We start from the raw sequence: 48,796 nt of genomic DNA, 5'->3' as shown, positions 1-48,796 counted from the left end.
GAGCCGAGCCGAGCTGGTCCTAGCGCAGGACGAAGAGCGAGACCCGGGACAGCCGTACCGCGACCGGGGTTCTGGACGAACTCAGGGCCGGGGCGCTGACGGTGGCGTTGTCGCTGCCCTGCCCGAGCTTGCCGCGGTAGTTGTGACCCCAGCACCACAGGCCACCGTCCGAGCGCCCGGCGCAGGTGCTGTTACCGCCCACGGCCATCGAGGTCCAGGTGGTGCCGCTGGGGGCGGCCGCGGCCTGCACCGGGGTGGCCGAGTCGGCCGTGTTCGCCGGGGTGCCGAACTGCCGGTCGTTGTTGTGGCCCCAGCACCACAGCACCCCCGCGGAGTCCAAGGCGCAGGTGTGCTCCTGCCCCACCCCGTACGCGACGAATGCCCCGCTCACGGCGGACGGGCGGGTCACCGCGACCGGCGCGGTGACGGTTCCGCCGGACGTGCCCGTGCCGATCTGCCCGTACCCGTTCGACCCCCAGCAGTACAGCGTGCCCGAGGTCCGGGTCGCGCATGCGTGCTCGTTGCTGCTGACCTGCACGCCGGCCCAGTCCGTGCCGCCGCCGGAGACCCGGGTGGGCCGGGTCGCCGAGGTGTTGCTCGCGCCGTTGCCGAGCACCCCCTGCGACTGGGCGCCCCAGCACCACAAGGTGCCGTCCGACCGGGTGCCGCAGGTGGCGTTGAGCCCGGCGTCGATCCCGGCCCAGCGGTCGCCGGTCACGCCGGTCACCACCACCGGGGCCGGCACACTCGTGGAGTTCCCGCTCGCGGTGCCCAGCGTGGCGCCGGCCAGGTTGCGGCCCCAGCACCAGGCCGCCCCGTCGGTGTCCAACGCGCAGCTGTGTTCGGAGCCGACGGTGACCTGCGACCAGGTGCCCGGCACCGGCTGCGGCGTGCCGTACGAGACGGTGGAGCCCAGGCCGAGCTGACCGCTGGTGTTCTTGCCCCAGCAGAACAGGTTGCTGTCCTGGAGCGCGCAGGTGTGGGTGTCCTCGCTGTCGACGGACGACCAGCGGGCCGTGCCGCTGCTGATCGGGCGCAGCGTGTTGCGGAACCAGACGGCGCCGTTGCCCGGCTGCCCGAACTCGGCCGACCCCCAGCACGACAGCTCCGACGCGGTGGTCAGGGCACAGCCGTGGCCCCGGCCCACCGAGACCGGGCCCCAGCTGCTGCCGGTGCTGCCACCCACCGGGCCCCACGTCGTGCGGTAGGTCTGTGTGCCGTCACCGGCCTGCCCCTGCGAGTTACCGCCCCGGCAGGACAGCGCCCCGGTGTCGACGCCGCAGAACTGGTTCACGCCGTCGCCCCCGACATCGACCGACGTCCAGCCGGTGGAGGTACCCATCTGCGCCGGGGAGGTGGTGTTCGCACCGCCGTCACCCAGCTGACCCCAGCACCACAGCTGCCCGGGCGGACGCGTGCTGTCACCCGCGTCGGCCGTGATGGCACAGGTGGCGCGGCTGCCGGCGGCCAGCACCGACCAGGTGCGCACACCGGTCGACCCGGCCGCGACCACCGCCGTCGGGACCGTCACCGAGGTGGCGGAGCTGCTCGTACCCGACTGGCGGTAGGAGTTGCTGCCCCAGCAGAACGCCTGCCCCGCGGCCACGGCCGCGCCCTGCACCGTGCCGGACGCCGCGAGCGCGCAGGTGTGCAGCTGCCCCGCGGACACGGACGAGAAGGTGGCGCCGCTCTCGACCCGTACCGGCACGGTGCGGTTGGTGGTCGTGCCGTCGCCGATCTCGGCGTCGGTGTTACGGCCCCAGCACCACAGCCCGCCGTCGGTCGCGATCGCGCAGAACCGGTTGCCGTCACCGCTGATCGAGCGCCAGGTCTCGGGAACGCCGCTGCCGTAAGTGATCCGGTTCGGGTTGAGCTTCTGCACGACGCTCCCGGCGCCCAGCTGGCCGACGCCGCCCCAGCCCCAGCACCACACCGAGCCGTCGGTGGGGGAGCTCTGCAGGGCGCACGTGACCTCCTCACCGCCGGTCACGGCCTTCCACGTCGTCCCCGCCGGCAGGACCGATCCGGGCGTGGACTCCAGCGCGCTCGTGGCACCGCGCCCGAGCTGGCCCCCGCCGTTACGGCCCCAGCAGACCAGGGTGCCCGGACCCTGACCGCCGACGCTCGTGGATCGGATCGCGCACGAGTGGTAGTAGCCGGTGCCCAGGGCCGAGAACGTGCCGCCGCCGGCGACCGCGGTGGCACCGCGTACGGCCACGGTGTCGCCGGTCCCGGACTCCCCGGCCGAGCCGGAGGAGTCGTCACCCGACCAGAACAGGCCGGAGAGCGGGGTCCAGGCCGGGGCCCGGAACTGCGCCGTCGTACCGGTGTCGGCGCTGAAGAACGCCCCGGACGGGCGGGGGAGAGCAATGACGGCGGCCAGCAGCACCCAGCACGCCACGGTGGCCACGACCCATCGCCGTGCCACGGCTCCAGCCCCTGGCATACACGCCCCTCCTATTCCCCCGTGATCGGCGGGAGGAGGCCGGAGTTGAGGGGTTCAGCGCACCTGATCCACGGGTTCCCGCCTCCGTCCCCGGGCCAGGGGCAGCAACGCCACCACCACGAACGCGGCCAGCAGCACCCCGGAGATCGGCCGCGTCACGAAACCCGTCGGGTCCCCGCCGAACAGCAGCAGCGAACGGCGCAGCGAGTCCTCCAGCAGCGTCCCCAGCACGAAGGCCAGCACCAGCGGCCCGGGCTCGAGACCGAGCTTCTTCATCAGGTAGCCCAGCGCCCCGAACGCCACGACCAGCGCGATGTCGAACGTGCTGTTGTTCACCGTGTACGCACCCACCAGGGTGATGAGCACCGTGATCGGCGCCAGCACGGCCGGGCGCACCCGCAGCACCCGCACGAACAACCCGACCAGCGGAATGCTCATGATCAGCAGCAGCACGTTCCCGACGTACATCGAATTGACCACACCCCAGAACAGTTCGGGGTTCTCCTCGACCAGCTGCGGCCCGGGTGCCACGCCCTGCACCAGCAGCGCCCCGAAGATCACGGCCATCGTCGCGTTCGCCGGGATGCCCAGCGTCAGCAACGGGATGAAGGACGAGGTCGCGGCGGCATTGTTCGCGGTCTCCGGCGCGGCCACCCCCTCCACCGCCCCCTGCCCGAACCGTTCCGGATGGGGTGAGCGGCGCTTCTCCAGGGCGTAGGCCGCCAGCGACGCCATCACCGCGCCACCCCCGGGCAGGATCCCGAGCACGAACCCCAGCACCGAACCCCGCCCGATCGCCCCCGACGACTGCCGCAGGTCCGCGCGCGAGGGCCACACGTCGTGCACCGCCACCGGCGCGTGCACCGCCCGGTGCCGCTGCTCCAGGCTGTGCAGGATCTCGCCCAGCCCGAACAGCCCCATCGCGATCGGCACGAAGTCCAGCCCGTCGGCCAGGTCGAGACTGCCGAACGTGAAGCGCTCGCCGCCGGTGAAGGCGTCCCGGCCGACCACCGCCAGCAGCAGCCCGAGACAGGCCGCGATCAGCGCCTTCAGCCGTCCGCCGCCGGCCACCGTGGAGACCAGGAGGATGCCCAGCAGGGCCAGGGCGGTGTACTCGGGCGGCCCGAAGTCCAGCGCGAAACCGGCCACCACCGGCGCCAGGACGGACATCGCGACGACGGACACGGTGCCACCGACGAACGATCCGACGGCCGCGATGCCCAGTGCGGTGCCGGCGCGGCCCTGCCGGGCCAGGGCGTGGCCGTCGAACACGGTGACCACCGACGACGCCTCGCCGGGCAGCTTCAGCAGCACCGAGGTGATGGTGCCGCCGTACTGCGCGCCGTAGAAGATGCCGGCCAGCATGATGACCGCGCCGACCGCCTCGATCTCGAAGGTGACGGGCAGCAGGATCGCGATGGTCGCCGCCGGGCCGAGACCGGGCAGCACCCCGACGAGCATGCCGATCACGACGCCGATGAGGCAGTACAGCAGGTTCGCCGGTTCCAGCACCACGCCGAAACCGTCAATCACCGGCCCGATGTCCACGGTCGGCCTCCCGGGAGGTCAGAGGAGAGGTCAGAAGAGATGGGGGATGGGCACCGCGAGCGCGGCCACGAACAGCAGGTACAGGGCGAGCACCGTGCCCAGGCTGATCACGGCGGTGCTCCGCCAGGTCTCGTGCCCGAGCACCCGCAGCCAGAACGCCATCAGCGCCAGCGAGGGCAGCTCGAACCCGATCGTGCCGATCACGGCGGCGAACCCGAGCATGCTCACCAGCCCGGCCGCCACCAGACCGGAGGTGGGAACGAAACGCTCCGCGTCGTCCGTTGCCCGGCCCGTGACCGCTTGGGCGAGGCCGAGAACGACCAGGGCGCAACCGATCAGGAACGGCCAGGAGCCGGGGGCGGGCCGGGAGGCCGAGCCCACACCCAGGGACAGCGCCCCCGCGACCGTGCCCGCGCCGAGGACGACGACCGTACCGGCCAGGAGGAGGTTCGTGAGCGGCCCGGCGGTCTCGGTTTCGGTTTCGGTTTCGGTTTCGGGAAAGGCTTCCGGTTCTGGTGGGGCCGGACTCACTGCTCGCCGCCCAGGTCGATCCGGTGCTCCCGCGTCACCGCCCGGTAGGTGTCCAGGCTCTGGGTCCACTGCGTGCGCAGGGTCTTTCCGTCCACCTCGTTCGGGGTGAGCTGGTTGTCCCGGTTGAACGCCCGGTACGTGCCGGCCTCGAACGCCGACCCGAATGCCTTTTCCAGGGAACCGATGACGGACGAGGGGGTGCCCTTGGGGGCGAACACCGCCCGGGACTGCTGCACCGGTACGTCGTACCCGGCCTCGATCGCCGTCGGGGTCCTGGGCAGGTAGCTCACCCGCTCCTGCGCGAACGTGACGATCGGCGTGAGCCTGCCCGCCTCGATCTGCTCCACCGCTTCACCCAGCTGGATCGAGCCGACGTCCACCTGCCCGCCCAGCACCGCCGTGAGGGTGGGTGACCCGCCGTCGAAGGGCACGGCCGTGGCGTCGATACCGGCCTGGGCGAACAGGAGTTCCTGCGACAGCTGGCTGCCGGTACCGACTCCGGTGGTCCCGAAGGTGACCGTCCGGCCCAGATCCTCCAGGTCGTCCACCGTTTTCAGCCCTGATGTCGCGGTCGTGACCAGCACGTAGTCGTCCTGGCTGATGCCCGTGACGATGTCGTAGTCGGCCAGGTCGGGGGCCTGCCCGGCGGCCACGGCCAGCGGCGTGATGTAGGCGAGCGACCCGTTGAAGATCATCAGGGTGTGCCCGTCGGGCTTCTTCCCGGCCAGTTCCCGCGCCGCCAGCGCACCGTTGGCACCGGGCTTGTTCTCCACCACGACCGCGACGCCGAGGTCGTGCGAGACCTGTTCGGCCAGGGCCCGGGCGATGAGATCGGTGCTGCCGCCGGGATCCTGCCCGACGTAGACGGTGATCGGGTCGCCGTCGGGGAAGGCCGCGGCGTCACCGGAACCACCCCCGAGGTTGCCCCCGCACCCGGCGAGGGTGAGGGCCAGGACCAGGGCGAACAGGGCGCGAGGAGTGCTGGTCATGCCCGGTCTCTCCTTCGAGAAGGCACACAGGGGATGCCCGGAGCGTAGGAACCGGCTCTCATGCGTGTCCAACTCCGTTCGGGCATGGACCAATACCTTCCCGGCATCGCGCAGGGTCGTGGGATGGCCGTTTGTCCTGACAAACCTTGACATCCCGATATCGGCGGCTGACGATCGGAGACGGCCCGTGTTGCCGGCAAGGCCTTCCCGCACGGCGTCGTGTACGGTCGAACGAGGAGCTGTAACGCTCAATGACGAGTGATGTTTCGCGTTCCCGCACGGCCGGGGCGCCGATCTCCTGGGGCGTCTGCGAGGTGCCCGGCTGGGGCTACCAGATGCCCGCCGCGCGCGTCCTGGCCGAGATGCGTGACCTCGGCCTGAGCGCCACCGAGTTCGGGCCGGCCGGTTTCCTCCCCGCCGATCCCGGCCAGAAGGCCTCGACCCTGGCGGATTTCGGTCTGCAGGCGGTCGGTGGATTCCTGCCCGTGGTGCTGCACCGGGACGGGCACGACCCGCTGCCGGAGGTGGACGCGTTCGCGGACGCGTGCTCGGCGGCGGGGGCCGGGGTGGTGGTGCTGGCGGCGGTCACCGGGCTGGACGGGTACGACGTGCGCCCGGAACTCGACCGGGCGCAGTGGAAGACGCTGCTGGCGAACCTGGATCGCCTGAACGAGCATCTGGCCGCCCGGGAGCTCCTGGCCGTGGTGCATCCGCACATGGGCACCCTGATCCAGAGCGACGGTGAGGTGCGCCGGGTCCTGACCGGATCGTCCATTGCCCTGTGCATCGACACCGGTCACCTGGTGGCCGCGGGCGCCGACCCGGTCGCGATCACCCTCGCCGCCCCCGAACGGGTCGGACACGTGCACCTCAAGGACGTGGACGCGGCCCTGGCGGTCCGGGTGACCGGCGGGGAGCTGAGCTTTTCGGACGCGGTCGCGAACGGTCTGTGGACGGTGCTGGGTGAGGGGTCGGTCGACCTGGAGAGCCTGGTCGGGGCCCTGAAAGAGGCCGGTTACCAGGGCTGGTACGTGCTCGAGCACGACGTGATGCTGGGCCAGGAACCGCCGCCGGGCACCGGGCCGGTGCACGACGTGGGCCGCTCCCTGGCCTATCTGAGGCGGGTGCTCGCATGAGGCCGGCCTTCGACCTGGTCACGATGGGCCGGGTCAGCGTCGACATCTATCCCGAGCAGGTCGGGGTCCCGCTGGAACGGGTGACGAGCTTCCGCCGGTTCCTGGGCGGCAGCGCCACGAACGTGGCGGTGGCCGCGGCCCGGCTGGGCCGCCGCACGGCCGTGATCACCCGCACCGGGGCCGACCCGTTCGGCCGCTACATCCACCGTGCCCTGAAGGATTTCGGTGTCGACGACCGCTGGGTGCACGCGGTGGAGCACCTGCCCACCCCGGTGGTGTTCTGCGAGATCTTCCCGCCCGACGACTTCCCGCTCTACTTCTACCGTTTCCCCAAGGCCCCCGACCTGGAGATCTCCCCGGACGAGCTGGATCTGGACGCGATCCGGGCCGCCCGGGTGTTCTGGGTGACGGGTACCGGCCTGTCGCGCTCGCCCAGCCGGGAGGCCACCCTGGCCGCGCTGGAGGCCCGCGGCCGGTCCGGGATCACGGTGCTCGACCTGGACTACCGGCCGATGTTCTGGTCGTCCGAAGGCGTTGCGGCGCGGCATATCGCGAGCGCCCTGCCGTACGTCACGGCGGCCGTGGGCAACCTGCAGGAGTGCCGGGTGGCGGTCGGTGAGGGGTCACCGGAGGGTGCGGTGAAGGCTCTGCACGACGCCGGGGTGGACCTGGCGGTGGTGAAACAGGGCCCGGCCGGGGTGCTGGGCAGCCGGCTGAGCACGGCCGAACGCGTGGCGGTGCCGCCGGTGCCGGTGGAGGTGGTGAACGGGCTCGGCGCCGGGGACGCGTTCGGCGGTGCGCTCGTGCACGGTCTGCTGGCGGGCGACGGGCTGGCGGGCACGCTGGCGCTGGCCAATGCCGCGGGCTCGTACGTGGCCGGGCAGCTGGCCTGCGCCGATGCGATGCCCGACCTGGCCGAGCTGACGAGCTACCGGGAGCGTTCCGCATGAGGGCGGTCACCGCCGGCGACCTGGCCGCGATCGTGCGCACCCGGATGGAAGACCCGGGCCACATCGCCCACCTGGCGGCGGCCCGTCCGCGCCCGGCCGGGATGACGGGTCGGCTGCTGATCGTGGCCGCCGACCATCCGGCCCGGGGCAGCCTGCGGGCCGGGGACGACCCGCTGGCCATGGGCGACCGGGCCACGCTGCTCGACCGTCTGGTGCGGGCCCTGGCCCGGCCCGGGGTGGACGGGGTGCTCGGGACCGCGGACGTGCTGGAAGACCTGCTGCTGCTCGGTGCGCTCGACGGCAAGGTGGTGTTCGGGTCGATGAACCGTGGCGGCCTGGCGGGTACCGTCTTCGAGATTGACGACCGGTTCACCGGGTACACCGCGCCGGCGCTGGCCGGTCACGGTTTTCAGGGCGGCAAGATGCTGCTGCGCATCGACCCGGACGACCCGCTGACCGCCCCCACCCTGCACTCCTGTGCGCGGGCGGTGGACCAGCTGGCCGAGAGCGAACTCGTAGCCCTGGTCGAGCCGTTCATCTCCCGGCGCGGCCCGGACGGGAAGGTCCGTAACGACCTGTCGGTGGAGTCGGTGGTGCGCTCGGCCACGGTCGCCGCCGGCCTGGGCTCCACCTCGGCCTACACCTGGCTGAAACTGCCGGTGGTGGACGACATGGAGGCCGTGGTCGCGGCCACGACGCTGCCGGTGCTGCTGCTCGGGGGCGAGGTCGGGGTGGACGCCGCGGAACACGGCGCGCAGCTGGCCTCCTGGTCCAAAGCCCTGGCCGCGCCGGCGGTACGGGGCCTGGTGGTGGGCCGCTCGCTGCTGTTCCCGCCCGGCGGTGACGTGGAGGCCGCCGTGGACTCGACCGTGGGGCTGCTGTGAGGGGCCGTCTGGTGGTGCGCCGCCACGAGGGCGCGCAGGGGGCCTTCACGCTGGAGGTGACGCCGCGATCGGCGGGGTGGGAACGCGCGGGGCTGCGGATCCTCGAGCTGCCCTCCGGCGGGTCGCAGACGATCAGGACGCCGGACGCGGAGGTCGCCCTGATCTCGCTGTCCGGGTCGGCGACGGTGGACGTGGACGGCGAGGTGCAGTTCACCCTGCACGGGCGGCCGGGGGTGCTGGCCGGGCCCAGCGACGTCGTCTACGTGCCGCGCGGCTCGACGTTCAGCGTGATCTCCCCGCGGGGTGGCCGTTTCGCACTGTGCTCGGCGGTCTGCACGACCCGGCTGCCGCCCTCCTACCTGCCCGCGGCCGACGTGCCGGTCGAGCTGCGCGGCACCAGTAGTGCCAGCCGTCAGGTGCACAACTTCGGGGTGCCGGGGGTGCTGGAGGCCGACCGGCTGATCGCGTGCGAGGTGATCACGCCGGGCGGCAACTGGTCGTCGTGGCCGCCGCACAAGCACGACGAGGAACGCGACGGGGAGACGCGCCTGGAGGAGATCTACTACTACGAGACCGAGGGTCCGGCCTATCAGCGGGTCTACGGTTCGACCGACGTGCTGACCGAGGTGCGGTCCGGTGACGCCGTCCTGATCCCGCACGGCTGGCACGGCCCGTCGATGGCCGCGCCGGGCTACGACCTGTACTACCTCAACGTGATGGCCGGCCCCGGACCGCAGCGGGCCTGGCTGATCCGGGACGACCCCGACCACGCGTGGGTGCGGGAGACCTGGCCCTCCCAGCCCGTGGACCCGCGCCTGCCCTACGGAGACCGGCCATGAGTGTCCGGCTCACCGTCGCCCAGGCCGCCGTCCGTTTCCTCGAAGCGCAGGAGGTGGCCCGAGACGGCGACCGGCACGCGTTCTTCACCGGTTGCTGGGGCATTTTCGGGCACGGGAACGTCGCCGGGATCGGCCAGGCGCTGCTGGAGGGCGAACTGGCCGGCAGCTCCCTGGTCTACCGGCAGGGCCGTAACGAGCAGGCGATGGTGCACGCCGCCGTCGGCTACGCCCGGCACCGCGACCGGCTGGCCGCGCATGTGGTCACCACCTCGGTCGGGCCGGGGGCCACGAACATGATCACCGGTGCGGCTCTGGCCACGATCAACCGGCTGCCGGTGCTGCTGCTGCCGGGCGACACGTTCGCCACCCGGGTCGCCGACCCGGTGCTGCAACAGCTGGAAAACCCCGCGGCGGGCGACGTCTCGGTCAACGACGCGTTCCGGCCGGTGTCGGCGTACTTCGACCGGGTGCAGCGGCCGCAGCAACTGCCGTCGGCCCTGCTGAACGCGCTGGCCGTGCTCACCGACCCGGCCCGCACCGGCGCCGTGACGATCGCGCTGCCGCAGGACGTACAGGCCGAGGCGTTCGACTGGCCGGACGAGCTGTTCGCGCCCCGGGTGTGGCACGTGCCGCGGGCCCGGCCGGAACCGGCCGCCCTGGAGCGGGCGGTGGCCGTGCTCCGGTCCGCGCACCGGCCGCTGATCGTGGCCGGAGGCGGCGTGATCTACAGCCGGGCCGACGCGGCGCTGCGGGCGTTCGCCGAGGCCACGGGCATTCCGGTGGCCGAGACCCAGGCCGGTAAGGGGTCGCTGCCGTACGACCACCCGCAGTCGGTGGGGGCCGTGGGCGCCACCGGCACGGCGGCCGCCAACCACCTGGCCGCGCGCGCCGACGTGGTGCTCGGCATCGGCACCCGGTACAGCGACTTCACCACCGCCTCCGGTACCGTCTTCGCCGACCCGGACGTGCGTTTCGTCAATCTGAACGTATCGGCCCCGGACGCGCACAAGCTGTCGGCGCTGTCGCTGGTGGCCGACGCCCGGGAGGGCCTGACCGCGCTGGGGTTCGCCCTGCGGGGCTGGGCGGCGCCCCGCGACTGGACCGCGACGGCCACCCGGCTCGCGGGGGAGTGGGACGCGGCGGTCACCCGGGTCTACGGGCTGCCGGCAGAGGACGAGGTGGCCCAGTCCGTGGTCATCGGTGCGGTCAACGAGGTGTCCCGCCCCCGGGACGTGGTGGTCTGCGCCGCCGGCTCGATGCCCGGTGACCTGCACCAGCTGTGGCGCACCCGCGACCGCAAGGGATATCACGTGGAGTACGGCTACTCCTGCATGGGTTACGAGGTCGCCGGCGGTCTCGGGGTGGCGCTGGCGGTGCTCGACGAGGGCGACGACCGGGATGTCTACGTGCTGGTCGGTGACGGCAGCTGGCTGATGATGAGCAGCGAGATCGTCACCGCGGTCGCCGAGGGCGTGAAGCTCATCGTGGTGCTGGTGCAGAACCACGGCTACGCCTCGATCGGGGCCCTGTCGGAAACGGTCGGCTCGCAGGGGTTCGGCACCCGGTACCGGTACCGCTCGGCGTCCGGGCGCCTGGACGGGGAGCGCCTGCCCGTCGACCTGGCCGCCAACGCCGCGAGCCTGGGCGCCGACGTGCTCACCGCGTCCACCCGCCCCGAACTCGGCGACGCGCTGCGCCGGGCCCAGAAGTCCCCGCACACCACGGTGATCCACGTCGAGACGGTCCCGGGGGAACCACTCGGCAACGCCGCCTGGTGGGACGTACCGGTCGCCGAGGTCTCCACGATCGCGTCCACCCGGGAGGCCCGCAGCGCCTACGAGCAGCACAAGGTTGCCCAGCGCCCCCATCTGACACCGGTCACCGAAGCGCAGGGGGATTGACGTGCAGCCGTTACGCATCGGGGTGATCGGGGCCGGGGCGATGGGTTCGGCTCACGTCCGCACGATCACGAACGATGTTCCGGCCGCCCGGGTCACGGCCGTGTTCGATCCCGATCCGGAAAGGGCCGGCCGGGCGGCCGATCCGGTGCGGGCCCGGGCGTTCGCCGACGCCGGCGAGCTGATCGGCCACCCGGACGTCGACGCCGTCGTCATCGCCTCGCCCGACGTCACCCACGCCGGCCTGGCCCGGGCCTGCATCGCCGCGGGACGGCCGGTGCTGTGCGAGAAACCCCTGGCCGTGACCGCGAGCGACGCGTACAGCGTGGTCGAGGCCGAGCTGAGCGCCGGGAAACGTCTGCTCCAGGTCGGTTTCATGCGCCGCTACGACCCCGGTTTCGTCGACCTGCGCCGCACCGTCACCGACGGGAGGATCGGTGACGTGCGCCTGGTGCACGCCGTGCACCGCAATGCCACGAACGCCACGAGCACGGACGACGCCGGGCTGGTGACCGGGTCGATGGTGCACGAGCTCGACCTGATCCCCTGGCTGGTCGGGTCACAGCTGACCGCGATCCGGGTGGAGTCACCCGTGCGCGAGGGATTCCGCGACCCCCAGCTGGCCACCCTGTGGACCGGGAACGGGGTGATGGCGAGCGTGGAGGTGTTCGTCAATGCCGGGTACGGGTATGACGTGCGCTGCGAGTGCGTGGGCACCCTCGGCACGGTCGCGCTGGCCACGGCCTCCCCGGTGTCCTCACGCATCGCCGGGGTGGAGGGCCGGGCGGTGCGCAGCGACTTCGTCGCCCACTTCGCCGAGGCCTACCGCATCGAGCTGGGCCGCTGGGCCGGGTCGGTGCTGGCCACGGACGTCACCGGGCCCAGCGCCTGGGACGGCTACGTGGCCCAGGTCGCGGCCGAGGCCGGGGTGGCGTCGTTGCGCTCGGGCGCGATCGAGGCGGTCGAGCCGGGCCTGAGGCCACCGCTGTACGGTCACGGCCCGGACGGTGGACCAGGACACGGCCGGTCCTCCACGGCCTGAGCGGCCTGGTCGGCCGGCCGCCGGGTGACGGCGCGTCACCGCCGTGCGGTCGGCGGCGCAGGCCTGATCATGCAGCAGCGGGGCCACCGGTCCAGGCCGAGCTCGGCCTCGTGGCGCCGGATCTTCCGTAGCTGGGGCGCGGGGTCGTGCAGCACGATGAATCCGAGCCGGGCGTAGTAGGGCGCGTTCCAGGGCACGTCGCGGAAGGTGGTCAGGGTCAGCGGGACCAGGCTCCGGTCGGCCAGGTGCTCGATCAGCCCCCGCCCGATCCCGCGGTGTGCGGCCCGGGGGTGCACCGACACCTGCTCGATGTGGACGAGCTCGTCCACCACGTCCATGAGCAGGTAGGCGACCGGCATGCCGTCCTCGACGTGGACCCAGGCCCGCCCGGCGGCCTGGTACGCGGCGAGCTCGGAGGGGCCGAGGGGTTCGTCGTCCGCAATCCCGCCCATCCCGATCGCCCGGAATTTCTCACCCGCCGCCCACTCGATCCGCGGGAGCAGGGGCAGATCCTCGGCGAGGGCAGCACGGATGGACACGAGGGCGATGATGGAGGGCCGATCGTGCAAGATCAACGGGTTTTACCCCGCCCGGGTTACCGCTGGTTGACCTGACCTGCGCTTTTCCGCCATGGTGAACAACGAATTGTGGTCGAGCCCAGCCGGTAACCAATCCGGCACCCGGTCGCCAGGGGCATCCCGAGGCGGGGCCGGCCGCTGAGCACGTTCGGAGACCCGGTGTCCCCTGCCCTGAACCTCAAGCGCCTGCTCGCGCTCGGACTGGCCGCGGTCGTGGCGCTGAGCGCGGTCGCGTACTTCACCATGTCGGGTGCCGACGCCACACCCAAGGTCGCTGCCACCACGGCCACTGCTGCTGCGGCGGCCAAGACCTACAAGCTCCCGCCGGTCAACGGCAAGGTCGACTACCAGCTGGGCGGTGCCTACACCCCGCCGGCGGGCACGAAGATCGTCACCCGTGACCGCACCGCCAAGATCGTCAAGGGCGCGTACAACATCTGCTACGTCAACGCGTTCCAGGTGCAGCCGGGCGAGGAGAAGTGGTGGAAGAAGAACCACCCGAGCCTGCTGCTCAAGGACAGCAGCGGTGACTACGTGGTGGACGAGGACTGGGACGAGCTGATGCTCGACACCTCCACGGCGGCCAAGCGCAAGCAGCTCGCGGCGATCGTGGGTAAGTGGTTCACCGGCTGCGCGACCAAGGGCTACCAGGCCGTCGAGCCGGACAACCTGGACTCGTACACGCGCTCGGGCAAGCTGCTGACCAAGGCGAACGCGGTGGCCTTCACGAAGCTCCTGGCCGCCCGCGCCCACACGGCAGGCCTGGCGATCGGGCAGAAGAACACCGTCGAGCTCGGCACGCAGGGCAAGAAGGCCGGGCTGGACTTCGCCGTCACCGAGGAGTGCGGCCGCTACGACGAGTGCGGCGACTACACCAAGGTCTACGGTAACCACGTCATCGTGATCGAGTACACCAAGAGCGCTTTCACGAAGACCTGCGATGCGTACGGCAGCCGGCTCTCGGTGGTGCGCCGCGACGTCGACGTGTCGCCGAAGGGCAGCAAGGGCTACGTCTACCAGGCCTGCTGAGTTTTCCTGAGTTTTCGAGCAACGGACGCGGCCCTCCCCCTTCCGGGGAGGGCCGCGTCCGTTGCTCGTGCAGTTGTTCTCAGGCACCCCACCCGGCCGGTGCGTCCACCGTCTTCCCGAAGACCGGGTTGTAGTACTCCCAGAGCTCGTCGCACAGACCGTTCTCGCCGAAGGTCAGCACGAGGCAGCCGGGCAGTGTCACCTCGGACGTGGCGGCGCGCGGTGTCCAGTCCGGGTCGCGCATCGTGGCCCACCACTCCACCACGGTGCGGCGCCTGTCACTGATCGGTACGCCGAGGAAGAGTTTCAGATCGGTCTGGGTGTGCGTGGCCCGTTTCCAGTAGGCCGCGATCTCCTCATGACCTCGATAGGGCGCGCCGGTGGGGGAGGAGTGGTAAACCGCGTCGACCGCGAACAATTCAACCACGCCCTCGTGATCCCGACCGCGCCAAGCTTCCGCATACTGCTGGATCCACTCGGTGCGATTCATACTGTCCATCGTGCGCCGCACCTCGCGACCTGTACCAGTGAGCTAAGTCCCACTACGCAACGTAGCCGCTGGAGAAACCGGACGGGCCGCCCCCAACGTCGCGGGCGGCCCGGCTACCGGTGATGTGCGGTGTCAGTTGCTGTTCGTGTCGACCTTCGCGGCGACATGCTTCAGCAGACTGAGTATCTCGTCCTGGCCGGTCTTGAGGAGGCGGACATCTTCCTTCAGGGTGTGGACGTCGGTCTTGAGGATGTGGACGTCTTCCTTCAGAACGGTGACGTCGGTCTTGAGGAGGCGGACATCTTCCTTCAGGAGAGTGACGTCGTTCTTGAGGAGGTCGACGTCGTTCTTGAGAAGTTCGACGTCTGCATTCAGCCTGTCCTGGCCGGCATTGAGGAGGTAGAAGTCGGTCTGGATGGTGGTCATACCGCGCTTCAGCAGCGCGATGTCTGCGCGCATCTCACTCTGGCCGCGCTTGACGAGGTTGATGTCGCTGGCCATGCCGGCCTGCTGCTCTTGGAGGACAGCGACGTCGCCGGCCAGGGAGGTCTGTTGCTCCTTGAGCGCACCGACATCACCCAGCAGCTGATCCTGCTTGTGCTGTACATCTTTCTGCCCGCCGAGGATATCGGTGATGTCTTCGTGCATCTCCGCCCCGTCGGTGCGCAGATGGCTGACTGATTCGTCGACCGTGGTGAGCGTTCGATCGACCCGGCCGGTCTTGTTCTCGAGGGCCACGAGGACGCGATGATTGTCGGCCTGGTCCGCCCGGCATTCGTTGACCAGCTTCTTGAAACCGTCGACGCGGAGGTCTGTCACCGACAGCCGGTCGTGGGGTGGCTCCTTGTCCATCGTCAGCCTCTTCTCCATGCGATGCACCCGACCCGTGACCTTGTCCAACTGTGAGCTACTCATGGCGGCGAGTCTAGGTACCTCCGGATGGCCTTTTCGGCGTATTTCCGAACGCGGGACAGTGAGCGTGCAGTGTCCCAAAGTAAAGGCTACATCAAGGATTTCCGGAAAAACTGCGACCGGAATCCTGCAACCGTTCCGGTCCGGAACAGCTCGTACCCCGCGCTCCGGTAGAGCCCGATCGCGGCCGTCTGGCGCTCGGTCGTGTCCAGTGTCAGCTCCGGATCCCTCGGCTCACGGCTCGTTCTTCCAGGGTGTTCAGCAGCAGGCGTCCGTGCCCCGAGCCCTGATGGTCCGGATGCACGCGCATGCGCTTGACCTCGGCGGTGGTGGGGCCGGTGCGGCGAAGGGCTCCCATGGCGATGATCTGGGCATTCGTTTCCAGGACGAGGAATTCGCCGCCCGGCTCGAGGTAGTGCTGCCGAATGTCGTTCAGGTCGTCGTCCCCGGGGCCGGGGCCGGCGTCGGCCATCACCGAGCGCAGGGCGGCGTGGTGCAGGTCGATGATCGCGGCGGTGTCGGTGGGCGTGGCGTGGCGCAGAAGGGGATCGGTCATGGCGACGACGAGTTTCCCAACTAGATCAATAGATGTTCAAGCCTGGAGGAGACCAGATGGACTACACGCTGGGGGTCGTGGCCGTGCCGACCCGGGACGTCGACGTGTTCAAGGAGCTCTGCGAGCAGAAGATGGGCCGGCCCGTCGACCATGACGTCGAGCCCTGGCCCGGTGTGCGGTACGTGCAGATCACCCCGCCGGGATAGGGCTGCTCGATCGTGCTGGGTGCGGCGACGGGGATGGAGCCGGGCTGCAGCTGGTGGTGGCCGACATCGTCGCCGAGCCCGCGGGGCTCTCGGCCCGGGGTGTCGAGGTCAGTGACGTGCGGGCACTCGACGGCGACGCGTCCCGGCTGGAGCAGAGTGGAAAAGCTCTGGAAATCCTGGGTTTCGTGTTCTTCAGCGATCCGGACGGCAACGGCTGGGCGATCCGTCAGATCTCGGCGCGGGCGGAAAACTAGGCTGTGTCCCATGACGAATGAGCGGTTCGAGGTCGGGCGTCAGGTCGCGGCGACGCCGGCGGAGGTGTTCGCGGTGCTGACCGACCCGCAGGGACATGTCGCGATCGACTCCTCGGGCATGCTGCAGTGGGCGCAGGGCGAGCAGGTCACGCAGGTGGGCGACACGTTCGTGGTGCACATGGATCGGGAGTCGCTGGGTGACCTGCCGATGGGCAGGTACGACGTCACGGTGATCATCACGCGCTTCGAGCCGGACGCGGCGATCGAGTGGACGATCTCCGGCACGGTGCAGCCGCCGATCAGGCACCTCTACGGGTACACGCTGCAGCCGGCGCCGGAGGGCACGCTGGTCACGTCGTACTACGACTGGAGCCAGATCGAGTCGCGTTACCGCGGCGTCGTCAATTTCCCGGTCATCCCCGAGGCCGGGCTCAAGGCGACGCTGGGCATCCTCGCGCGCACCGTGGAGAAGCACGGATGAGGTGAGCCCACGCGTCCGGTCGTCGGGAATCCGCTGACGGACAGGAGATCCACCGGCCACCCGGAGGATGACGAGGGCCGGGAGTCTCAGACGGTCTCGTGATCGTCCACGGTGACCGGGGTCTCGCCCGGGCCCGAGGGCGCGCGGGAGACGAGTTCGGCCCCGGGGGATCCGTGCACGAGCAGGGAGCCCTCCTTCACCCGGGCGTTCATCACCGGGACGAAGTCGCCCAGGCGCGCCTCGAGCAGCTGCTGCAGGATGGTCAGCGGGATCTGTTCATCCTGGGCGAGGGTGACGTCGATCAGCGCGCTCAGCCGGGACGGGGCACCGGCGTCGTTCGGTAGCCGGATCACCCGGTGCGGGGTGCTGCCGGAAGTGCGCCGCTCGTTCTGGAGTTCGCGCACGTGCTCGGCGGCCTGCATGAGCACCTTGCTGCCGACGAGGGTCATCAGGGACAGCCCGAGGATCTGGGCCTTCGCCGAGTCCGGGACCCGCTGGTTCTGCGAGTCCCGCAGGAACGAGATCTTGTTCGTCACGCTGGCCACCTCGTCGGGCGGCAGGTTCTGCAGGGTTGCCACGGTGTAGGTGAAGAGTGTGTCCGCGCTCTCCTCGAACGAGATGCCGCGCATGGCCCGGCGCACGTGCCGGGTGCGGGCCAGCGCCCGCTCGCGGTCGACGGCCCGGTCGGCGGCCGTGAGGATCACGTGCAGCACCGCGTACGGGCCGACGCTGACGCGCTGCTCGCCGCAGGTGACATTGAGAAAAGAACTGCGGAAAACCGCGGCCGCCCCGAATCCGGCGAGAAAGATCTGCGCGATCTGCTCGTGTTCGCGGCCCGCGCCCAGATCCCAGTGGAATTTCTGCACGATGTACAGGGCGCACAGGGCGGCCCCGACATTCACCAGGATATAGGCCAGGCCGGGCATGGATATCGAGGCGACCACCGGGGCGTCCCGATAGCGGGACACTAATTCGGCCAACGATGTCATCCCGCCGAGAAGGCCGGAGATGTAGAACGACCAATATCCCGGATCGTCCAGGACGACCACCTCGCGGGTCAGCACCACCAGGGTCGCCAGGGCGACCGCGGCGCCCAGGAGATGTCCCCGCCGCCATTCGGTCGGGGTCTCCCGCAGGGCCGCCAGACGGGCGGGTGAACTCCCGCTGTCCGGGGCCTTCGTGCTACCGCGGAGGAAGCCGGACACTTTCGTGGCCCGGCCGGCCGTCGAGCTGGACGATCTCGAGACGGTCGAGTTCCAGCACGATCTCGGCCACGGTCAGCATGGGCTTGTCCATCTTCTCCGCGAGCTGGGGAATGGTCAGTTCCCCGCCGGACTCAGCGATGATTTCCGGTACCGTCCGGGTCTCTCCGGAAGGACGGGGTCGTGGCGGTACAGCTCGTGCAATACGCAGATCGTCGTCAACCATGGTCTTCCCCCCTAGCGCAACGTCCAGCGCGTCGGAAATGACGCTGATGCCGGACGGTGAAATCAAGCCGATGGATGATCGCGTCATGCGGATCAATCTCCCCTGAGTTTCGACTGGTCACACTAGCGGAGCAAGACCCCGAAGCTAGCATGCGGCCGAATTTCCCAGGACCGGCTCGGGGTAATCCGCTGATTGTCGGAAGTATTCCGACTGGGCCGTTTCCCGAATATTCCGGCCGATTCGCGGAGTGTGCGCCGACACCGCCGTAGCGTCGCCGGGGTGAGCGATCCGGCGTCCGACTGGACCGGCACCGCGCGCGGCTTCCGGGGCCGGCCCCGAGCACCGTTCCACTGCGCCTAGGAGACTGCTATTTCGGTGTCCTGGGCCGGTTTCGGGCGGCCGAGGTAGTAGCCCTGGGCCAGTTCGCAGCCGATGGTGACGAGCCGGTCGAGCTGTTCCTGGGTCTCCACGCCCTCGGCGACCACGTCGAGGTTGAAGGCGTGGGCGGCCGTGACCATGAGCCGCACCAGGGCCTGGGTGGCGGGGTCGTCGGAGCGCAGGAAGCTCTGGTCGATCTTGAGGGTGTCGATCTGGAGTTTCTGGAGCTGGCCGATGCTGGTGTAGCCGGTGCCGAAGTCGTCGAGGCTGACGGTGACGCCCAGCGCGCGCAGGTCGCGCAGGTGGGCGTCGGCGGTGGGCTCGTCGAGCAGCACGGTCTCGGTGATCTCCAGGACCAGCCGCCGGGCGTCCAGGCCGCTCACGTGCAGCGCGTCGCGCACCTCCTCCACCAGGGAGGGCGAGGCCAGGTGCCGCGCGGAGATGTTGACGGCCATCGTGACGTCGCCGTGGCTGTCGGGGTCCTGCCGGGTCCAGGCGGCCAGCTGCTGCGTGGCCCGGGCCAGTACCCAGCGGCCGATCTCGCAGATCAGCGGGCTCTCCTCGGCGGTCGGGATGAACTCGTTGGGTGGCACCATCCCGCGCTGGGGGTGCCGCCAGCGGATCAGGGCCTCGTAGGAACGCAAGGAGCCCGTGGCCACGCTCATCACCGGCTGGTAGTGCAGCTCGAACTCGTCGCCCGCCAGCCCGGACCGGATGTCGGACTCCAGCTGGGCGCGGATCTCCAGTTCGGTGCGCAGGGCCTGGTCGAAGATCTCGGCCCGTCCCCGGCCGTTGCCCTTGGCCCGGTAGGCGGCCAGATCGGCGTCCTGCAGCAGTTTTTCGGGGTCGATCTCGCCGTCGCGGGCCAGGGCGATCCCGACGCTGGCGCCGACCGAGGCCTGACCGGCGCCGGTCATGATCGGGTCACTGACCGCGGCCACCAGGCGTTCGGCGATGGCCATCAGCTCGGCGGGGGTGGGGACGGGGTCGATGAGGATGACGAATTCGTCGCCGCCCTGGCGCCCGATCACGTCGCCGGCGCGCAGCACGTCGCGCATGCGGGCGGTGGCGGTGCGCAGCACGTCGTCGCCGGCGGCGTGGCCGAGCTGGTCGTTGACGCGTTTGAAGAAGTCGAGGTCGACGAAGAGGACGGCGACTTCGCTGCCGCTGCGGCGGGCGCGCTGCATCTGGGCGGCCAGGAGTTCCATCAGGTAGGCGCGGTTGGGCAGGTCGGTGAGGGGGTCGTGGGCGGCTTGATGGACGAGGTCGTCGCGCAGGGCGTCGCTCTGGCGGGTGGAGGCCTCGAGCTGGCGCATGGACAGCCACATCCGGGCCGGCACCAGCACCGAGAGCAACGCCGCGGCGACCGCCAGGGGCAGGTGGTCGAACTCCTTGCCCCGCAGGTTGTCGAACATCAGCACGGCCGGGATCACGAACAGGGCGCCGTACGTCGCCATCAGCCGCGAGGGCGTCAGCGGGAGGCGCCGGCCCGGGGTGCTGCGGGCCCCCGGGAGCGCCGCGGCCCGCAGCCCGGCCCCGGCCCAGCCGATCTGCATGACGAAGTAGGCCGTGGAGAACAGCCGGTCCTGGAACGTCAGGGTGCCCCCGGACAGCCCGAACAGGGTGTCGCCGGCGAGCAGCCCGGCGGTGCTGAGGGTCAGCCAGCGGGCGACCACGGTGTCGACGATGCCGGGCGGGCTGGTCAGCAGCCAGACCGCGAAGGTCAGCAGCAGGATGTTCGCCGCCGGGTAGGCCAGCGTGACGAAGTGGGCCGGCGTGGTCGGCGCGTGGACCTGGTCGGTCAGGGCCAGCCAGACGATCAGGCCGCCCGCGACCGCCACCACCATCGTGTCCAGGGCACTCGCCAGGTCACGGGGGCGCCCGCGTTGCATCAGGGCCAGGCCCGCGGCCAGGAAGGTGTAACCGATCAGGTAGGCGGCGTCCGCCGGGGAGGGGTACGGCCGCGCGGTGCCGGTCGTGATGTACCAGGCCTGCACGGCGTCCGCGGCGACCGTCAGGCCCGCGCCGGCGGCGAGCACCAGCCAGGCGCCGCGGCGCCGCCGGTCCCGGGTCCCGGCCAGCACCAGGGCGCCCACGGCCAGCAGCCCCAGCGGCAGCTCCGCGAGGCTGCGCGCGGCACCGGCCGGAACCAGCCAGTACGTGGCCAGGCCGATGACGAGGAGAACCGCGTACGCCTGTTCCAGGCCCGTGCGCCTGCCGATCCCCATCCCGCAGACTTCGGAACACCCGGTGGCACAGTGAAGTTCTGCGGATCAGCCGTCATGCGCCCGGGTGCTCGGCCCCCGAAAATCGTGACTCACCGTAAAGGGCGGCCTAGACTGGTTTCCGTGCATTTCAGGGTACTGGGGCCCCTCCGGGGCTGGTCGGGCGATGCCGAGCTGCGCCTCGGCCCGCCCAAGCAACGGGCCGTCCTGGCCTTGTTGCTGGTCAGGTCCGGGCAGCCGGTCGCGTTGCACGAGCTCGTCGACCTGCTCTGGCCCGACGATCCGCCGCACACGGCCGTCAACGTGGTGCACCGGCAGATGGCCGCCCTGCGCCGCACCCTCGAACCCGGACTTCCCGCGCGCACCCCATCACGCTGGGTCACCCGCGACGCCGCCGGTTACCGCCTCGACGTGACCGGCGGTGCACACGCCGCATCCGCCGCGCCCGGCCGCGCCCTCGATCTGGAGGACTTCCGCGACCTGGTGCGCGAGGCCTCGTCCCTCACCGATCACCACCGCGCCGCCGGGATGCTCCTGCGGGCCCTGTCCCTGTGGCACGGCCCGGTGGTCGCCGACCTGACCCCCGGGGTGCGCCAGCACCCGGCGTTCGTCGCGGTCGAGGCGGAGTACCTGTCCGCGGTCCGGCGCGCCGCCGACCGGGCGCTCGCGGGCGGGACCCCGATCGCCGGCGAGCTGCCCGCCCGGCTGCGGGAGGCCTCGGACCGGTATCCGCTGGACGAGGCCGTGCAGGCCCGGCTGATGCTGGTGCTGGCGGCGGTCGGCCGTTCCGCGGAGGCGCTGGACCGGTTCGAGCGCCTGCGGGTCGTGCTCGACGAGGAGCTCGGCCTACCGCCGGGCCCGGAACTGCGTGAGGCCCGGCGGCGCGTGCGGGAGCAGACCGAGGCGACCACCTCGTCCTCTGCTCACCGCTCTTCGGGCCCGTCCGGTCGGATCGATCAGGACGAGAGGGCCGGAACTGAGGACGACGTGGTCGCCCTGGTCGCGCCGGCCCAGTTGCCTGCCGATCTGGCCTCGTTCACGGGCCGCCGGCACGAGCTGGACGTGGTGTCGTCGCTGCTGGCCGGGACCGGGACCGGTCAGGCGCCCCGGCTGGTGGTGATCAGCGGTATGGGCGGGGTGGGGAAGACGACCATGGCCGTGCACTGGGCGCACCGGGTCGCCGACCGGTTCCCCGGCGGCCAGCTCTACGTGAACCTGCGGGGTTTCCATCCCAGTGGCTCCGTGACCGGCGTGGTCGAGGTGCTGCGCTCGTTCCTGGAGGCGCTGGGGGTGCCCGTGCCGCGGGTCCCGGCCGGGCTGGAGGCCCAGGCGTCGCTGTACCGGAGCCTGCTGGCCGGTCGCCGGATGCTGATCCTGCTGGACAACGCCCGCGACAGCGACCACGTGCGTCATCTGCTGCCCGGTACCACCGGGAGTCTGGTGATCGTGACCAGCCGTAATCAGCTGGTCGACCTGGTCGCGACGCAGGGTGCGCACCCGGTCGCGCTCGACCCGCTGCCGCGTCCGGAGGCCCTGGCGTTCCTGGCCGCCCGGCTGGGAGCCGACCGCACCACCCTGGAGGCCGATGCCGCGGCCCAGGTCGTCGACCTGACCGGGCGGCTGCCGCTGACCCTGGCCCTGGTCTGCGCCCAGGCCGCGGTGAATCCGGCCTACTCGCTGCAGGCCGTGGCCACCGACCTGCGGGAGTTCGGCAGCCTGGACTCCTTCAGCGGTGAGAGCGCGCCCACCGACGTGCGGTCGGTCTTCTCCTGGTCGTACCAGGCCCTCACCCCCGGCGCCGCGCGGCTGTTCCGCCTGCTCGGGCTACAGGCCGGCCCGGACTGCTCGCTGGCCGCGACGGTCAGCCTGGCCTGTCTGCCGCGTGCGCAGGTGCGGCTGCTGCTGCGCGAACTCCTGCGCGCCAGCCTGGTTTTCGAGACCCGGCCGGGCCGGTACGGGTGTCACGAGCTGCTGCGGGCGTACGCGGCGGAGCTGGCCGGGCTCGAGGAGCACCGGGAGGAGTCCGTGGCCGCGCGCACCCGGTTGCTCGACCACTACCTGCACAGCGCCGACGTGGCCGCGGCCACCCTGGGGCCCAGTCGCGACCGGGTCCCGTTGCCGGCGGCGGTTCCCGGTACCGTCGCGGAGACGTTCGCGAGTACCCGCGAGGCCGCGGCCTGGCTGGACACCGAGCGGCTGGCGCTGGTCTCGACGATCCGGCAGGAGGAGTGTCATGGATTCCCGGGCAGCGCCGATCACGCCACTGATCACGCCACTGATCACGCCCGGCACATCTGGCAGCTGGCCGGGGTGATCGAGAACTACCTGGACCGGGCCGGTTCCTGGCAGGTGCAGGCTCATCTGCAGTCGCTGGCGGTGCGGGCGGCCCGGCGCGGCGGCGACCTGGCCGGTCAGGCCCACGCCGCGCGGGCGCTGGGGTTCGCGCAGTTCCGTCTCGGCCTGTTCCCCGAGGCCACCCGTAACCTGGTCGAGGCGCTGGCGCTGTTCGACCGGGTCGGCGATCTCGCCGGCCAGGCGTTCACGCACCGGCAGCTGGCGTTCCAGGCGAACGGACGAGGTGACCACCGGGTCGCGCTGGCTCAGTACGGCAGTGCCGCGGCGCTGTACCGGGGACTGGGCGACCTGAGCGGTCAGGGCTGGGTGCACAACGAGGTCGGCTGGACACACATCCTGATCGGCGACCACGAGCAGGCGCTCGGCGACTGCCGGGCGTCGATCACGCTGCACCGGCAGGTGGGCAACCCCAACGGTGAGGCGGCGGCCTGGGACAGCCTCGGCTACGCGCAGCACCACCTCGCCCGCTACGAGGAGGCCCTGGACTCCTTCGCCCGGGCGCTGGTCATCTACCGCGACATCGCCGACCGCTACCTGGAGGCCGACACCCTGGTGCACATCGGTGACGCTCACCAGGGGGCGGGCCGGCCGGCGGCGGCGGTCACGGCGTGGGAGCAGGCGCTGCTCGTGCTGGAAGACCTCGGTCATCCGGACGCCGAGCTGGTACGGGTCAAGGTGCTGGCGAGCGGGTCGGGGATGTTGCGCGAGCGGTCCTGATCGGTCCTGATCGGCCCGGTCGGCCGGGCGTCAGAAAAACGTCAGAGTTCCGGAAGCCGAACTGCCTACGGTCCCCGACATGACCGCCATGATCACGTCATCTCCCGTGGCCGGGCCGGACCCGCTGTTCGATGCCCTGGTCGCCGAGCACTCCCGGGCGATGCTCGCGTACGTCGAGTCGGTGATCAACGATCACCACCTGGCCGAGGACATCGTGCAGGAGACACTGATCCGGGCCTGGCGGCACGCCGGGGTGCTCGATGCGGCCAAGGGCTCGGTGCGCGGCTGGCTGCTGACCGTGGCCCGCAACCTGGCCATCGACCGGATCCGCAGTGCCAGTTCGCGGCACGAGAGCGTCGGCGCCGACCACCGGCCCGAGCCACTGCCCGGCAAGGTGCATCCCGATCACGCCGACGACGTGGTGGCCAAGCAGGTCACCGACGAGCTGCTGCGTCATCTGTCGCCCGAGCACCGCGACGTGATCCGCTACACCTGCCTGAACGGGCTCACCGCCCGGGAGACCGCGCTGGCGCTCGGCATCCCCGTAGGCACGGTGAAGTCCCGCCGTCACTATGCCCTTTCGGTCTTGCGCCGCAAGATCGCCGCCTAGCTCGGCGCCTTCTTCGCCCCTTCGTCGATCACGAACGAAGAAGTTCCCCGTAGGTCTCAGGCCGGCACCCTCACGTCGAGGTCCAGCACCGGGATGCGCACGTCGCCGTCGGCGTGGGCGTGCCAGCGCCAGTGCGCGCCGGTCGCGAGGTCGCCGGCGACCAGGCCCGTCCATCCGGCGCCGTCGGATCCGCAGAGCCGGAACAGCTCGTCGAGGGTCGCGCGGTCGGGGGTGCCGGCGACCACGACCAGTCCCCGGACCGGCCGGCGCACGGCGGTGGCGCGCACGGGGGAGTTCTCCCGCGGGGCCGGGGTACCCGCCGGTGGGCCGGAGACCTGGTTCAGCCCGGCCGGGACGGGCAGGGCGGGATGGGCGCCGAGCACCTGCACCGGGGTGCCGGGAGCCCCGGCGGCCACCTCGGCGAGCAGGTGACGGATCACGTCGCGGCTCACCTCGGGGTCCCCGGTCACACTGAGGACGCCGTCGAGCCGGCTCAGGTCGACGAGGACGGCGTCGGTCATTCCGTCGGTGTCGGTGCTTCCCACCCGGACCAGGCACGCGCTGCCGTCGCCGGTGCCGTGGGTGTCGAGGCGGCCGGTGCCGTTCATCCGCCAGCGGGTGCCCTCCAGGTTCTGCCAGGGGGCGGGCAGGACCGGTTCCACGGTGTCGGCGCAGATCCAGACGGTGACGCCGGCGTGGTCCACCTCCAGCGCGTGCACCTGGGGGTGGCCTCCGGGGGGAGCCGGAACGGCCTGGAGGGTGCCGAGCGTGCCGTAGGCGCGGCGCACGGTCTCGGTGTCGGAGCGGAAGGAGCCGCCCAGCGAGCGCCGGCCGGCCAGGCGACGGCGCCGGCGACCGGGCTCGCGCAGGCGGTCCAGGGCCCGGCCCAGGCCGGAGAACCAGCGGGCCACCCGGCCCCGGGCCACGATCGCGGCGGTGATCAGGGCCAGCAGTACCGAGCCGACAGCGGCGAGCACCGCCGCCGCCGGGAGACCGGTGTCGTCGCCGCCCTGGGTCTGGCCGTTGTCCATCTCCACGGCCCGGTCGGCCCTCTCGCGGGCCAGCTGCACGAGCTGACCGGTGGCGTCGTCGGGCAGGCGCAGGATCCAGCCGGGGGTCAGCTGCTGGTTCGCGTTCTGCAGGGCGTCACCGTCGGGCTGCCGCTGCCCCTGGTTCAGCCGGAAGATCTCGCCGGCGCGGTTCTGGTCGCCGAGCGTGGCGGCGGCCACCTGGGCCAGGCCCACGGGCCGGCCGCCGGTGCGGTCCAGGCCGGGGACGACGAGGACCTTGACCACGTTCTCGTCGCCGCCGGCGCCGGCCGGGCGGGTGTCGGCGGACGCGGTGGTCGCCAGGGTGCCCAGCAGCCCGAGGGTCACGAGCATCAGCAGGGCCAGGCTCGGCAGTGCCCGGCCACCGGGAATTCTCCGCGTCATGCCCGGGGTACGAGACCCGGCCGGTCAAGGGTTCGATGCCGGCGACCTGAACCTTCGGGAACCGGCGTGTCGTATGGCTGAGGACACGTACGTGACCGAGCCGCCGAACGCCGAGGAGATAACGCCGTGCCCGATTACAAGATCAACTCTGACGAGACCGCGGCCACCTCACAGGCGCTGCTGAACGACTTCACGCAGTTGCAGGACAAGCTCACCGAGGTGCGCGGCAAGATCCAGAACCTGCTCGCCAACGGGTACTCCACCCCGGCCGCGCAGCAGAAGTTCTCGCCCTTCTTCGACGAGTTCGGCAAGGGCTTCGAGCAGGTCAACACCGGCCTTCAGGGCATCGGGCAGTACGTGCGCTCGGTCGGTGAGGCCTTCACCCAGACCGACGACCAGCTCGGCTCGAACCTGGGCTGACCCGCCCACTGCCGACCCGCCCCCCCGAGTTCCCCATTCGGCGTCCGCGCCACCGGACCCACCCATGACGAAAGCCGATGTGCCGTGCGACTGAATGTCAGCGTTCGCGACCCGTACGACCCGGCGGTGTCCGCCACCGTCGTGGTCGAGACCGACCCCGCGGCCCGGGTCGGGGCCCTGGCCGCAGAACTGGCACGCACCGTGGGCTTCTCGGGTGAGGGCAGGGACACGGGCGGGGCGGGGGAGCCGGCTCTGTTCGCCGGGGCGCAGGCCCTGGCCCCCGACGACACGCTGCGCCGGGCGGGCATCCGCGACGGCGCCGACCTCGGGCTGGGGGTCCCGGCCCCGGCCGGGCCCTCCCCGGAGGGCCGCACCGAGGTGCGCGTGGTCTCCGGACCGTCCGCGGGCACGGTCTTCCGGCTCCCGGCGGGCGACTACGACCTGGGCAGCGACCCGGCCTGCCGGGTGCGGCTGCCCGCCGGCGAGGGCGCCCCGCCCTTCGCCGCGCAGGTGCGCGTGCACCTGGACGGCACCGCCGAACTACTGCGCGCCGACGCCGCCCAGCTCGACGGCAAGAGCGTCCCGGGCAGCACCCCCTGGCGCGAGGGCAGCCTGCTGGGCGTGGGCGACAGCCTGCTGGAGATCTCCTCCGCCCGGCCGGTGCCCGCACCGCTGACCCCGGCCCAGGACGGTCTGGGTCTGGAGTTCAACCGGCCCCCACGGTTCCTGCCGCCGACGGCCGGCCAGAAGTTCCGGCTCCCGTCGCCGCCCAGGAAGCCCGACAAGCGCCCGATCCCGCTGCTGCCCATCCTGCTGCTGCCCGCCGGCAGCGCCCTGGTCACGATCCTCGTCACCGGTAGGTGGACCTTCATCTTCATCGCCCTGCTGTCCCCGCTGGGTGCCCTCGTCACCCAGTTCAGCGGCCGCCGGCAGGCGATGGAGAAGTACCGCCAGGAACTGGCCGAGCACGAGGCCCGGGTGGCGCGGCTGAACGACGACATCGAGGCCGCCGTCCTCGACGAGCAGCACCACCTGCGCCTGTCGCTGCCCGACCCGGCCTCGCTGCTGCGCATGGCCGCCCAGCCGTCCGAACGGCTGTGGGAACGCCGCTGGGCCGACCCCGACTTCCTGAGCGTGCGGGTCGGCACCACCGACCTGCCCTCGGCCACCAGCGTCGAGGACCCCACGCTCGACGAGCACCGCCGCACCACCGTGCCCGGCCTCGACCAGGTCCCCGTCCGCGTCGACGTGCGCCCGGCCGGGGTCGTCGGCATCGCCGGCCCGGGCGGCAGCGCGCTCGCGGCCTGGCTGGCGGCGCAGGCGGTCTCGCTGCACGGCCCGACCGACCTGCGCCTGGTGGTGCTGGCCGGCCCGGACGGCGAGCACACCTGGTCGTGGACCCGCTGGCTGCCGCACGCCCAGGCCCAGGCGGAAGATGCGTACTCGCTGGTGGGTACCTCCACCGACTCGCTGGCCCGGCGCATCGGCGAACTCGGCCAGATCGTCACCGCCCGCACCGCCCTGGGCCGCGACCTGACCCGCGGCGGGGTCAACGGCTACCCCGACGTCCTGGTCGTGCTGGAGCAGGCCCGCCGCGCCCGGTCCCTGCCCGGCGTGATCACCCTGCTGCGTGAGGGCCCGGCGGTGGGCGTGTTCGTGATCTGCGTCGACCGCGAGGAGCGTCTGCTGCCCGAGGAGAGCGGGGCGGTGCTGGTGACCGGTCTCCACGGCCGGGGCAACACGCTGAGCCTGCGCACCGGCCCGGGCGCCGCGCTGGAGAACGTGCGCACCGACTCACCCGAGCACTCCTGGTACGAGCACCTGGGCCGGGCCCTGGCCCCGCTGCGGGGCGTGGGCGACAGCGACGAGAGCACCCTGCCCGGTGCGGTCCGCCTGCTCGACCTGATGAAACTCGAGCCGCCCACACCCAGTGCCCTGGTCGCCGGCTGGAGCCTGGGCGGGCGCAGCACCGTCGCGACCCTGGGCGCGGGCTACGACGGCCCGTTCTCCGTCGACCTGGTGCGCGACGGCCCGCACGCGCTGATCGCCGGCACCACCGGCTCGGGCAAGTCCGAGCTCCTGCAGACCCTCGTCGCCACCCTGGCCGTGGTCAACCGGCCCGACGAGATGACCTTCGTGCTCGTCGACTACAAGGGCGGCAGCGCGTTCGCCGAGGCCGCCGACCTGCCCCACACCGTCGGCCTGGTCACCGACCTCGACACCCACCTGGTCGAGCGCGCCCTGGTCTCCCTCGGCGCCGAACTGCGCCGCCGCGAGACCCTCCTGGCCCGGGCCGGGGCCAAGGACATCCTCGACTACCTGGACAAGCGCAGCCGCGGCGCCGACCGCCTGCCCGCACTGCCCCGGCTGATGCTGGTCATCGACGAGTTCGCGTCCATGGCCCGGGAACTGCCCGACTTCATCTCCGGCCTGGTCAACATCGCCCAGCGCGGCCGGTCACTGGGCATCCACCTGGTCCTGGCCACCCAGCGTCCCGGCGGCGCCGTCACCCCCGACATCCGTGCCAACACCAACCTGCGCATCGCCCTGCGCACCACCGACGGCACCGAGAGCCGCGACATCATCGACAGCCCGGCCTCCGGGGAGATCTCACCGGCCAACCCCGGACGCGCGTACGCCCGCCTGGGGCCCTCGGTGCTGCTGCCGTTCCAGTCCGCCCGCGTCGGCGGCCGCCGCCCGGCCGGCCTGGGAGACATCCGCACCGACACCCCGCCCCCCGTGAAGGCACAGGTCGTCACCTGGGCCGAACTCGGCGGCCCGCTACCGGCCCGCCCCCGTGGCCCCCGCGGAGGCGACGTCGAGGCCGTCACCGACCTCGCCGTCCTGGTCGAGGCCCTGGCCCGGGCCGCCCGCGACGCCGGGATCGAGCGCCAGCCCAGCCCCTGGCTGCCCGCGCTGCCCATCCTGCTCGACTGGACCCGTCCACCCGCGCCGACCGAGGCGTCCGTACGCCCCGCCGCTCTCCCCGACGTGCCCTTCGGCATCGTCGACCTGCCCGCCGAACAGGCCCGCACCGACCTCACCTTCGACCTCGACCGCTCCGGGCACCTGCACGTGGTCGGATCACCCCGCAGCGGCCGCTCCCAGACCCTGCGCACCCTGGCCGCGGCACTCGCCTCCGCCCACGGCGCCGACGACCTGCACCTGTACGGCATCGACGGCGGCAACGGCGCCCTCAACGCCCTGACCGCCCTGCCGCACACCGGCGCCGTCGTCGACCGCAAGCAGATCGAGCGCCTGGGCCGTCTCCTCGACCGCCTGAACACCGAACTCACCAGCCGCCAGGGCATTCTCGGCGCCCGCGGCACCGCCGACCTGACCGAGCTGCGCGCCGGTCAGGCCCCCGGCCAGCGCCTGCCGCACATCGTCGTCATGGTCGACCGGTTCGAGGTCTTCGACCGCGAGTTCCTGGCCTACGACAACGGCAGCTACCTCGAGCGCCTGCTGCGTCTGCTGCGCGACGGCGCCGGCGTCGGTATCCACCTGATCCTCGCCGGTGACAAGGTGCTCGGCAGCAACCGCTACTCCGGCACCACCGAGGACAAACTCGTCCTGCGTCTCAACGACCGCCAGGACTACTCCAGCGTCGGCATCCCGACCCGCCAGGCCCCCGAAGACCCCGCCCCCGGCCGGGCCGTGCGCACCGGCGACCTCAGCGAGGTCCAGATCGCCGTCCTCACCCGCGACCTGGCCGGCACGGCCCAGGCCGAGGTGCTGCGCTCGCTGGGCGCCGAACTGCACGAGCGTGAGGCCGGGGTACCGCGCGCCCGCCGGGCCCTGCGCCTGGACGTCCTGCCCGACCGCATCACCTACGCCGAGGCCGTGCTCCTGCCCTACACACCCGGCTCGATGCGTCCGCTGCTGGCGGTGGGCGGCGACACCCTCACCGCGCTGGGACCCGACCTCTCGGACGTCCCCTCGTTCCTGATCGCCGGGCCTCCCCGCAGCGGCCGCAGCACCGCCCTGCTGGCCGCCTCGGAATCGTTGCTGGCGGCGGGAAGTGGCCTGGTCGTGATCGCCCCGCGGCGCTCGCCGCTGCGGGACCTGGCGGGCCGGCCCGGGGTCGCGGCCGTGATCACCGAGGCCGAGGTCGGCGTCGGTGCCTTCCGCCAGGTGCTGGGCAACATTCCCGAGCCGACGGCCGTCATCGTGGTCGACGACGCCGAGCTGCTGATGAACGCGGAGATCGACCCCGACCTGGCCGCGCTGGCCCGTGGTGCCCAGGGCAACGGCTGGGGCGTGCTCGCGGCCGGGAACGCCGAGTCGCTGAGCCTCAGTCTTGCCGGATGGGTCGGGCAGGCCAAGCGCAACCGCACCGGGATGCTGCTGTCCCCGCAGGGTCTCAGCGACGGCGAGGTGATCGGCGTGAAGCTGACCCGGGGCCTGGTCGGCCAGGCCCCCCAGCCCGGCCGCGGCCTGCTGCACCTGGGTGACGGCGTCCTGCTGGGTGTGCAGGTGCCGGTGCGGGGGTAGGGCGGTCTCCGGTCACCGTGAGGTTCCGGGGCGGCTCACGCACCCGGTCGGCGTCGGGACCGGCCTCATCGGTATCAGCAGGGCACATCGGGGTATCCATCTGCGTGCGGCTGCGGCGGTTCTCGATGATCGGCGCTGGAGGGACAGGCCGTGGATCTTGCGCCGGACCTGGTGATGACGGGGCCCGGTTCGACCGGCCGGGCGTGACCTCATCCGGCGGGATCCCGGGTGGGAGTGGTCGTTGCGCCTCGTTCAGCGCAGGGGCGTCCTCATCAGCGAGTGCCAGCGTGGTTGCTCGGTGATCGTCACGAGGACGCACAGGGCGGTCACCGCGATGGCGACGGGGGCCGGCCAGAGGACCCAGGCCGCCGCGGTCGCCGCGACGAGCTGGATCAGCAGCAGAAGGATGGTGACGATGCCGTGGACCGCGACCGGGGAATCGCCGCCGGGCCGGTCACCCGGGGTGCTGAAAATGGCGGACGGCACGATGAGCAGCACGAGAGCGAGAACGGCCAGCGGGATGGAGTGTGACCACAGGGCCCAGGGGGTGCCCACCCAGGCGACGATTTCGCTGAGGAAGCGCAGACCGCCGGTCAGGAGGTCGTGGCCGGGACCCCGGAGGGTGCTCGTGGTGGTGGGGTGCGTGTCGGTCACGGTGGTCCCTGCCTTCGTCCACGGTGCGGCTATATCTAGTAGCTTTAAGCTAATGGCTTTAGCCAGATAGGTCAACGTCCCATCCCGGCCCGATGTGGCAGGACGCGAAGGATTAACGTCTGTGGTGTCCACCCGAACGACGAGGCGAGGAATCAACCATGACCGTGATCGCGGTGCTCGAATTCAACCTCACGCCGGAGACCCTCGCGCAGGCGCTGCCCGTCGTCCACGAAGTCCTCGAAGAGACAAGGACTTTCGACGGCTGCGAGAGTGTGGACGTGATGGTCGACCAGGCCGATGCCGCGCACCTGGTCGTGGTCGAGCGCTGGGCGTCGATGGAGGCCGACGAGGCTTACCGGGCGTTCCGCGCCGGCCCGGGCGCGCCGACGGCGCTCGCTCCTTTCCTGGCTGCCGCCCCCATCCTGACGAAGGGGGTCATCGACCCGGCCGTCTGATCCGGTCAGCGGCCGGGTGCTGGTGCGAGGGCCGGGGCACGGGGCTCGCGCAGGTCTGGTACTGATCGGAAACTACCCAGCTCGCCCCCCGGGCTGGGCAAAGTCAGCGTTCGATGATCCAGATCAGGCCTGCGACCGCGGACGATCTCGCTCGTGTGCTGGAACTGCGCCACGATGGTTTCTCCGTTCACGCTCCGAAGAGGTACACCCTCCACGAGGTGCAGACCCTTCTCGCCGATGTCGATCCCGCCGAGTTGGGAATGCTGATCGAACGCCGTCAACTTTTTGTCGCGACGGAGAACGATCGAGTGGTGGGTTGCGCCGGCTGGGCGGACATGAGGCTGCGCCATGTCTACGTCGACCCGGCCGAGACCCGGCGAGGAATCGGCACGATGCTGGTCCGCCATGTCGAAATCGACTTTCGCGAGCGCACGGGCTCCGCTCGCATCAGGGCCGGCGTCGGTTTGCAGGCCGAGGACTTCTACCGATTCATCGGCTACACGTTCGATGAGCACGCCACCGCGGCGGACGGTAGTAGATACCTCTTCATGAGCCACGCCGTCTGATCCGGAAGAACCCCGCATCCGGACTGGCGAGAACGCGCCGCCGTCCATCGCATCAAGCGCCGCCGGATCGGGTGGGGGTACCCGGCGCCGGATCCGAACCGGGGGAGGACGAGCCCGGCGCGGCCGGGGTCGGTGTTGCCGGTGGCGACTGGGTGGGCTGCTGGGGGTCGGGCGTGGTCGAAGTCGGGGAGGACGGCGACCGGGCCAGTTGTTGCGTGACTGGGTCGGGGGTCACCTGTGTTGGTGAGGCCGGAGGTGACTGGGCTGGGTTACTGGGTTGCCGGGCCTGGGGTTTCTTGCGGTGGGGACGCCGGGGTTGATGGGTCCGGCTGCTGACTTTTCGAGCTTTGCGGGGCCAGGGGGACGCCGCCGGAGTTCGGGCCCTGGTTCTGGTGGTCGGGCGCGGGGGCTTCGCCGAAAACGTTCCTCACCGAGCGGTCCTTGCCCGCCGGGCCACCGGCCACGCCGGGGATGAGGTTCGCGGCCTCGCCGTTCAGGGCTTCCTCGAACGTGATGCCCTTCTCCTCCATGGACACCCCCACCTTGGTGAAGGCCCCCGCGAACTGCGAGATGTTGTTGGCGAGCTGCTCGTTGACCTCGTCCCGGACGGACCGCTCGGGGACGAACTTCCCCGGGACACCAGCGCTGCCGGCGTCGCTCGCAGCAGCCGGAGGGGTCGCACCACCGGCAGCAGCCGGAACCTCTGCATCATCGGAACCCGCACGCGTATCGGAACCCGCACGCGTATCGGAGCCCGCACCGGACCCGGAACCCGCACCGCCCGCACCGGTCGCGGCGGGCGTGGTGCTGGGCGCCGGGCTGCCGGGCCGGCTGGTGTCACCGGTCCCCGTCCCGCCGGGTGTTCCCGCTGCGGCCGGGGCACCTGCTGCGGCTGGGGCACCTGCTGCGGCCGGGGTCTTGTCCGGGTTGAACTTCTTCAGCAGGCCTCCGGCCCCGACCGCGCCCAGGGCGCCGACGGCGGTCGGGGCCAGGATGTTCGCGGCGGTGATCTCCTCGCCGTTGCCGGCCTTGCCGATGACCTCGAGGGTGGCACCCTTGCCGAATTCCCGGATCAGGTCACCGGATGGCCCGACCACCTTGTCGAGGGGGAGGCCGGCGAAGTTCTTGCCGCCCAGGTTCTCGCTGAACCTGGTCACACCCTTGACCAGGCCGGAGTTCAGGATCTGCGGGAGGCCGGGCAGTTTCGAGAGGGTGCCGGCGAATCGCCCGATCAGGGCCCCACCCGGTACCAGGGCGATGAGACCGGTGATGAAGTCGCCTGTCTTGAAGGCTCCGTCGCCTATCGCCACGGCCTGGTTGAACACGAACAGCAGGCCGCCCAGCAGGAGCCCGGCGACGGGGAAGACCAGGGCGATGATGCCGACGATGGCGGCCAGGACGAGCTGGACGAAGAAGTTGTCCTCGAAGAAGTCCGCGATCTTCTGGAAGACGTTGCGCTCGGCGATGGCCTTGTCCTTGGCCTCGTCGAGTTCGCTCTCGCAGGCGCGGCGGGCGCTCTCGCGGTCGTTGCGCGCGTCTTCGGCCTTGCGCTTGGCCGCATTCAGGGTCTCGTTGGCGTCGTCGATGCGGTCTTGCTGCCGGCGGGCGTCGGAGCGCTGGGTGTCGGTGGCGTCGGTGGCCAGGGGCGCGACGGTCTGGGAGGCGGTGCCGGCCACGGGCCGGGCGTCGGCAATGGCCTCGTCGAGCTTGCCCTGGGCGTCGTCGAGTTTGGTGGAGTAGTCCTGGTAGGCGTCGGCGGCCTGCTGGAACGAGTCGACGGTCTGCTGGAGGAATCCCTCGAGCTTGGACACCTGCTCCTTGAGGGCGTCGACGGCCTGCCCGCGGCCGCGCGTGTCGAGCACGCCGCCCTTACGCACGAAGTTCAGTGCGGTCGAGGCCTGGTCGCCGACGTCGCGGTAGCGGGCCTCCAGACGGGCGATCTCGGCCGTGTCGCCGGGGGTGGGGTCGTCGGACAGGCCGACGAGGGCCAGATCTGCACTGGTCGGTCTGGGCACCGGGATCCTCCTCGAAAAGCCTTGCTCAGGACGTGGCCGGCAACGGTCGGCCGTCGGGGGCGACGAAACGGAACGTCGCAGTGATGGCGTTGAACAGCGGGTGCACCGCTGCTTTCAGCGGCAGGTTCGGGCTGGCGCAGGAGACGACGAGGTACTCCTGGGGACTGCCGGGCACAGGCAGCATGGTGTGCATGGTGAGCAGCTTCGTCGAGACGTCGGCGGTGATCGCGGTCTCCTCGGTGCCGGTCACGCGGGCGACCGTGCCGATGTGCGGCAGGGTGACGGAGGTGACCTCGCGGTCGCTGGGAGCGCGGCGGGAGGTCCCCAGCGCCTGGGTCAGCACGGGCAGCGTGAATTCCAGGCCCTCGGGAGTGTTCACCGCGAACACCATCACGTAGGCCATGAAGAGCCCGTCGTCGTACATCTCGGCGGTGCTGGCGCTGAACAGGGCGCCGTGTTTACGGGCCGAGCGCAGGAGTTCGCGGCCGGTGCGGAAGAAGTCGTTGACCTGGGCCTTGGCCCGGGGGTCCGGGGTCTCGGCGAGCGCCTGGGCGCGGGCGGCGGCCATCTCCTGGCCGGACAGGTCGGTGGTGCTCCAGGTCTCGGGCACGTTGAGCAGGAAGCGTTCACGGTCGGGCATGGCTACTCCGTCACGAGGCTTTCGGCGGCTTGCGCGTCGGTGTCGGCGAAGGCGTCGCTGACCTGCTGGAACTTGTCGCGGATGCCGTCGATCTCGCGGACCAGCTGGAACCGGCCGTCGGACCAGGCGTTCTCGAACGAACCGGCGGAGCGGGCCAGGTCACGGCCCAGGGCCTGGTCGAAGTCGATGTTCGCGCCGCTGATGTCGATGTTCTCGCGCACCTTGTCCAGCGCGGCGCGGGCGGCGTCCAGGTCGTCGCCCGGGAGGAAGATCTCGGCCACCGGGGCCCTCCTGTCTGCGGTCGAAGCTGCGGCAGCTCCCGAAAGTGCGGCCGTGATCCGGCCGGTACCTATACGACGTGGCGGTGCCGGGGGGTTCACCGAGGCCGGGGCGAACCCCCCGGGCAGGTCTGTCTCGTAGACCGGGCACGAGTCCCTCCGGCCGGATCCTCCTGGACGTGGCTGCGGGCATCCTGCTCGTGAGCTGCGGAAGGTCCATCACCCTCCGGCTCACCGTGGGCGGCAGTCCGGTGCACCGGTCCGGCGGCGGCGACGAGCCGGGTGAGCTCAACGGGCAGGGCCGCGGCGGATGTGGTTCGCGGTGTCGCCGCAGGGCCGAAGGGTCCGATGAAGGACGACCAAGGGCCCGGTCGGGCGGTGGGTGGCGGTTCTATCGTGAAGTCATGAACGCCGGGTACGAACTCCCGCTCCCCGCGGCGCAGATCGTCGGGCGCCTCAACGCTCGACCACGCATTCCGCTCACCCCCTGGTCGCTGAAGGTCACCGAGGTCGCCCTGGTGCGCCGGGACCGGCAGGTGCCGCAGGTCGAGGTCGTCGTCGAGGTCTGCGCGGTCGCGACCTTCTTCGGTGCCGTCCCGGGTGAGGAACTCACCGGTGGACGCTGGGCGGTGCGCTTCGACGTGCGCGCCCAGGCCCTGGAGACCGGCGCCCCCACGCGTCCGTTCGTTCTGCTCCTGAAGGTCAAGCTCGAGGAGTGGTGGCTCAACCGCGCGCAGGAACAGCAGATCCGGGCCGTGCGGGAGCACCGGGCAAGCGCTCGCCGACTGGACTGACCGCGACAGGTGCGAACCAAACGGCTTCAATCAATTTCTGTAGCAATCCCTTTCATGGCCTGCGCAGAGAGACCGGGCCGTTTCGCGCGAGGCAGGGTGCTGACGACGAGCGTGTAGGAGGAGCGCACCAGTTCGTCGATGAGATCTTCGGTGATGTCGTCACCGCCGCCGATCGAGATCCAGTGTTTCTTGTTCATGTGGTAGCCGGGGAAGACGTCGGGGAACTGCTCCTGCAGGGACAGGCTGTGCTCCGGATCGCACTTGAGGGTGACCAGGGGTTCACCGTGCAGCTCGCCGGCCAGGAAATACACCTTGCCGACGACCTTGCAGACCTCGGTCTCGGGCCCGAACGGGAAGCAGTGCTCGGCGGCGGGCAGCCCGGTCGCGATGCGCAGGGCCGTGGCCCGCAGGGTCGTTCCGTCCATGAGCGCGAGTCTAGGGACGGGGTCCGACAGTTTGCCCGGCGGTTTCGGACCGGGCGGTCCGGTGCCGGATCGGACGGGTGTGGATCTTGGCCAGGCAGGGCGCGATCCCGGCGAAACCCGTGATGCCGGGAGCAGCGGCGTGGTCGCGGGCCCGGTAGGCGCTGGGGCTTTCACCGACCAGCTCGGTGAAACGGGAACTGAAGGTGCCCAGCGACGAGAACCCGACGGCGAAACAGATCTCGGTGACGCTGAGGTCGCCGCGGCGCAGGAGGGCCATGGCCCGCTCGATGCGGCGGGTCATCAGGTAGCTGTAGGGCGACTCCCCGAACGCGGCCCGGAAGCTCCGGGAGAAGTGCCCGGGCGACATCAGGGCGAACCGGGCCAGGGCGGTCACGTCGAGCGGACTGGCGTAGTCCCGGTCCATCAGGTCGCGGGCCCGGCGCAGCCGGACCAGATCCTCCAACGACGTCACGCCTGTCAGCATCGCACAGGGCGCATCCACCATCCGCCGGAGAACGCCGGACAACGACGGAGAACGGCGAGACGATCAGGAATCGAGAAGCCCAGCTCAGGGGCGGGCCTCTAGCGTGACGGTCATGGACATCACCATCCACTCGAGCTTCCTTCCGCACACCGACCCGGAGGCCTCGCTGGCCTTCTACCGTGACCTGCTGGGCTTCGAGGTGCGCCTCGACGTCGGTTACGAGGCCATGCGCTGGATCACGGTCGGCCCGGCCGGTCAGGCCGACACCGCGATCGTGCTCTACCCGCCGGAGGCCACCCCGAACGTCAGCGAGGAGGAGAAGCGCGTCGTGGCCGAGATGATGGCCAAGGGCACGTTCGCCAGCCTCAACCTGGCCACGCCCGACCTCGACGCCACCTTCGAGAAGCTCCAGGCCGGTGACATCGACATCGTGCAGGAACCCACCGACCAGCCCTACGGCGTGCGCGACGCCGCCTTCCGCGACCCGGCGGGCAACCTGATCCGGATGCAGCAGACCGCCTGACCCCGCCCACCGGTACGGGAGCGAGGACAGGCAGCCCACACTCCCTGCACGACGAGAAGGCGCTCGCGGTCTCGTCGGGTGATGGAGGACGCGGATGGTTTACTCCGGCGGGTGTCGGCCCCTGAGCGGGTGCTTGCGGTGACGCGGGCCCTTCCCGGAGGTCCGGGAAGGGCCCGCGCCCGGAGGCTCAGGCGGCCACCGACTCGCTGATCGTGCGCTGCGCGTCCAGTTCGGCCAGGCGCGTCTGCAGGGCGGCGCGGATCTGCGCGTACGCCCCCCGGCCCAGGGCCAGGCGCACGGGGGCGGGGGTGACGTCGGCGACGGCGATGCTCGCCTCGGCGATCAGGGCGGGGTCGGACCAGTCGAATCCCTCCCCGGTCCGGAGCATCCGCCGCACGTCACCCGAGGGGGTGGGGTCGTAGACCGGGGTGGCCGGGGCGGTGTCGAGGGCGTCGCCGAAACCGGTCGGCGAGGGGCCGGGCTCCAGCACGGTGAAGTCGATGCCGAAGGGCGCCACCTCCTGCCGCACCGACTCCACGAAACCCTCGATGCCCCACTTACTCGCGTGGTAGGCGCTGAAGTTCGGGTACGCGATCGACCCGCCCTCCGAGGCCACCTGCAGCACCCGGCCCCCACCCTGCGCCCGCAGGTGCGGCAGCGCGGCCCGGATCAGGTGGATCGAGCCGAGCAGGTTCACGCCGATCACCCGCTCGATCTGCGCGTCGGTGAGTTCCTCGGCCGCACCGAACGTTCCGTGCCCGGCGTTGCTGACGACGACGTCGATGCGCTCGTTCGCGGCGAACGCCGCATCGGTGGCCGCGCGGATCGACCCGGCGTCGGTCAGGTCCAGTCGCACGGTCTGCAGCCGCTGCCCGCCGTAGGTGGCGAGCAGGTCGTCCAGGGCCTGCGGACGGCGCACGGCCGCGACCACCGTGTCGCCCCGTTCCAGCAGCTTCCGCGTCATCAGGGCGCCGAAGCCGCCGGAGGCGCCGGTGATCATCCAGGTACGGGTACTCATGGGGTGAAGTCCTTCCTCGTGGTCACCGACGACGCTAGGAGTTCGAGAGGACTCGAGGACAAGTGCTTACAGTGGAGACGTGACGACCACGAGCGCAGCCCCCGTGTCCGATGTCCTGAGCATCGGCGAGATCAGCGCGCAGACCGGCCTGTCCGCGCACACGCTGCGCTTCTACGAGCAGGAGAACCTGTTCGTGAACCCGGTCGCGCGCGACGGCGCGGGCCGGCGCGTCTACGGCAGCCAGGACGTGCAGTGGCTGCTGCTGGCCACCCGCCTGCGCGACTCCGGCATGCCCCTGGCCGAGATCGCCCGCTACGCCGGCCTGGTCCGTGCCGGCGCCGGTAACGAGCAGGAACGCCTCGACCTGCTGCGCGAGCACCAGGACCACGTGCGCGCCCAGATGGAACGCCTGAGCGCCAGCCTGGACGCCGTCACCGCGAAGATCTCCCTGTACGAGATCGCGCTCGTCGACGGGGACCCGCAGAACCCGTGGTCGGACGGTGTCCAGGACTGCGTGGTGCCCGCCCCTCCGGTGCGGGCCGGGCGTCAGCAACCGCCGCACCCCTCCCGTCGCCGGTAGGGCGCTGCGGCGGATAATGACCGCCGTGACCGAGACACCCGCGCCCGCCGTTCCCACGTACAAACTACGGCGGGGGCGGATGGGTTCGATGCGGCGCGAGGCGATGGCCGAGCACCTGTCGCGGTTCGAGGTCCCGGCCGGTGGCGAACCGCTGGAATTGAGGACGATGTTCGCACCCGGGGTGCCGGTGGTCCTGGAGATCGGGTTCGGGTCGGGCAGCAGCACCCTGTCGATGGCGGCCGCCGATCCGGCGACCGGGGTGGTGGCCGCCGACGTGCACACGCCGGGGGTGGGCGCCCTGGTGCTCGCCCTGGCGGAGGGCGGGCTGGAGAACGTGCGCGTGCTCAACGGCGACGGTGAGGTCTTGCTGCGCGAGCGGGTGCCGTCGGGCAGCCTGGCCGGGGTGCGGGTGTTCTTTCCCGATCCCTGGCCGAAGGCCCGGCATCACAAGCGCCGGCTGGTCACGCCGCGGTTCGCGGCGCTGGTCGCGGACCGGCTGGCCCCGGGTGGGCTGCTGCACTGCGCCACCGACTGGTGGCCCTACGCCGAGCAGATGGGCGAGGTGCTGGCGGCCGAGCCCGCCCTCGAGCTGGAGGGCGGCGGCGCCGTGGAACGACCGTCGTGGCGTCCGGTCACCCGGTTCGAGGCCCGGGGGATCGAGAAGGGGCACCGGGTGGCGGACTTCCTGGCCCGCCGCCGACCGCAGCCGTAGCCCGGGCTACGGCCCCGAACGTTCGCCGGCCGTCGCTGGCGGCCCCTCGCCGGCCGCGGTGGGCGTTCCTTCGTCGGTTCGGTCGGCCTTCCGTCGGGCGTGATCAGGCGAACTTCCCCGGGAGATGTCGTCGCGGGGAAAGTTCGCCTGATCACGCCCGGGAGATTGGCATTCGCCGGCGAGAGGGTGCCATTCGCGGTCGAGACCTTGAGCCTGGATGGGTCCGGGCGGTGAGCCCGGCAGAGGTCCGAGCCCGGGATCAGGGGTTTTCCGCGGCCGCGCCCGGTTCGCCGGCGTCGGTGGTGGTGCTGGTGTCGCTACCGCCGTCGCCTCCGCCCCCGTCGTCTCCGCCCCCACCGGTGGTGGTGGTCGGCGGGTCGACGGCCGGGGTGCTGGTGGCCGCGGGGGGCGGCGCGGCGGTGCTGGTGGTGGTCGACGTGGTGGGCTTGGTCTTCGTCGGCGTGGGGGACGCACTGCGGGACGGCGTGACGGTCACCGTGGCCAGGGGATCGCCGGCCCTGGTCGTGGTGTAGCTGCGCCCGGTGGTCGTGGCGTAGGTGGGCACGCTGGTGGGGCCCCCGACGTTGGCGGGCGTGGCCTTACCGGTGATCTGGGGCCCGGCCGTGGTGGCCGTGGGCGAGGGCACGTCCTCGGAACCGGAGACGTTGGCCGTGGGTGCCTTCTCCTTGTCGCCCGTGGTGAACAGGACGACTCCACCGACGACCAGGGCCACCAGCAGCGCGGCCCCGGCGGCGGCCTGCACCAGGACGGGCGACCGGAACCGGGAGGCCCGGTCGATGGGGGTGTGCTGCTGTGTGGTCTGGATGATCGGGTTGCCGCGGGAGGCGGTGGCCAGGGCGACCTGGTTCATCAGGTTGTCGTAGGCGCTGACGCCGCCGGCCGGGGTGGGCGCGGGCGGCGGCACGGCCCGGACCCCGGCGGCGGGGGTGTGGCGCGGCAGCCGGGTGACGGGTGTGCCGGTGCGCGCGGCGATCGCGATGTGCTTGGCGTTGGGCCGGTCGGCCGGGTCTTTCTCCAGGAGCGCGGCGATCAGGTCGCGCAGCGGTGCGGACCGGATCGGCTCCAGGTTCACCTCGCCGTGCACCGTGCGGTAGAGCATGGCGGTGGCCGGGCCGGTGCCGAACGCGGGCTCGCCGGTGGCCGCGTAGTACAGCAGGGCGCCCAGGGAGAACACGTCGGTGGCGGGCCCGACCCGCTGGCCCACGGCCTGCTCGGGCGACATGTACGCGGCCGAGCCGGTGATCTTGCCGGTGCTGGTGACGGTGCTGGCCTCGGCGGCGCGGGCGATACCGAAGTCGATGACCCGGGGGCCCTGCGGCGAGAGCAGGATGTTGGAGGGCTTGAGGTCACGGTGGATGACGCCGGCCCGGTGGATCTCGGTCAGGGCGTCGGCCACGCCCGCGGCCAGCTCGAGCACGGCCTCGGGGCTCAGCGGGCCGTCGACGTCGACGGTCTGCAGCAGGTTGTGGCCCTCGACGAACTCGGTGGCCATCCAGGGCAGGCGGGCCTCGGTGTCGGCGGTGAGGACCTCGGCGGTGTAGGTGCCGGAGATCTTGCCGGCCGAGTCGACCTCGTGCGCGAACCGGCGCCGGAACTCCGGGTCGGCGGCCAGGTATTCGTGCACGACCTTGATGGCGACCCTGGTGCCGTCGGGTGACTCGGCCAGGTACACGGTGCCCATGCCACCGCCGCCCAGACGGCCGACGACCGCGAATTCGCCGATCTGCTCCGGATCCCCGGGCCGGAGGTCGTACACGTCGAGTCTGCTCCTGTGTTCGGCTGATGCCGGGCCTGCGTTGTCAAGGGCACACTATCGGTGGACTCTGCCCGGCTGCAGGCTTATCCCAAGGCTCGGACGAAGCCTGAGGTGGGTTTATCACTGGCCTGATGGTCGGCGCCCGCTCCGGCCGGATTTCCCGATCCGGAACCGGCGTCCGCATTCCGGCCGTATTCCGTTCGTATCAGGACGACCTGTCGGGGTATCTCTTTGTGGCAGATGCCATACACCCGGTCGTACGACTCTCGTCGTACCTGGGAATGCTCCTCCAGGCGGATGCGCTGAGGATCTTCGAGTAGCAGGCTGATGCAGGTCGGCGGACGGTGAGGGACCGGCCGCGGCACGAACCAAGGGGAACATCCTGATGTCCGAGACCATCGTTGACGGTGCCGTCGACCCGGCCGACTACGAGTTCGCCACCGTGCAGGCTCCGCGTCGCCTGGAGTGGGTCTACCGCGATGCGTACCGGCACCTCGGCTGGGTACTGGACGCCTTCGACCCCGAAGGCTGCCGCAACCCGGCCGTCCACGCCACCGTCGTGAACCTGCGTTTCCGGCGCGAGCACGACCTGCCGAACCGGGAGCTGATGAACGAGCTGCAGGCCGAGTGCGACCGGGCCCTGGGCGTGATCGCCGCTCGCGAGCGGGTGAAGACCTCGCTCGTGCACTCGTCCACCGCACTGTTCGGTGTGGTCGGGGCCTCGTTGCTGGCCGGTGCCGCGCTCACGCTCGACGACGGTGACCTGCTCACCCCGATCCTGCTGGGTGCGCTCGGGGTGGTCGTGATGCTGATCGGTGTGATGGTCCGCCGTCCGCTGACCGAGGTCACCGAGGCCCGTTTCGGGCTGTCCAACGACGACGAGTACGCGATCGTGCTCGAGACCAGCGAGCGCGGTGCCGCCCTGCTGTCCGTTCCCCGTGCGCAGGACGACGAGGTCTTCACGCTCGCAGCAACTGCCTGACCCCTTTTCTGACGAGGCCGGCGCCGGTGTGGCCCCGGCCTCGAATCATGTCCGGACCCGAACGCCCACGCCTTTCTGGATCCCCTCTAGCAGAAGATGGATCCAATGTGGCACGCTGGCGGACGTGAGCCCGACCGCCCCCACCCCGTGCCGCCTCCCGGCCGCCCGGACGATCGCCGCCCTCGCCGGCCTCGGCGGCGTGCTGCACCTGGCCACGCTCACCTCCCACGACGCCACGGCCTGGATCTTCGGCGCCATGGCCCTCGCCTGCCTGGGCTGCGCGCTGCACCTGATGTCGGCGCGCTCGCGATCGGCCCTGATGATGGCCGCCGGCATGGCCGTGCTGATGATCGTGGCGCACCTGGGCTACCTGCTGGCCGTGACCCCCGCGTTCACCGGCAGCCCCACCCCGCACGGGCACGGAGCGGTCGCCCTGGTGGCGGCCCCCACCCTCACCGCGCACACATCCCACGTCAGCCCCGGCATGCTGCTCCCGCTCCTGCCCGAACTGGCGGTCCTGGCCCTGACCGGCCCGGCCCTGCGCCGTTCCCGGCAGCAGCTCCGGTCCTGACCCTGCCGGGAGGGCGCCGCCCACCCGGCGGAATGTGTACCGGCCGGAGCCGAACACCGACGTGAGCGGGGCTCGGCCGCAGGCCGATCTCGCGTGGATCCGCTCCGCCGCGGCCCAGCGGATCACCGTGCTCGTGACCCCGGGGTGCCCGAGAACTCCGGGGTCAGGGCCGACCTTCAGACCTCGGACGACCCGCTGAAGGCGGAACGACCAGAAGGCTGACGTGCCGAGGCGGTGACCACCGCCCGGTCCTGGCCCGCCGTCGTCATGATCTGGCCCGGGGGCGGACACCGGGTGGTCAGCGGGGTGGTTGCGGGGTATCGACGGGTTGCCCCGAGGGGACCGGCGGCTGGGGCCGGCGGTGCTGCCGAACTCGAAAATGGTTATCTGGCAAGGGTTCAGGTCTGGTTCAGGTCTGTGGGAAGAGGATCTCGACCCCGGCCGCCGCGAGGGCTGCGCGCAGGTCGGCCGGGGGTGGGGCGTCGGTGATCAGGTAGTCGACGTCGCCGAGGGCGCAGACCTGGGCGAACAGGCGGCGCCCGAACTTGGTGGAGTCGGCGAGGATGGCCACGCGGGAGGAGCGTGAGCACATCTCCCGCATCATCTCGGCCTCGGCCAGGTTGCTGGTGGTGTATCCGGCGTCGGCCGAGACCGCTCCGACGGCGATGAGCGCGAGGTCGCACCTGACCTCGAGCTCGTTGCCGCCGGCGGTGCGGAAGGTGAGCGCCCCGACGGTGGTCTGGGTGAGCAGCCGCACGGCGCCGCCGACCAGGTAGACGCCGCGTACGGCGGTCTCGGGGATGGCCGGGGGGATGGGCAGGCTGTTGGTGGCCACGGTGAGGTCGCGGTGGTTGCGCAGGGCCCGGGCCACGGCGAGCGTGGTGGTGCCGCCATTGAGCATGATCGTGAAGCCGTTCTCGATCAGGCCGACGGCGAGGGTGGCGATGACGTCCTTCTCGTCCTGCTGGAGTTTGAGCCGCACGTCGATGGTGCTGTCGACGGGGGCCATCGTGGACTGGCTGACGGCACCGCCGTAGGTGCGGACCAGGACGCCGTCGTTGCTGAGCTGGTCCAGGTCGCGGCGGATGGTGTCGCTGGAGACCCCGAAGCGGGTGGCGAGCTCGGTGACGGTGACCTGCCCGGCCTCGCTCACGTAGGTGGCGAGCTGGGCCTTGCGCCCGGCCGGCAGGTGCCGTTGCTTCTCCTCGGACTCGGGCGAGGAACCGCCCGGGGAGTCGCCCGGGGGCACGGATCCGGGTGTGGGTCCGGGGGTGGAGTCCTGCGCCGGTTCGAGCGCTGGTTCCAGTGCGGTCACGGTGGGGTCCTGTCTGTGGGTCCGGGTGGATGCGGTTCTGGCGTGCGGGGTGTGCGCTTCTTCGGCGCTGTCGGGTGCTGAGAACAGCAGATCCTCGCATCCCCTACCCGCTCCGGCGCAGTTTCTGCATCGGGAACTCGCATGAATTCTTGGTGCCGAAGTCACTAAAGGGACACTCTACGCATCTTGCGCACGCAAGTCTGCGGTTCTCTGCAATGGAGTGCATTTCTAATCCGAACTTATGCAAGAAAACCCTTGTAGAAGCTCAAGACTCCTTGTTACTGTCGCGGAACGCAGCACAGAGCGGTATCTCGACAAGGGAGTTGAGGATGTCGGCAGTCAGCGGTGTCAGGAAGGCCGTACGGCCGGGTCGGCTTTTCGGGATCGTGACCACGGCAGCCGTCATCGGCGCCCTGGCCGCGTGCGGTTCCGGGTCCGGTTCGGCCGCCTCCGGCGGCGACGTCAAGCTGGAGTTCGCCCAGTGGTGGGCCGCGGAACTCCCCGACGGTGCGTTCGACAAGATCGTCGCGGATTTCGAGGCGCAGAACCCGGGGATCACGGTGGAGCTGGTGACCGCCCCCTACGCCTCCACCAAGCAGCAACTGGTCTCGGGCGCGGCCTCGCGCACGCTGCCGGACGTGGTGGGCCTGGACGGGGCCTGGGTCAACGACTTCTCCCAGCAGGGCGCGATCGCGAACCTCAGTGACCTGATGAAAGACGCCGGGTACGACGAGAGTCAGCTCGCCAGCCAGATCCAGGTGGACGGCTCGACGTACATGATCCCGGTGGTCAACTTCGTCTACCCGCTGTTCGTGAACACCGACCTGCTGAAGGAGGCGGGGGTGAACGAGGTGCCGAGCACGCGCACCGAGTTCGTCGAGGCGGCGAAGAAGATCAGCGCGCTGGGGGACAACAAGAAGGGCTGGGCCCTTCCGCTCGACACGAGCGCACCCAACGGTGCCCAGAACGACGTGATGTCGTGGCTGTGGGCCTCCGGCGGCAGCATGCTGGCCGACGGCAAGCCGAACGTGAACACCCCCGAGGTGAAGAGCGTCATCGACATGATCAAGGGCCTGACCGACGCGGATGCGGTGGCGCCGGGGTACCTGACCATGAAGGAGCAGGACAAGGTCGAGAAGTTCACGACCGGGCAGATCGGGATGATGGTCGACTCGCTGGCCCACATCAACCTGATCAAGGAGAACGCGCCCGACCTGAACTTCGAGGTCGCGGCGATCCCGGCCACCGACGGCTACACCGGTAAGCGTGGGATCCCTTACGCCAGCTGGGGTATCGGTGTGGCGGACTCCTCCGAGCACCAGGCCGAGGCGTTCAAGTTCGTCGAGTACCTGATGAGCAAGGACGTGAACGCGCAGCTGTCCACCCTGGCCAACGGGTTCCCCGGTAACACCGCCTCGAAGCCGGACTTCAGTGACAGCGACCCGAAGTTCGAAGAGGCCTTCACGATCTACCAGGACGGCACGCCGGCCAACGAGTTCACCGGCCTGCCCAAGTCCGAAGACCTGATGCGCACGCTCAACGAGCAGTTGCAGGCCGTCCTCACCGGCAAGACGAGTGTGGACGACGCCCTGAAGAACACCCAGGACAACTGGGCCTCCGTCTTCTGAGGCACTCGCGGGTGTCAACCCCGCCCGCCCCCTAGTCGGGGGGCCGCACCGTGAACCGGCTCCGGCCGGCAGTCATGTTCCGCGAACGACTGCCGGTTCCGGTGCGGCCCCCGCCTACCCAGGAGGTGCCCGATGGAGCCCGCGCACCCGACCGCCGGCCCGTCCGTCAGTCCGTCCCTCAGCCCGTCCGTCAGCCCCGCACCGCAATCCGCACCCGACCCGGCGTTCCCCGCCGGGCCGGCCCCGACGTCCTCAATCTCGACCCTGACCCTCACGAGAACCGCTTCCCCGCAGGAGAACCCGCCACCGCGACCGGCCCGGATGCCCTGGGCCACCCGGGTGGCCCGCCGGCTGGTGCCCTTCGGGTACCTGACCCCCACGATCGTGCTGCTGTTCGTCCTGATGGTCGTGCCGATCGTCATGGTGATCAGCTACTCGTTCAAGGACAACGTCATCGTCGAGCGCAACCCGGTGCTGGTCGGGTTCGCCAACTACACGCAGATCCTGACCGACCCGAACTTCCGCACGGCCCTCAAGAACACGGCGATCTTCATCGTCGGCAGCATGGGCGCGCACCTGGTGCTGGGCCTGGTCTTCGCGATGATGCTGAACTCGCCGCTGCTGGGGCCGCTGACCCGCAGCGTCTTCCGGGTGCTGTACATCCTGCCCTGGCTGTTCACGATCGCCGTGGTGGCGGTGCTGTGGCGGCTGATGCTCGACCCGGCCGGCGTGGTCAACTACGTGCTGGAGGCGGCCCACCTGATCGACGGTCAGGTCGACTGGCTGGCCAGTCCCGCAACCGCGTTGTGGGCGGTGCTGTTCATCAACATCTGGTCGGGCTACCCGTTCTTCATGATCAGCATCCTGGCCGGTCTGCAGGGCATTCCCACCGACCTGTACGAGGCCGCGGCCGTGGACGGTGCGGGCCCGTGGCACACGTTCTGGAACGTCACGATCCCGCAGCTGCGCCCGATCCTGCTGAGCATGGCGGTGCTGGACCTGATCTGGACCAGCCAGCAGTTCGCGCTGATCTGGATGACGACCGGCGGCGGCCCCCTGAACAGCACCGAGATGCTCAGCACCTACGTGTACAAGCAGGCGTTCAGCAGCTACGAGTTCGGCCTGGCCTCGGCGGCCGCGGTGATCGTGCTGCTCCTGACGATGCTGCTGGCGTTCTTCTACGTACGCCAGCAGCGGGAGAGGTGAGCCGCGTGACCACGGTGACCACGACGTCCTTCATCCGCCGCCGCAGAAAGCAGAGACTGACCAAGGTCGCGCTGATAACAGGCCTCAGCCTCGGGGCGGTCTTCGCCGCCGCCCCCGTGCTGTGGATGCTGTCCACCTCGCTGAAACCCAACGGCGAGGTGATGGCGACCCCGCCGAAGCTGATCAGCGGCAACGTCTCGTTCGCCGCGTACACCACGGTCCTGACCGACCCGGACAAGCTGCGGTTCTTCATCAACAGTTACGTGGTGGCGCTCGCGGTGACGGCGCTGACGTTGCTGGTGGCGATCCTGGCGGCGTACGCGTTCAGCCGGTACGAGTTCCGCGGCAAGCGCCTGGTGAACGTGGTGATCGTGAGTGTGCAGGCGGTGCCGCCGATCACGCTGGTCATCCCGTACTTCGGGTTGATGGTGTCGATGGGTCTGTACAACACCTATCCGGGCCTGATCATCACGCACATGGTGTTCACGTTGCCCTACGCGATCATCATGATGACGGCCTACTTCAACACCCTGCCGCGGGAGCTGGACGAGGCGGTGAAGGTCGACGGCGCGACCGGCTGGACGGCGCTGTGGCGGATCCTGGTGCCGATCTCGGTGCCCGGGATGATCGCGGTGGGTGTGTACACGTTCATGATCTCCTGGAACGAGTACCTTTTCGCGCTCACGCTGACCCGCACCGATGACATGCGCACGGTGCCGATCGGGATCCAGCTGCTGATGGGCCAGCACTCGTACCAGTGGAACGAAATGATGGCGATGAGCATCCTCGGGTCGATCCCGGTTCTCGTCCTCTTCCTGATCTTTCAGCGGCGTTTCATCGGCGGTCTCTCCGCCGGCGCTGTGAAGGCCTGAAAACCCACCCCCGAAGGAGACCTGCTGCGATGCTGACCACCGGTAAGAAGATCCTGGACGTCGCGAACGAGGCGAACTTCGCCGTTCCCGCGTTCAACATCAGTGACTGGGCGATGTTCAACGGCATCGTGGAGATCAGTGAGGAGACGAACGCGCCGCTGCTGGTGGCGATCCACCCGGACGAGGTCTCGCACATCCGCCACGAGCTGATCCCGGCGATCCGGGAGCGGGCTCACAAGGCCTCGGTGCCGGTCGCGATCCACTGGGACCACGGTGCGGACATCCCGCAGATGCTGACGGCGCTGCGGATCGGGTTCACCTCGGTGATGATCGACGGTTCGATGCTGTCGTTCGGGGAGAACATCGCGATCTCCCGCAAGACCGTCGAGATCGCTCACGCGGTGGGTGTCTCGGTGGAGGCGGAGCTGGGCACGATCGGGAAGATGGACGAGGACCCGGAGGCCGAGGCGGA

The 48,796-nt window shown here is 70.9% G+C and carries 47 protein-coding genes; 26 read left to right on the top strand and 21 right to left on the bottom strand.

Annotation, left to right across the window (positions count from 1 at the left end; translation table 11 throughout):
* Positions 1-19: 19 nt before the first annotated feature.
* From LR393_RS33275 to LR393_RS33260, 4 genes are all read right to left on the bottom strand, one after another.
* On the bottom strand, positions 20-2,428 hold the full coding sequence (locus LR393_RS33275; protein WP_231489195.1) for an RCC1 domain-containing protein: 2,409 nt from the start codon (positions 2,426-2,428) through the stop codon (positions 20-22).
* 72 nt (positions 2,429-2,500) lie between these two features.
* Positions 2,501-3,994 carry a tripartite tricarboxylate transporter permease gene (locus LR393_RS33270; protein WP_231489194.1) on the bottom strand — a complete coding sequence of 498 codons (1,494 nt, stop codon included), beginning with the start codon at positions 3,992-3,994 and terminating at the stop codon, positions 2,501-2,503.
* A gap of 30 nt (positions 3,995-4,024) precedes the next feature.
* Positions 4,025-4,525 (bottom strand): tripartite tricarboxylate transporter TctB family protein, encoded by a 501-nt coding sequence (locus LR393_RS33265; protein WP_231489193.1) that lies wholly within the window; start codon positions 4,523-4,525, stop codon positions 4,025-4,027.
* Positions 4,522-5,514 (bottom strand): Bug family tripartite tricarboxylate transporter substrate binding protein, encoded by a 993-nt coding sequence (locus LR393_RS33260; RefSeq protein ID WP_231489192.1) that lies wholly within the window; start codon positions 5,512-5,514, stop codon positions 4,522-4,524. Before LR393_RS33260 ends, LR393_RS33265 begins: the two co-directional genes overlap by 4 nt.
* Positions 5,515-5,765: 251 nt before the next feature.
* On the opposite strand from LR393_RS33260, the gene LR393_RS33255 reads away from it, so the two are divergent.
* The 6 genes from LR393_RS33255 to LR393_RS36805 are packed head-to-tail and all read left to right on the top strand — an operon-like array spanning position 5,766 to position 12,263.
* Entirely contained in the window at positions 5,766-6,650 is an 885-nt protein-coding gene (locus tag LR393_RS33255; RefSeq protein WP_231489191.1) for a TIM barrel protein, read from the top strand.
* On the top strand, positions 6,647-7,600 hold the full coding sequence (iolC, locus tag LR393_RS33250) for a 5-dehydro-2-deoxygluconokinase (RefSeq protein ID WP_231489190.1): 954 nt from the start codon (positions 6,647-6,649) through the stop codon (positions 7,598-7,600). The genes LR393_RS33255 and iolC overlap by 4 nt, the downstream gene beginning before the upstream one ends.
* Positions 7,597-8,484, top strand: coding sequence for a Cgl0159 family (beta/alpha)8-fold protein (locus tag LR393_RS33245; RefSeq protein WP_231489189.1), 888 nt, complete (start codon positions 7,597-7,599; stop codon positions 8,482-8,484). The genes iolC and LR393_RS33245 overlap by 4 nt, the downstream gene beginning before the upstream one ends.
* Entirely contained in the window at positions 8,481-9,323 is an 843-nt protein-coding gene (gene iolB / locus LR393_RS33240) for a 5-deoxy-glucuronate isomerase (protein WP_231489188.1), read from the top strand. The genes LR393_RS33245 and iolB overlap by 4 nt, the downstream gene beginning before the upstream one ends.
* Positions 9,320-11,224, top strand: a complete 1,905-nt coding sequence (gene iolD, locus LR393_RS33235; protein WP_231489187.1) for a 3D-(3,5/4)-trihydroxycyclohexane-1,2-dione acylhydrolase (decyclizing) — start codon at positions 9,320-9,322, stop codon at positions 11,222-11,224. Before iolB ends, iolD begins: the two co-directional genes overlap by 4 nt.
* A gap of 1 nt (position 11,225) precedes the next feature.
* Positions 11,226-12,263, top strand: coding sequence for a Gfo/Idh/MocA family protein (locus tag LR393_RS36805; protein ID WP_231489186.1), 1,038 nt, complete (start codon positions 11,226-11,228; stop codon positions 12,261-12,263).
* 35 nt (positions 12,264-12,298) lie between these two features.
* On the opposite strand, the gene LR393_RS33225 is transcribed toward LR393_RS36805, so the two are convergent.
* Positions 12,299-12,802, bottom strand: coding sequence for a GNAT family N-acetyltransferase (locus tag LR393_RS33225; protein WP_231489185.1), 504 nt, complete (start codon positions 12,800-12,802; stop codon positions 12,299-12,301).
* A 198-nt stretch (positions 12,803-13,000) separates the two neighbouring features.
* On the opposite strand from LR393_RS33225, the gene LR393_RS33220 reads away from it, so the two are divergent.
* Positions 13,001-13,870, top strand: coding sequence for an endo alpha-1,4 polygalactosaminidase (locus tag LR393_RS33220; protein WP_231489184.1), 870 nt, complete (start codon positions 13,001-13,003; stop codon positions 13,868-13,870).
* 79 nt (positions 13,871-13,949) lie between these two features.
* Here the strand turns inward: LR393_RS33220 and LR393_RS33215 are convergent, their stop codons facing one another.
* The 3 genes from LR393_RS33215 to LR393_RS33205 all read right to left on the bottom strand — a co-directional run bounded on the left by LR393_RS33215 (position 13,950) and on the right by LR393_RS33205 (position 15,828).
* Complete coding sequence (locus LR393_RS33215) at positions 13,950-14,369, bottom strand: nuclear transport factor 2 family protein (RefSeq protein ID WP_231489183.1); 420 nt, start codon at positions 14,367-14,369, stop codon at positions 13,950-13,952.
* Between the two features lie 123 nt (positions 14,370-14,492).
* Positions 14,493-15,275, bottom strand: coding sequence for a coiled-coil domain-containing protein (locus LR393_RS33210; protein WP_231489182.1), 783 nt, complete (start codon positions 15,273-15,275; stop codon positions 14,493-14,495).
* 211 nt (positions 15,276-15,486) lie between these two features.
* Positions 15,487-15,828, bottom strand: coding sequence for a GNAT family N-acetyltransferase (locus LR393_RS33205; RefSeq protein WP_231489181.1), 342 nt, complete (start codon positions 15,826-15,828; stop codon positions 15,487-15,489).
* A gap of 56 nt (positions 15,829-15,884) precedes the next feature.
* Between LR393_RS33205 and LR393_RS33200 the strand changes: the two genes are divergently transcribed.
* Genes LR393_RS33200 through LR393_RS33190 form a run of 3 tightly spaced genes read left to right on the top strand, consistent with a single transcriptional unit; the run spans position 15,885 to position 16,769 of the window.
* Complete coding sequence (locus LR393_RS33200; RefSeq protein WP_231489180.1) at positions 15,885-16,034, top strand: hypothetical protein; 150 nt, start codon at positions 15,885-15,887, stop codon at positions 16,032-16,034.
* Between the two features lie 53 nt (positions 16,035-16,087).
* A complete protein-coding gene (locus LR393_RS33195) occupies positions 16,088-16,288 on the top strand; it encodes a VOC family protein (RefSeq protein WP_231489179.1) in 201 nt (66 codons plus the stop codon).
* Between the two features lie 10 nt (positions 16,289-16,298).
* Positions 16,299-16,769, top strand: a complete 471-nt coding sequence (locus LR393_RS33190) for an SRPBCC family protein (protein ID WP_231489178.1) — start codon at positions 16,299-16,301, stop codon at positions 16,767-16,769.
* A gap of 86 nt (positions 16,770-16,855) precedes the next feature.
* Here the strand turns inward: LR393_RS33190 and LR393_RS33185 are convergent, their stop codons facing one another.
* The 3 genes from LR393_RS33185 to LR393_RS33175 all read right to left on the bottom strand — a co-directional run bounded on the left by LR393_RS33185 (position 16,856) and on the right by LR393_RS33175 (position 20,803).
* Positions 16,856-17,974 (bottom strand): hypothetical protein, encoded by a 1,119-nt coding sequence (locus LR393_RS33185; RefSeq protein ID WP_231489177.1) that lies wholly within the window; start codon positions 17,972-17,974, stop codon positions 16,856-16,858.
* On the bottom strand, positions 17,952-18,284 hold the full coding sequence (locus LR393_RS33180) for a hypothetical protein (RefSeq protein ID WP_231489176.1): 333 nt from the start codon (positions 18,282-18,284) through the stop codon (positions 17,952-17,954). Before LR393_RS33180 ends, LR393_RS33185 begins: the two co-directional genes overlap by 23 nt.
* A 269-nt stretch (positions 18,285-18,553) precedes the next feature.
* Positions 18,554-20,803 carry a putative bifunctional diguanylate cyclase/phosphodiesterase gene (locus tag LR393_RS33175; RefSeq protein ID WP_231489175.1) on the bottom strand — a complete coding sequence of 750 codons (2,250 nt, stop codon included), beginning with the start codon at positions 20,801-20,803 and terminating at the stop codon, positions 18,554-18,556.
* Between the two features lie 120 nt (positions 20,804-20,923).
* On the opposite strand from LR393_RS33175, the gene LR393_RS33170 reads away from it, so the two are divergent.
* Together LR393_RS33170 and LR393_RS33165 are read left to right on the top strand one after the other, a co-directional pair.
* A complete protein-coding gene (locus LR393_RS33170; RefSeq protein WP_231489174.1) occupies positions 20,924-23,872 on the top strand; it encodes an AfsR/SARP family transcriptional regulator in 2,949 nt (982 codons plus the stop codon).
* Positions 23,873-23,951: 79 nt separating this feature from the next.
* Positions 23,952-24,482: a sigma-70 family RNA polymerase sigma factor gene (locus LR393_RS33165; protein WP_231489173.1), complete on the top strand. Its 531-nt coding sequence runs from the start codon at positions 23,952-23,954 to the stop codon at positions 24,480-24,482.
* A 56-nt stretch (positions 24,483-24,538) separates the two neighbouring features.
* Here LR393_RS33165 and LR393_RS33160 read toward each other — a convergent pair whose 3' ends face one another.
* Positions 24,539-25,915, bottom strand: coding sequence for a hypothetical protein (locus LR393_RS33160; protein ID WP_231489172.1), 1,377 nt, complete (start codon positions 25,913-25,915; stop codon positions 24,539-24,541).
* Between the two features lie 126 nt (positions 25,916-26,041).
* Here LR393_RS33160 and LR393_RS33155 point away from each other — a divergent pair, with 126 nt between their 5' ends.
* Both LR393_RS33155 and LR393_RS36005 read left to right on the top strand, forming a co-directional pair.
* Complete coding sequence (locus LR393_RS33155; RefSeq protein WP_231489171.1) at positions 26,042-26,335, top strand: WXG100 family type VII secretion target; 294 nt, start codon at positions 26,042-26,044, stop codon at positions 26,333-26,335.
* 84 nt (positions 26,336-26,419) lie between these two features.
* A complete protein-coding gene (locus tag LR393_RS36005; RefSeq protein WP_331283011.1) occupies positions 26,420-30,829 on the top strand; it encodes an FtsK/SpoIIIE domain-containing protein in 4,410 nt (1,469 codons plus the stop codon).
* A 252-nt stretch (positions 30,830-31,081) separates the two neighbouring features.
* Here LR393_RS36005 and LR393_RS33140 read toward each other — a convergent pair whose 3' ends face one another.
* A complete protein-coding gene (locus LR393_RS33140; protein ID WP_231489170.1) occupies positions 31,082-31,483 on the bottom strand; it encodes a hypothetical protein in 402 nt (133 codons plus the stop codon).
* 158 nt (positions 31,484-31,641) lie between these two features.
* Between LR393_RS33140 and LR393_RS33135 the strand changes: the two genes are divergently transcribed.
* Positions 31,642-31,938 carry a putative quinol monooxygenase gene (locus tag LR393_RS33135; RefSeq protein ID WP_231489169.1) on the top strand — a complete coding sequence of 99 codons (297 nt, stop codon included), beginning with the start codon at positions 31,642-31,644 and terminating at the stop codon, positions 31,936-31,938.
* Positions 31,939-32,051: 113 nt separating this feature from the next.
* Positions 32,052-32,504, top strand: coding sequence for a GNAT family N-acetyltransferase (locus tag LR393_RS33130; RefSeq protein WP_231489168.1), 453 nt, complete (start codon positions 32,052-32,054; stop codon positions 32,502-32,504).
* Positions 32,505-32,773: 269 nt separating this feature from the next.
* Here LR393_RS33130 and LR393_RS33125 read toward each other — a convergent pair whose 3' ends face one another.
* Genes LR393_RS33125 through LR393_RS33115 form a run of 3 tightly spaced genes read right to left on the bottom strand, consistent with a single transcriptional unit; the run spans position 32,774 to position 35,440 of the window.
* Positions 32,774-34,519: an AAA family ATPase gene (locus LR393_RS33125; protein ID WP_231489167.1), complete on the bottom strand. Its 1,746-nt coding sequence runs from the start codon at positions 34,517-34,519 to the stop codon at positions 32,774-32,776.
* A 25-nt stretch (positions 34,520-34,544) separates the two neighbouring features.
* Positions 34,545-35,159, bottom strand: a complete 615-nt coding sequence (locus LR393_RS33120; protein ID WP_231489166.1) for a hypothetical protein — start codon at positions 35,157-35,159, stop codon at positions 34,545-34,547.
* Between the two features lie 2 nt (positions 35,160-35,161).
* Entirely contained in the window at positions 35,162-35,440 is a 279-nt protein-coding gene (locus LR393_RS33115) for a hypothetical protein (RefSeq protein ID WP_231489165.1), read from the bottom strand.
* Positions 35,441-35,841: 401 nt separating this feature from the next.
* On the opposite strand from LR393_RS33115, the gene LR393_RS33110 reads away from it, so the two are divergent.
* Positions 35,842-36,231 (top strand): hypothetical protein, encoded by a 390-nt coding sequence (locus LR393_RS33110; protein WP_231489164.1) that lies wholly within the window; start codon positions 35,842-35,844, stop codon positions 36,229-36,231.
* Between the two features lie 26 nt (positions 36,232-36,257).
* Here LR393_RS33110 and LR393_RS33105 read toward each other — a convergent pair whose 3' ends face one another.
* The gene (locus LR393_RS33105) at positions 36,258-36,656 is read right to left on the bottom strand and encodes an MmcQ/YjbR family DNA-binding protein (protein WP_231489163.1); all 399 of its coding nucleotides are present in this window, start codon (positions 36,654-36,656) and stop codon (positions 36,258-36,260) included.
* A 10-nt stretch (positions 36,657-36,666) separates the two neighbouring features.
* A complete protein-coding gene (locus LR393_RS33100; protein WP_345718604.1) occupies positions 36,667-37,140 on the bottom strand; it encodes a helix-turn-helix transcriptional regulator in 474 nt (157 codons plus the stop codon).
* Between the two features lie 112 nt (positions 37,141-37,252).
* On the opposite strand from LR393_RS33100, the gene LR393_RS33095 reads away from it, so the two are divergent.
* A complete protein-coding gene (locus LR393_RS33095; protein WP_231489161.1) occupies positions 37,253-37,663 on the top strand; it encodes a VOC family protein in 411 nt (136 codons plus the stop codon).
* Between the two features lie 187 nt (positions 37,664-37,850).
* Here LR393_RS33095 and LR393_RS33090 read toward each other — a convergent pair whose 3' ends face one another.
* Positions 37,851-38,681, bottom strand: a complete 831-nt coding sequence (locus tag LR393_RS33090) for an SDR family oxidoreductase (RefSeq protein WP_231489160.1) — start codon at positions 38,679-38,681, stop codon at positions 37,851-37,853.
* Between the two features lie 79 nt (positions 38,682-38,760).
* Between LR393_RS33090 and LR393_RS33085 the strand changes: the two genes are divergently transcribed.
* Positions 38,761-39,261: a MerR family transcriptional regulator gene (locus LR393_RS33085; RefSeq protein WP_231489159.1), complete on the top strand. Its 501-nt coding sequence runs from the start codon at positions 38,761-38,763 to the stop codon at positions 39,259-39,261.
* A gap of 16 nt (positions 39,262-39,277) precedes the next feature.
* Positions 39,278-39,973 carry a tRNA (guanosine(46)-N7)-methyltransferase TrmB gene (trmB, locus tag LR393_RS33080; protein WP_345718605.1) on the top strand — a complete coding sequence of 232 codons (696 nt, stop codon included), beginning with the start codon at positions 39,278-39,280 and terminating at the stop codon, positions 39,971-39,973.
* A 259-nt stretch (positions 39,974-40,232) separates the two neighbouring features.
* On the opposite strand, the gene LR393_RS36000 is transcribed toward trmB, so the two are convergent.
* Complete coding sequence (locus tag LR393_RS36000; RefSeq protein WP_331283010.1) at positions 40,233-41,750, bottom strand: serine/threonine-protein kinase; 1,518 nt, start codon at positions 41,748-41,750, stop codon at positions 40,233-40,235.
* 385 nt (positions 41,751-42,135) lie between these two features.
* Here LR393_RS36000 and LR393_RS33070 point away from each other — a divergent pair, with 385 nt between their 5' ends.
* Positions 42,136-42,732: a hypothetical protein gene (locus tag LR393_RS33070; RefSeq protein WP_231489157.1), complete on the top strand. Its 597-nt coding sequence runs from the start codon at positions 42,136-42,138 to the stop codon at positions 42,730-42,732.
* 124 nt (positions 42,733-42,856) lie between these two features.
* The gene (locus tag LR393_RS33065) at positions 42,857-43,303 is read left to right on the top strand and encodes a hypothetical protein (protein ID WP_231489156.1); all 447 of its coding nucleotides are present in this window, start codon (positions 42,857-42,859) and stop codon (positions 43,301-43,303) included.
* Positions 43,304-43,712: 409 nt separating this feature from the next.
* Here LR393_RS33065 and LR393_RS33060 read toward each other — a convergent pair whose 3' ends face one another.
* On the bottom strand, positions 43,713-44,618 hold the full coding sequence (locus LR393_RS33060) for a DeoR family transcriptional regulator (RefSeq protein ID WP_231489155.1): 906 nt from the start codon (positions 44,616-44,618) through the stop codon (positions 43,713-43,715).
* Between the two features lie 329 nt (positions 44,619-44,947).
* Here LR393_RS33060 and LR393_RS33055 point away from each other — a divergent pair, with 329 nt between their 5' ends.
* The 4 genes from LR393_RS33055 to LR393_RS33040 all read left to right on the top strand — a co-directional run.
* Positions 44,948-46,246: an ABC transporter substrate-binding protein gene (locus tag LR393_RS33055; RefSeq protein WP_231489154.1), complete on the top strand. Its 1,299-nt coding sequence runs from the start codon at positions 44,948-44,950 to the stop codon at positions 46,244-46,246.
* A gap of 321 nt (positions 46,247-46,567) precedes the next feature.
* Complete coding sequence (locus LR393_RS33050) at positions 46,568-47,452, top strand: carbohydrate ABC transporter permease (protein WP_345718640.1); 885 nt, start codon at positions 46,568-46,570, stop codon at positions 47,450-47,452.
* A 32-nt stretch (positions 47,453-47,484) separates the two neighbouring features.
* Positions 47,485-48,324, top strand: coding sequence for a carbohydrate ABC transporter permease (locus LR393_RS33045; RefSeq protein WP_345718641.1), 840 nt, complete (start codon positions 47,485-47,487; stop codon positions 48,322-48,324).
* Between the two features lie 29 nt (positions 48,325-48,353).
* Positions 48,354-48,796: class II fructose-bisphosphate aldolase (locus tag LR393_RS33040; protein ID WP_231489151.1), on the top strand; the 443-nt coding region annotated here is incomplete at its 3' end.

It is taken from the genome of Kineosporia mesophila (assembly GCF_021129235.1).
Lineage (GTDB): Bacteria > Actinomycetota > Actinomycetes > Actinomycetales > Kineosporiaceae > Kineosporia > Kineosporia mesophila.
This window is presented reverse-complemented; position numbering and strand designations above follow the sequence as displayed.

Excerpts from the sequence above, each read along its gene's own strand:
- LR393_RS33120 (WP_231489166.1), bottom strand. The coding sequence starts at position 35,159 with ATGCCCGACCGTGAACGCTTCCTGCTCAACGTGCCCGAGACCTGGAGC.
- LR393_RS33260 (WP_231489192.1), bottom strand. The coding sequence starts at position 5,514 with ATGACCAGCACTCCTCGCGCCCTGTTCGCCCTGGTCCTGGCCCTCACC.
- LR393_RS33130 (WP_231489168.1), top strand. The coding sequence starts at position 32,052 with ATGATCCAGATCAGGCCTGCGACCGCGGACGATCTCGCTCGTGTGCTG.
- LR393_RS33200 (WP_231489180.1), top strand. The coding sequence starts at position 15,885 with ATGGACTACACGCTGGGGGTCGTGGCCGTGCCGACCCGGGACGTCGAC.
- LR393_RS33160 (WP_231489172.1), bottom strand. The coding sequence starts at position 25,915 with ATGACGCGGAGAATTCCCGGTGGCCGGGCACTGCCGAGCCTGGCCCTG.
- LR393_RS33165 (WP_231489173.1), top strand. The coding sequence starts at position 23,952 with ATGACCGCCATGATCACGTCATCTCCCGTGGCCGGGCCGGACCCGCTG.
- LR393_RS33090 (WP_231489160.1), bottom strand. The coding sequence starts at position 38,681 with ATGAGTACCCGTACCTGGATGATCACCGGCGCCTCCGGCGGCTTCGGC.
- trmB (WP_345718605.1), top strand. The coding sequence starts at position 39,278 with ATGACCGCCGTGACCGAGACACCCGCGCCCGCCGTTCCCACGTACAAA.
- LR393_RS33175 (WP_231489175.1), bottom strand. The coding sequence starts at position 20,803 with ATGGGGATCGGCAGGCGCACGGGCCTGGAACAGGCGTACGCGGTTCTC.
- LR393_RS33215 (WP_231489183.1), bottom strand. The coding sequence starts at position 14,369 with ATGGACAGTATGAATCGCACCGAGTGGATCCAGCAGTATGCGGAAGCT.
- iolC (WP_231489190.1), top strand. The coding sequence starts at position 6,647 with ATGAGGCCGGCCTTCGACCTGGTCACGATGGGCCGGGTCAGCGTCGAC.
- LR393_RS33095 (WP_231489161.1), top strand. The coding sequence starts at position 37,253 with ATGGACATCACCATCCACTCGAGCTTCCTTCCGCACACCGACCCGGAG.
- LR393_RS33100 (WP_345718604.1), bottom strand. The coding sequence starts at position 37,140 with ATGCTGACAGGCGTGACGTCGTTGGAGGATCTGGTCCGGCTGCGCCGG.
- LR393_RS33055 (WP_231489154.1), top strand. The coding sequence starts at position 44,948 with ATGTCGGCAGTCAGCGGTGTCAGGAAGGCCGTACGGCCGGGTCGGCTT.
- LR393_RS33255 (WP_231489191.1), top strand. The coding sequence starts at position 5,766 with ATGACGAGTGATGTTTCGCGTTCCCGCACGGCCGGGGCGCCGATCTCC.
- LR393_RS33190 (WP_231489178.1), top strand. The coding sequence starts at position 16,299 with ATGACGAATGAGCGGTTCGAGGTCGGGCGTCAGGTCGCGGCGACGCCG.
- LR393_RS33050 (WP_345718640.1), top strand. The coding sequence starts at position 46,568 with ATGCCCTGGGCCACCCGGGTGGCCCGCCGGCTGGTGCCCTTCGGGTAC.
- LR393_RS33135 (WP_231489169.1), top strand. The coding sequence starts at position 31,642 with ATGACCGTGATCGCGGTGCTCGAATTCAACCTCACGCCGGAGACCCTC.
- LR393_RS33210 (WP_231489182.1), bottom strand. The coding sequence starts at position 15,275 with ATGAGTAGCTCACAGTTGGACAAGGTCACGGGTCGGGTGCATCGCATG.
- LR393_RS33180 (WP_231489176.1), bottom strand. The coding sequence starts at position 18,284 with ATGACGCGATCATCCATCGGCTTGATTTCACCGTCCGGCATCAGCGTC.
- LR393_RS33245 (WP_231489189.1), top strand. The coding sequence starts at position 7,597 with ATGAGGGCGGTCACCGCCGGCGACCTGGCCGCGATCGTGCGCACCCGG.
- LR393_RS33105 (WP_231489163.1), bottom strand. The coding sequence starts at position 36,656 with ATGGACGGAACGACCCTGCGGGCCACGGCCCTGCGCATCGCGACCGGG.
- iolD (WP_231489187.1), top strand. The coding sequence starts at position 9,320 with ATGAGTGTCCGGCTCACCGTCGCCCAGGCCGCCGTCCGTTTCCTCGAA.
- LR393_RS33110 (WP_231489164.1), top strand. The coding sequence starts at position 35,842 with ATGAACGCCGGGTACGAACTCCCGCTCCCCGCGGCGCAGATCGTCGGG.
- LR393_RS33070 (WP_231489157.1), top strand. The coding sequence starts at position 42,136 with ATGTCCGAGACCATCGTTGACGGTGCCGTCGACCCGGCCGACTACGAG.
- LR393_RS33205 (WP_231489181.1), bottom strand. The coding sequence starts at position 15,828 with ATGACCGATCCCCTTCTGCGCCACGCCACGCCCACCGACACCGCCGCG.